The 57,671-nt window shown below is 37.3% G+C and carries 36 protein-coding genes and 1 riboswitch (1 of these 37 running past the window's edge); of the genes, 11 read left to right on the top strand and 25 right to left on the bottom strand.

Annotated elements, in window-relative coordinates; translation table 11 throughout:
• Positions 1-274 precede the first annotated feature (274 nt).
• Positions 275-2,791, top strand: coding sequence for a glycine-rich protein (locus B045_RS14810; protein WP_154650083.1), 2,517 nt, complete (start codon positions 275-277; stop codon positions 2,789-2,791).
• A 167-nt stretch (positions 2,792-2,958) separates the two neighbouring features.
• The gene (locus B045_RS0102720; protein ID WP_018462736.1) at positions 2,959-3,969 is read left to right on the top strand and encodes a tyrosine-type recombinase/integrase; all 1,011 of its coding nucleotides are present in this window, start codon (positions 2,959-2,961) and stop codon (positions 3,967-3,969) included.
• Between the two features lie 2 nt (positions 3,970-3,971).
• On the opposite strand, the gene B045_RS0102725 is transcribed toward B045_RS0102720, so the two are convergent.
• Genes B045_RS0102725 through B045_RS0102745 form a run of 5 tightly spaced genes read right to left on the bottom strand, consistent with a single transcriptional unit; the run spans position 3,972 to position 9,502 of the window.
• Positions 3,972-5,090 (bottom strand): DUF4906 domain-containing protein, encoded by a 1,119-nt coding sequence (locus B045_RS0102725; protein WP_081618583.1) that lies wholly within the window; start codon positions 5,088-5,090, stop codon positions 3,972-3,974.
• A gap of 20 nt (positions 5,091-5,110) precedes the next feature.
• The gene (locus B045_RS0102730) at positions 5,111-5,989 is read right to left on the bottom strand and encodes a FimB/Mfa2 family fimbrial subunit (protein ID WP_018462738.1); all 879 of its coding nucleotides are present in this window, start codon (positions 5,987-5,989) and stop codon (positions 5,111-5,113) included.
• Between the two features lie 33 nt (positions 5,990-6,022).
• Positions 6,023-7,264 (bottom strand): fimbrial protein, encoded by a 1,242-nt coding sequence (locus B045_RS0102735; protein ID WP_018462739.1) that lies wholly within the window; start codon positions 7,262-7,264, stop codon positions 6,023-6,025.
• A 36-nt stretch (positions 7,265-7,300) separates the two neighbouring features.
• On the bottom strand, positions 7,301-8,794 hold the full coding sequence (locus tag B045_RS0102740) for a DUF3868 domain-containing protein (RefSeq protein ID WP_018462740.1): 1,494 nt from the start codon (positions 8,792-8,794) through the stop codon (positions 7,301-7,303).
• A 21-nt stretch (positions 8,795-8,815) separates the two neighbouring features.
• Positions 8,816-9,502, bottom strand: a complete 687-nt coding sequence (locus tag B045_RS0102745; protein WP_081618584.1) for a DUF3575 domain-containing protein — start codon at positions 9,500-9,502, stop codon at positions 8,816-8,818.
• 510 nt (positions 9,503-10,012) lie between these two features.
• Here B045_RS0102745 and B045_RS0102750 point away from each other — a divergent pair.
• The gene (locus B045_RS0102750) at positions 10,013-11,986 is read left to right on the top strand and encodes a glycoside hydrolase family 97 protein (protein WP_018462742.1); all 1,974 of its coding nucleotides are present in this window, start codon (positions 10,013-10,015) and stop codon (positions 11,984-11,986) included.
• 48 nt (positions 11,987-12,034) lie between these two features.
• Here B045_RS0102750 and B045_RS0102755 read toward each other — a convergent pair whose 3' ends face one another.
• A complete protein-coding gene (locus B045_RS0102755) occupies positions 12,035-14,026 on the bottom strand; it encodes a glucosamine-6-phosphate deaminase (RefSeq protein ID WP_018462743.1) in 1,992 nt (663 codons plus the stop codon).
• A complete protein-coding gene (gene nagB, locus B045_RS0102760) occupies positions 14,023-14,808 on the bottom strand; it encodes a glucosamine-6-phosphate deaminase (protein ID WP_025883793.1) in 786 nt (261 codons plus the stop codon). Before nagB ends, B045_RS0102755 begins: the two co-directional genes overlap by 4 nt.
• Before the next feature lie 881 nt (positions 14,809-15,689).
• Here nagB and hflX point away from each other — a divergent pair.
• The 6 genes from hflX (at position 15,690) to pnuC (ending at position 26,737) form a co-directional block, all read left to right on the top strand.
• Complete coding sequence (hflX, locus tag B045_RS0102765; protein ID WP_018462745.1) at positions 15,690-16,943, top strand: GTPase HflX; 1,254 nt, start codon at positions 15,690-15,692, stop codon at positions 16,941-16,943.
• 12 nt (positions 16,944-16,955) lie between these two features.
• Positions 16,956-18,803 carry a DUF4954 family protein gene (locus B045_RS0102770; protein ID WP_018462746.1) on the top strand — a complete coding sequence of 616 codons (1,848 nt, stop codon included), beginning with the start codon at positions 16,956-16,958 and terminating at the stop codon, positions 18,801-18,803.
• Between the two features lie 10 nt (positions 18,804-18,813).
• On the top strand, positions 18,814-21,717 hold the full coding sequence (locus B045_RS0102775) for a M16 family metallopeptidase (RefSeq protein ID WP_026234310.1): 2,904 nt from the start codon (positions 18,814-18,816) through the stop codon (positions 21,715-21,717).
• 45 nt (positions 21,718-21,762) lie between these two features.
• Positions 21,763-23,418, top strand: coding sequence for a fumarate hydratase (locus B045_RS0102780; protein WP_018462748.1), 1,656 nt, complete (start codon positions 21,763-21,765; stop codon positions 23,416-23,418).
• Positions 23,419-23,583: 165 nt separating this feature from the next.
• Positions 23,584-23,683, top strand: a riboswitch (TPP riboswitch).
• Between the two features lie 79 nt (positions 23,684-23,762).
• A complete protein-coding gene (locus tag B045_RS0102790; protein WP_018462750.1) occupies positions 23,763-26,129 on the top strand; it encodes a TonB-dependent receptor in 2,367 nt (788 codons plus the stop codon).
• Positions 26,129-26,737: a nicotinamide riboside transporter PnuC gene (pnuC, locus tag B045_RS0102795; RefSeq protein ID WP_018462751.1), complete on the top strand. Its 609-nt coding sequence runs from the start codon at positions 26,129-26,131 to the stop codon at positions 26,735-26,737. The genes B045_RS0102790 and pnuC overlap by 1 nt, the downstream gene beginning before the upstream one ends.
• A gap of 1,223 nt (positions 26,738-27,960) precedes the next feature.
• On the opposite strand, the gene B045_RS0102800 is transcribed toward pnuC, so the two are convergent.
• The 6 genes from B045_RS0102800 to B045_RS0102825 all read right to left on the bottom strand — a co-directional run bounded on the left by B045_RS0102800 (position 27,961) and on the right by B045_RS0102825 (position 37,476).
• On the bottom strand, positions 27,961-30,384 hold the full coding sequence (locus B045_RS0102800) for an alpha-L-arabinofuranosidase C-terminal domain-containing protein (protein ID WP_025883790.1): 2,424 nt from the start codon (positions 30,382-30,384) through the stop codon (positions 27,961-27,963).
• Positions 30,385-30,529: 145 nt separating this feature from the next.
• A complete protein-coding gene (gene dnaA / locus B045_RS0102805) occupies positions 30,530-31,933 on the bottom strand; it encodes a chromosomal replication initiator protein DnaA (RefSeq protein ID WP_018462753.1) in 1,404 nt (467 codons plus the stop codon).
• A gap of 369 nt (positions 31,934-32,302) precedes the next feature.
• On the bottom strand, positions 32,303-33,202 hold the full coding sequence (locus B045_RS0102810) for an MlaD family protein (RefSeq protein WP_018462754.1): 900 nt from the start codon (positions 33,200-33,202) through the stop codon (positions 32,303-32,305).
• A gap of 16 nt (positions 33,203-33,218) precedes the next feature.
• On the bottom strand, positions 33,219-34,451 hold the full coding sequence (locus B045_RS0102815) for an N-acetylmuramoyl-L-alanine amidase family protein (protein ID WP_018462755.1): 1,233 nt from the start codon (positions 34,449-34,451) through the stop codon (positions 33,219-33,221).
• Between the two features lie 52 nt (positions 34,452-34,503).
• Positions 34,504-34,887: a dihydroneopterin aldolase gene (gene folB, locus B045_RS0102820; protein WP_018462756.1), complete on the bottom strand. Its 384-nt coding sequence runs from the start codon at positions 34,885-34,887 to the stop codon at positions 34,504-34,506.
• 3 nt (positions 34,888-34,890) lie between these two features.
• The gene (locus B045_RS0102825; RefSeq protein WP_018462757.1) at positions 34,891-37,476 is read right to left on the bottom strand and encodes an adenosylcobalamin-dependent ribonucleoside-diphosphate reductase; all 2,586 of its coding nucleotides are present in this window, start codon (positions 37,474-37,476) and stop codon (positions 34,891-34,893) included.
• 201 nt (positions 37,477-37,677) lie between these two features.
• Here B045_RS0102825 and B045_RS0102830 point away from each other — a divergent pair, with 201 nt between their 5' ends.
• Positions 37,678-38,415 carry a nitroreductase family protein gene (locus B045_RS0102830; RefSeq protein ID WP_018462758.1) on the top strand — a complete coding sequence of 246 codons (738 nt, stop codon included), beginning with the start codon at positions 37,678-37,680 and terminating at the stop codon, positions 38,413-38,415.
• A gap of 137 nt (positions 38,416-38,552) precedes the next feature.
• Here B045_RS0102830 and B045_RS0102835 read toward each other — a convergent pair whose 3' ends face one another.
• The 12 genes from B045_RS0102835 to B045_RS14185 all read right to left on the bottom strand — a co-directional run bounded on the left by B045_RS0102835 (position 38,553) and on the right by B045_RS14185 (position 55,884).
• Positions 38,553-39,986: an MFS transporter gene (locus B045_RS0102835; protein WP_018462759.1), complete on the bottom strand. Its 1,434-nt coding sequence runs from the start codon at positions 39,984-39,986 to the stop codon at positions 38,553-38,555.
• 37 nt (positions 39,987-40,023) lie between these two features.
• Positions 40,024-40,926, bottom strand: coding sequence for a 5-dehydro-4-deoxy-D-glucuronate isomerase (kduI, locus tag B045_RS0102840; protein WP_025883786.1), 903 nt, complete (start codon positions 40,924-40,926; stop codon positions 40,024-40,026).
• Positions 40,927-40,933: 7 nt separating this feature from the next.
• Complete coding sequence (locus B045_RS0102845; protein ID WP_018462761.1) at positions 40,934-42,379, bottom strand: PTS galactitol transporter subunit IIC; 1,446 nt, start codon at positions 42,377-42,379, stop codon at positions 40,934-40,936.
• A gap of 223 nt (positions 42,380-42,602) precedes the next feature.
• Positions 42,603-45,080 (bottom strand): bifunctional UDP-N-acetylmuramoyl-tripeptide:D-alanyl-D-alanine ligase/alanine racemase, encoded by a 2,478-nt coding sequence (locus B045_RS0102850; RefSeq protein WP_018462762.1) that lies wholly within the window; start codon positions 45,078-45,080, stop codon positions 42,603-42,605.
• A gap of 123 nt (positions 45,081-45,203) precedes the next feature.
• A complete protein-coding gene (locus B045_RS0102855) occupies positions 45,204-46,214 on the bottom strand; it encodes a glycosyl hydrolase 53 family protein (RefSeq protein ID WP_238312121.1) in 1,011 nt (336 codons plus the stop codon).
• Between the two features lie 4 nt (positions 46,215-46,218).
• Positions 46,219-47,121, bottom strand: a complete 903-nt coding sequence (locus B045_RS0102860) for a patatin-like phospholipase family protein (protein WP_018462764.1) — start codon at positions 47,119-47,121, stop codon at positions 46,219-46,221.
• 61 nt (positions 47,122-47,182) lie between these two features.
• Entirely contained in the window at positions 47,183-48,118 is a 936-nt protein-coding gene (locus B045_RS0102865) for a DMT family transporter (RefSeq protein WP_018462765.1), read from the bottom strand.
• Between the two features lie 105 nt (positions 48,119-48,223).
• A complete protein-coding gene (gene xylE, locus B045_RS0102870) occupies positions 48,224-49,681 on the bottom strand; it encodes a D-xylose transporter XylE (protein WP_018462766.1) in 1,458 nt (485 codons plus the stop codon).
• 167 nt (positions 49,682-49,848) lie between these two features.
• Positions 49,849-50,421: a chromate transporter gene (locus B045_RS0102875; RefSeq protein WP_018462767.1), complete on the bottom strand. Its 573-nt coding sequence runs from the start codon at positions 50,419-50,421 to the stop codon at positions 49,849-49,851.
• Between the two features lie 25 nt (positions 50,422-50,446).
• A complete protein-coding gene (locus B045_RS0102880) occupies positions 50,447-50,983 on the bottom strand; it encodes a chromate transporter (RefSeq protein WP_018462768.1) in 537 nt (178 codons plus the stop codon).
• Positions 50,984-50,985: 2 nt separating this feature from the next.
• On the bottom strand, positions 50,986-54,708 hold the full coding sequence (gene purL / locus B045_RS0102885; RefSeq protein WP_018462769.1) for a phosphoribosylformylglycinamidine synthase: 3,723 nt from the start codon (positions 54,706-54,708) through the stop codon (positions 50,986-50,988).
• Positions 54,709-55,395: 687 nt separating this feature from the next.
• A complete protein-coding gene (locus B045_RS14185) occupies positions 55,396-55,884 on the bottom strand; it encodes a peptidase associated/transthyretin-like domain-containing protein (RefSeq protein ID WP_238312117.1) in 489 nt (162 codons plus the stop codon).
• Positions 55,885-56,136: 252 nt separating this feature from the next.
• Between B045_RS14185 and B045_RS0102895 the strand changes: the two genes are divergently transcribed.
• Positions 56,137-57,671, top strand: partial view of a hybrid sensor histidine kinase/response regulator transcription factor gene (locus tag B045_RS0102895; protein ID WP_018462771.1) — the 5' end (the start) only. It continues 2,410 nt past the right edge of the window; only the first 1,535 of its 3,945 coding nucleotides appear in the window; its start codon is at positions 56,137-56,139; the stop codon falls past the right edge of the window.

The following is a 57,671-nucleotide window of genomic DNA, read 5'->3' on the forward strand; positions in this document are numbered from 1 at the left end:
TCTCTCGCGGAGAGAGGGACATTTTTATGGGTGATAATTATTGAAAATAGTTATAGTGATTATTATGAGTATCAAGGATTTACAAAAGTGGTTAACTAGTATTGTATGTATATGTGCATTAACCCTATCATCTTGCCGAGAAAGCGGAGAATTTGTGTATAATGATCTATCGGAAAATAAGATATTATTTACTACACGGACAGTAGAAGGATGGACAGGACAACAAGCTAAATCTCGAGCAGTTTTATCAAGTAATGAGAAAAAACCATTAATTGTGAAGTCAGATATCTCTACCCCACTTTATCTTCACCCTGTGACACAAATTGGAACTCATATCCAAACAGCTAATAATATCCCTATAACTAAAAGTGGAAGAGTTATTATGGATGAATCTACAGGTAAAGTAATACCTACTCGTGGAACACCTAACACATCATCTTCTATTGGAAGCTCATTTGGCTTACTCGCTTATCGCAGTGCTAGTTCCGCTACTGATTTAAGCGGTATAGCACCCGATTTTATAAATAATCAACAAGTTAGTACTTCTGGAAGCATCTGGAAAACGGGGACAGACTATTACTGGCCAGACAATGGTGATAAACTGTCTTTCTTCGCCTATGCTCCTTTCGGCAACAATAATGTAACTATTGCAAGTGCTTCGTCAACAGGTATGCCATCTATAACATATACAGCTAACACTGACGTGACAAAACAACCTGACCTGATGGTTGCCAAGACATTGAATCAAACAAGAAATACCACGTCTATTGCGGCAGGAGTTGATATGTCATTCTATCATACTCTCACGGCAATAACATTCGCTGTTGGTAAGGATATGGTACCTGGTGTTTTCAAGAGCATATCAATAAAAGGAGCTATAACAACCGCAACGTATAATTTGAGCACAAGCGCCTGGGATACAAGCAATGGTACAAGTACAGGTGATATAAGTATTACGCTGAACGGAACAACGGGAATAGTCATTAATGGAACTGCAGACGTAGCGCTTACCAGTGGGACAAGTACTATGATGATGATTCCACAAACTTTCTCGTCTGGCAGCACAGCATATATAGAAGCGGTATTCAATAATGGAAACGGAGACAAAACTCTTAAAGCACCTCTGGCAGGAACTACATGGGATTCTGGTACATCCATTATATATAAGTTGTCTACATCTTCGGTTAACACTATGACATTAGGTACAATCTCCTACCCTAGTTCTTGGGGAGGAACTGTGGCCCCAGTTTCAAGTTTCCAGAATTCAGAAGCTGTTGGCATATATGTAGTGGATCAGAACAACAATATAAAGAATTCAAATGTTAAAGCTACTTATAATGGCAGTAGTTGGATTTTAGATAATAATATTTTATTTTCTCCACAGTATAAGTATTTTGCTTATTATCCATATAAATCATCTCAAACATCAAGCGTTACGGCTGATGCAACTACAGCTGATGCATTTTTTACTAATCTCATTTCTGGTTGGTCTGTTACAGCAAATCAAAACACAGCAAGTGATTTTAAAGGAAATGATCTGCAAGTTGCAATGGGAACAGTAAGCAGTACTGCAAGCAATATTACTTTTGATATGGCACATAAAATGGGACTAGCTGTTATAACTCTAGGAACAAAGAGTGTTCCTACAACAAGGACATACACTGGGGGAAATTCTACATATTCTGATTCTTCAGATAAGACAACAGTTACTGCCTCAAGTAATTTCTCGGGAAACCAACCTGTATCATACAATAATAAGTATTATTATATAGCAAAGGCAGGTTCAGGTACTACATTCAATAGTATTACAGCAGATAATGATGCATGGTCTACTCCCCTTTCTACAACTATATCATCAGGGAGCTATTCTGCATTAACAGCAACTAATACAAGTCGAACATTTTATAAATTCATCGCAAATTTCAATTATACAGGTGCTGCTCAAAGCTTTACAATTCCATTGTATGGGACTAGTAAGTTTGAATGTTGGGGAGCCAAAGGAGGAGATAAAACATATATTGGTGGAAATGGAGCGTATACTTCAGGAAATTTGTTGTTAAATAATGGAAATGTTTTTTATGCCTATATAGGACAATCTAATGGTGAGTATAACGGTGGAGGATTAACAAATCAGGCTGTTTATGGTGGTTCTGGTGGCGGTGGAACTGATTTCAGACTTGTAAATGGTAGCTGGAATGATTTTAACAGTTTGAAATCAAGAATAATGGTAGCTGGTGGCGGCGGTGGTGCATGTTTACGAGGTGAGGGTTATGGTGATGGAAATGGTGGATATGGAGGCGCTCTAATTGGAGGAACTGGACAATCAATAAATCATACTCAAACCTATGGATATGCTATTTTAACAGGTGGCACTCAGGTATCAGGTGGCACAGCCACTTGGGTTGATTTAGGACAGGCAATATGGCCTAATAATTACGTATTTCAAGCAAATGGAGGTCAATTTGGATATGCAACAACAAATAGTAATAGCTCTAATACGATAAGTACTCAAGCTGGTGGTGGCGGTGGTTATTATGCAGGTGCAGGGGGAGGACATAGTGCAGGTGGGGGGGGCTCTTCATTTATATCAGGATACACAGGTTGTAATGCGATTGATCAATCATCTACATTAGGTAATATTTTATATCGGAATACTCCATATCACTATTCTGGATATATTTTTACTAACATGCAAATGTTAAGTGGGGCATCATCAATGCCAGCACCTAGCGGTGGAACAGAAATAGGGCACGGTGACAACGGCTATGCTCGTATAACATTTATTCCGTGATTTTTTAATTAAAAATAAGAGCTTTAAACTGCATAAATAATCTGAAATAAAAGCTGATTTGACAATATTAATGAATATTTTCTTCAATTTATACAACTATATTATAAATATTATAATAATATATCCAATTTTTATCTTACCTTTGGACCTTCAAGATTAAGGGATTTATGGTAAGGATTATTATTGATATTTCTGAAGGTACAATTAAGAAGGGTAAAGACATTGTAATTAAGGTAGATGATAAAGGTATAGGTCACATAACAAACGATACACCTAAACAAAAAGTAGATAAACATTCTCTTTTTGCATTTATGAAAAATGTTATTACTCAATTATCTCAAAATGGGCATAACCGCACTGCTGAGACATATACTAGTACACTACACAGTTTTAAAAAATTCAGAAAGAATAAAGATATTAATATGCAGGATATAGACTGCATGCTAATAGAATCATACGAGACTTTTCTGCGTTCTGGAGGTGTCACAATGAACTCCAGTTCTTTTTATATGCGTATATTACGAGCTGTTTACAATAGAGCTGTAGACAGCGAGTTAATATTTGACAGTAGACCATTCAGGCATGTTTATACAGGAGTTGACAAGACCTTAAAACGTGCAATTCCAACAATAGACATCAGTAAGATTAGAAGCATGACAAAAATAAGGAAATCCATGGAATTCGCTCGAGACATGTTCATGTTTAGCTTCTATACCCGCGGCATGTCGTTTGTTGATATGGCATTTCTAAAAAAAACAGATATCGAATATGGTTTTCTCACCTATCGAAGGAAAAAAACAGGTCAGATATTGTCTATAAAATTGGAACAATGCATGCGCGACATCATACAACGCTATCCATGCAATGACAGTACATATTTATTGCCCATAGTCAATTCAAATAAAGACAACGAGCGTACACAATATCGCAGTCGTCAAAGGGCAATCAACAACAACTTAAAGAAGATAGCTAAAGAACTGGGATTAGACTGCAACCTTACAATGTATGTAGCAAGACACTCATGGGCAAGTGCAGCATTGGATATGGAAATTCCTATAGACGTCATAAGCGACGGAATGGGTCACACATCAGAGAAAACAACTAGAATATATCTGAAGTCAATGGACAATAGGCGTATAGACTTTGCTAACGAGCGCATAATAAGTGCTGTAGAATAAAACTACATCGATACGTCTATTGGATTATTTGTCCACTGGTTAATACCAGGTGAACTGAAATATATATTGGCATCATAGTCGACTCTAAGATTATCTTCACCAGAACCACTACCAGTAATATTCACCGTAACTGTATAATTAGTATTACGATAGATATTATAATCAGTATAATCATAGGTAGGACTTGCACCAGTTGAAGTAAGAAGCTTTCCACCTAGATAAATATAGTACCTACTTTTCCAGATTGCTGTATGAGCATCCACTGTGAGATAAGATGCATATCCTGGAGCATTATTCTTATTCCTCAACTTCCACGTCGTAGAAGCAGAGTTAGTACCAGCTAGGTTTTCATACACATAGTATGTGAAAGATAGTGTACTTCCATCGGTATTATTTGCCGTTGGTGTAACGGGATCAAAATCACCATAAGAATGCAAGTTATTAGTTGCTGATGTATAAGTATCAACAAAATGACAATTTAAAGGCACATTGTGCAATTGATAATTATCTATTGTAATAGGGTAAGTTGCATCAGCATTCTTTGGAATGATATTAAACGTTATCTTACTCAATAATTTAGCAACTGCAATTGATGTTGAATTAGCACCTGGATTAATATTGAAGCCAATAGCTTTTCCAAACATTATTGGATAAGTACTTCCGCTAGCGAGATTAGCAGCACTAGTAATGGTTGCATATTCTTGATCAAATTTTGCTTTATTATAAATACCAGCAAATCTTCCACTGCCAGCATTAGCAACCACATAAATAGTGCAATTATTAGTAGCCCTAGTAGTAATAGATGCACTAACACTATTACTAATACTTCCAGCACTATACTGGCTGCCTATTACATCTCCGTTACTATCAAATATATAAACTGTTATATCCTGAATGCTTCCTTCAGACGCTGGTGTAATCGCACGCGTAACACTACTGTCTTTTTGCGTTGATGTATCAGTATCTAAAGACTTACACGTCAACACAACAACAGCCTTGTTGTCTGCTGCATTGTCATTCTCACTACAAGACTGCATCAAAAAAGATGCAGAGAAAGAAGTAAGAACGATGAAACAGAAAACAATTTTTTGAAATATAATATGTTTGATATTCAATGTCATAAAATTAATATTCAGTCAACTTATTGGAATCCCCCAGGATTAGGAATTTCATTCCATGGCACAATTTTAATAGTCATACCTGTAGAGTAACTTGCATTTATAACAAAAACTATATCGTCTCTTTTATTTACTATCAGTGGTTTATTATCTTCATCAACATCCCGATCAAAGAGCATTTCTCCATCCTGTTTATAAACTCTAACTCTAACTCTTTCGTCTGAGCCAGATGCAAAAACCGTTGCATTGCCAGTAACATAATTTCCTTCCGAATCAAAATGACCTGTAAACTCATAATTTATCAACTCACCTGACGTTGAACCATCATAAGCTATACCGCTACGTAATCCTTCAACTACTATGCGATAGTTACCGGCACCAAAACGTTCTTTGAGCCCATTAACCCTTACACTTATTTTAGACCGCACATCCTTCATTGATATAACATATCGATTATTAGTAGGATCAGATGCAGTAGCCGTGGTATCAATACTACCGTAATAAATAGCACTAGGTTGAGGCGAAATATTGTTACTACTAGTTTTGAGTTGCAGCCAAACATTTTTTATCGACTCCCCAACAAATGGGACATTCACCTTGCAAGCTGCCGTGTCTTTAGCAGCTATAGCAACGAACGTAATTCTGTCACCCTTGTCAAATGACAATCTATATAAGCCATCATCTTCTGCACTTATTGTCTGCTTGTAGATACCATTTACAAACCAATAAACGTCATATTTATGCGCAACAGAATCAGGTATATTAGAACGTGAACCTGTGCTATCAACGATATTAAGCATCAAATCACATTGTTTACGATCAGGATACTCATCGTAAATACATGATGCCATAATCATTGACAGCAAAAGTCCAATTAATATTGTCTTAATTCCATTACGCATAATGATAATACTTATTCAAAGTCTTCTAACTATTTATTCAAAGGTAGTTGCCTGTGATACATCTGTGAATCCAGTAACAGTTACTGTTACAGAAACGTCTTCTGGATCTATCTTATCTGTAGGCGAATTTGCACCTTTCGTTTTAATCGTAATATCACATTTATAATTTTTGTTTGGATAAACCTTTTTTGCATCTGTACCAGTCTCAGCAGGGCCTGATGTTTTTGTTGTAGTATTATATACCCAGTTAATGTTTACAGGATAATAAACAGGGGTAGTACTACTTCCATCAGAACTAAAATCACCACCAATAACTAATTTTGTGTTGTTAGTTGCATCACTATTAGGTATAGTATAAAAAATATCAATCGGTGTGTTAGGTGTAATAGATGCATTTACAGCTAAAGGACTATAAGTAGTTATAGCTCCTGTACCAAGATATTCCTTGTAAGTAGCTTTACCAGCAGTAGTAGTATTATCAAAACCTTGCCACTGTGCCGTAGAACCATTCCATACTGCAGCATTAAAATTCAAGTTATCAGGAACATTAATCAAAAAGAAACTTGTAGGCTTAAAAGTAGCAGCCTTATAAGGACCATTTTGATCAAAGGCAACCCCTAATGTATTCAAAGTAATCTTTGCTAATTGATGCTGAATTTTCACTGTAGCTGTATATGTAGTAGCAGTACCTGTAGGGGCAACAATAACACCATTACCAGTACCACTAGTACTAGCATCTCCATACATTGGTATATTATCCATAGCCTCCTTAGTAAGATCTGCAGCACCTGCAGGGGTAGCAAGAGCTACATCTATAGCTATAGATTTAGCTGTAAAATCAGAAGCTTTGGTGCAACCTTTAAAAGTTCCTGTAGGAGCATTAGCTGCGACCAATACTATATCTCCAGCTTGTAACGAGTTTGTTACCATAGTTGCGGTAGTAATTCCAGAAGCAGTTGAGTATGTACCTGTTGTTGTGCCAGAAGACAACTCCTGAATAGTTCTAACTGTATTACCATCAGAACTAAATATACCAATAGTCAATCTATTAATCTGATCTTCTGTCGTGTTTGCAGTCATGCTAGTAGTACGAGTTTTAGCACCACTAGTAGTTGTTGCTTTCGGAGTATTGAGAGTAAGAGTTAATACTTTATCTCCAGCATTTACCTTATTACCATTATCGATATTTTCATCACTAGCACAAGAAGAGAACAGTCCAGTGATTAAGACTCCACAAAGTAGCAGAGCCTGAATTTTAATTGTTAATCCTTTCATAAGAAATTTATTTTTATACAAGTTATTATTTATGTTCTATTTAAGTTTCTTCACATTGCTAAGATAATCAAGCACTTTTCTTGCCTGTTGTACTCCAGCTGCAGCAGCCATCTTCAAGTATACCTCTGCCTTAGACAAGTCACCTTGTAGCATATACATTACACCAAGATTATTATAAGCGCGTGTATCAGTTTCCCAACGGCTAAGATAGTTTTGAGCCTGAGCAATGTTTCCACGAATCAAAGCCACACCAGCGGCATCAATATTAGCTTCAGCATTGTCTGGGAACAAACGAGCAGAAAGATCCATGATATCATTAAATTCAGAAGATCCAACCTTAAAGTTGTTAGCAGATGCATACATCTGAGAAACAGAAACTGCAGTTGCATTATTGAAAGCAGAATTGCCAGAATTATATCCATTAGACTTACGTTCAAGAATTGCAGTATATTTCAATCTGCAAACTTCAGGGAACACATAGTGCTTCATGTAAGAATAAGGAGCACCGTCACCGAGCATTTTCAATTCATCTTCACGTCCTGCAACAACATCCTCTGTACGGATGATATCCAAAGCAGCTCCACTGAGTTTCATACTACTTTTATCAACAATATTAGCAATACTATCCCAGTCTTCAGGGACCCAAGTGACAGTCAGTCCATCTGTAGCAGTAGAATTATTTTTCATCAAGAACTGCTTCAAACTAAGAGCTCTCTCATTAGATTCTATTTCGTTTTTCTTATAATTACCGATAGGAGCACCATAACCAACAAGAGCAACGTTACGAACAACAGTACCTTGAACCTGCAACTGAGAATCAAGAGATTTCTTTAATTCTTCATATATAGCTCTATTGAATTTACGGTTACTCATTTTGCCAATTTTACGACTATCCATAAGAGGAATAACTCCTGTCATAGAAAGTTCCGAACTATAAACATTCGTAGGGTCCAAGAATTGCACCCAGTCTGCCTTTGCAGAAGAACCGCCATTCACGAATACTTCGTCAACAGTAAAATCAGAAGTTGATGTAGGAACAGTATTGAGGACTATCTTTTTAAATACCTGATCCTCATATACATGAGGAGTATGACCCCATCCACGTTCTTCACTCTCGATATAAAGAGAAGCATTTCTCATCCAATCATTGTAAGGGATAGTGGTATCATAGATAAAATATCTAGTACCATGTCTTGGATCTTTAGTCACAACAGGAACATTTGTACGAACCAAGTCGTTGAAATAATCCTTTCTATTTTCATACTTCAGACGTTCCTTACTGTTAACTACAACAGAAGAAAGCACTTGAGACTGAAAACCATTCTTCAGTACAGGAGTGAAATTCAGCATTTCTCCATTGTTAAGAACGTCATCGTTGTAACTTACGCGAAGTTGAACCCGAAGAAGACTTCCTTGAATTGTAAACTTCTCGTTATTGATGAAAAGTTGCCCCTTATAGGCAGTTTGTGCTAAAGAGCAGCAAGCCCAGCTTAAGGCTAAAGCCAGTAGTGTTAGTTTATGAAATTTCATATATCTAGATATTTTAATTTTTTATTTTATTATGTATACAAGAGTAACCCCAGTGCCCGTAGGCAATACGGTATTTCCTGTAAAGTCACCTTCTTTATAAGGAGAATCTCCCTCTCGAAATCTTTCAAATTTAGTGCGAACATAGTCTGCACCCAAAGAGAACTCAATGCTACAACGATTAGTTAGTATGAGATTATATCCAACGCTAATTCCAGCACCGACAAAATGACCTTGTCTGTGCTTACCATACAATCCATAAGCGTGCAAATTATCGACATTAAAGCCGCCTGTAATCATGTTAATTCCAACAAACGGTCCTGTGTATTTACGATGAAACCAATACTTTACTTCTGGTTGGAAAGAAAAATTCTTCCACTTTTTATTTCCATATTTTATCGGGTTATAAGTACACATAATACCGGCTGAGAAATGCTTTTCTACAGCAACTTCACAACCTAAAGAAGGAACAGACAAAACATCATAAAGCATATTAGTTTTCAAGGCAAAATTTTGCGCTTTGGTATTAGAAGGTATCAAGATAAGCATTACAAAAATAGGCATGAAAAGACGCAAACCATTGTTTTTGCAAGTACCTAAGTATCTTACAATCCTAATGTTTGCGAGTAACGGATATCGTCTAATGCATGAATTGATAGGATTGAATAATCTCCACCTATTCTGTAGTTTCACATCAAGAATAAAACTCATTTACTTATCACTAATAATTATCACTTTATCGAAGAACTCAATCCTACTTGTTCTTGAGCCTGTAATGTAGCCCTTACTTTTGCTACCATCTTTAATATCTGTGCAAAGATATAAACATTTTTTTGTTACAGCAAAATAATCAGACCTTTTAACTAAAAATATCAATTATTATAGTCAAATCAATGCTATTTTAGCAAAAATAGACTTTTTTACGTCTACAAAGACTTCTTTTTTGTTAACAAAGCCAAATGAAAACGAAACAATTAACAAAAAATATAATTATACCAATAAGATAAAAACGACAAAAAAAGCAAATCTATCGTTTTTCAAGCATAATGATTTCAATATTATTAGATAATATGAATCATCGCATAACAAATAAATAAATTCATTTTGTTCTCTGCAAGATTTGACCTATCTTTGCAATGGATAAATTATACATAGTATAAAATTCTAACAAATTAGATATTATACTTTTGTTTGCATGAAAATATATTTAAATACAATAACATGAAGAGAGCAACTTTAATCTCATTGGCTTTATTGTCAGTTACAATAGCCTTTGCAGATAACCACATCGTAAGTTCACCAGACGGCAAACTAAAAGTCGATATTAACGATGACGGCGGACTAGCAACTTACGCAGTAAATTACAATGGAACGGAAATATTGTCACGTTCTACTTTGGGACTAAGTGCCAATTATGGTGACTTTACCAAGAATTTGAAAATTGTAAAGGCTGAAGAATCTACAGTCAATAAAAGCTATGACATGACTCGAATTAAAAAGAGTCACATAGAATATAAAGCTAACCAGATTACTCTTGATCTTGTTAACGCTGATAATCTACCTATGCAGATAACATTTGATGTGTCAAACAATGATATCGCTTTCAGATACTCTTTACCACGCCCAAAACAAGATAATCCTAAGGCTGCTATTATATATAAAGAGGTGAGCGGATTCAACTTCCCTTCACAAACAAGAACATTCCTTTCTCCACAAATAACACCTATGACAGGATGGGAACGTACTAAACCTAGTTATGAAGAAGAATACAGACCTGACTCTAAGTTAACTGATCCATCACAATATGGTGTTGGCTATACATTCCCATGCTTGTATCGCATCCCTAATGCAAAAGGAAACAACTGGGTACTAATATCAGAAACTGGAGTAACAGGAGAATACCCTGGCAGCAGACTTTCTGAATATGAAGCAGGAAAAGGCTTCACTGTTACATATCCACAAAAGGGAGAAGCTAATGGAATTGGAAGTGAATATGCAGCAATTTCACTTCCTGGGAATACTCCTTGGCGCACAATTACTGTAGGTAATTCTTTGAAACCTATTGTGGAGACTACAATTCCTTACGATGTTGTAGACCCTATGTATCAAACAAAATATGATTATAAACCAGGAAGATATACATGGAGTTGGCTTATTTGGCAAGATAATAGTGTTAACTACGATGACCAAGTAGCATTTATTGATGTTTCAGCAAAGATGGGCTACGAATACGTGCTTGTTGACGGATTCTGGGACACACAGATTGGCAGAGACAGAATGGAAAAACTATCTGCATATGCACAAAGTAAAGGTGTGCATCTTTTGTTATGGTATAACAGTAACGGTTTTGAAAACGATGCTCCACAAACCCCACGCAACGTGATGAGCAATTCAATAGCCAGAAAGAAAGACATGGCTTGGATGCAGAAGATTGGTGTCAAAGGAATTAAGGTAGATTTCTTCGGTGGAGACAAACAACACACCATGCAACTTTATGAAGATATCCTAAGTGATGCCAATGATTATGGTATTCAAGTAATATTCCACGGGTGTACAATTCCTAGAGGTTGGGAACGCATGTATCCAAACTATGTTGCCAGTGAAGCTGCCCTTGCAAGTGAGAATGTTTACTTCTCAGATTATCACGCAAAGAAAGAAGGCTTTGAAATGAACATGTATCCATATACAAGAAATGCGGTTGCAAGTTTTGATTGGGGTGGCGTTATCATGAACAAATATATGAGTAAGGATAACAAGAGCCGTCATCAAAGATATACTGGTGACATATTTGAAATGGCAACTGCCATCACAAATCAGACAAGTGTAAACTGTGTTGAGGTAACACCAAACGTAGTAGATTCATTACCTGATTTTGAAAAAGAATGGCTCAAACAAATCCCTACAACATGGAATGAGGTCAAATTCCTTGACGGTTATCCTTCAAAATACACAGTAATAGCACGCAAGACCGGTGATAAATGGTATGTAGGTGGTATTAATGGTACCGACAAACCTATAACAGTAACATTGAATCTTGACATGTTTGCAGGAAAGACCGTAAAACTATATGCTGACGCAAACAAGAAACAAGGTGAGCTATGGTCTACACCTAGTGTAAAGAATATAAAGATAAGCAAAAACGGAAAGATAAAAATGACGATTGCTCCAATGGGTGGCATCATCGTCAACGAATAATAATAATAATAATCCCGGGTTCAAAACGAATCCGGGATTATTATTTTATCACAGCAGTTTATACTCAACAAAGGCTTCCATAGCCTCATAACATGCTAAACCTAAATCATCATATAATTTAGCAGTCGCTCTATTACGATCCTCTGCACGTTGCCAGAATAGACGTTCGTCATTTCCTAAGAAAGGTGCACTTTCCATCTGTGAACTATGCTTCAATATTGCATTACGCTTTGCACGCAACTCCTCTGGACTCATTGGAACACACATTTCTATGTTCTCAATTTCCCATTCTGCCCATGCTCCACGATACATCCATACACGACAGTCTTTAAGCCATTCTGCACCATCCTCTTTTTCTAAATCAAGTGCAGCCAATACAGCATCTGTGCACTTTCTGTGAGTTCCATGCGGATCAGCAAGATCACCGGCAACATATATCTGATGTGGTTTGACCTCTTTTAATAGAGCACGCACAATTTCTACATCCTTTTCTGTCATCGGCAACTTTTCTATCTTTCCGCTTTCATAAAAAGGAAGGTCAAGAAAATGCACATTATCTAGCGGTATGTGATTAAACGTACATGCAGTACGAGCCTCACCACGGCGAATCAACCCTTTTATCGTTCTTACTTCTACAGTATCAATCTCACCGTCTTTCTTGTCTGCTAGAAATTCCTTTATCTCCTTATACATCTTTGTGATAGTGGTATCTTCACTGTTTATAAACAACTGGTTGAAGCCGTTTATGAAATGCATGAATCTTGTCACTTCCTCATCACCTACAGCAATATTTCCACTAGTCTCATAAGCAAGATGTACCTCATGATTCTGCTGCACTAGTCGTCTGATTGTACCTCCCATGGAAATAACATCATCATCAGGATGTGGTGAGAACACGATCACCTTCTTTGGATATGGATTGGCACGTTCCGGTCGAGACGTATCATCAGCATCAGGTTTACCTCCTGGCCATCCTGTGATAGTATGCTGAAGGTCGTTAAATATCTTTATGTTAGCATTATAAGCAGAACCATACAATGCAAGAAGTTCTGACAAGCCATTTTCGTTATAATCCTTATTGGTAAGTTTCAGAATTGGTTTATGAAGTTTTTGGCACAACCAAGTAAGAGCAGCACGTATCAGTTTATCCGTCCATTTGCAATTTGTTACCAACCACGGATGAACTATACGTGTAAGTTTTGCCGCCGCAGCAAGGTCTATCACCACATGAGCATCGTTGTGCGTCTGCAAGAATGAGGCAGGTATCGACTCTGCGATAGGACCTTCCACAGTCTGCTGAATAATATCTGCCTTTTCTTCGCCCCATGCAGTAAGGAATATCTTGCGTGCAGAAAGGATTGTGGCGATACCCATTGTTATAGAGCACGGCGGTACAGGCTCCTGAGTTCCAAAACTCATCGTCATTTCTTCACGGCTTGTTGCGTCTATCAGCATCAGTCGTGATGTTGTTGTTAGTCCTGAACCAGGTTCATTTGTGGCAATATTACCAATTCTTCCTATACCAAGAAGTATCACATCTATACCACCGCAGTTCCTTATATTCTCTTCATACAAACGACATTGCTCCAACACTTTATCCTGTGGAGTTGTACCGTCTGGAGAAAATATGTTTTCAGGTTTCACGTCAACATGATCAAGTAACATATCATGCAACTGCGCTATGGCACTGTGTGAACTCTTTGCGCTTTGTGGGAAATACTCATAAGAGTTGAACACGATTACATTACTGAAACTAAGTTCGTGTTTCTCATATCTTGAAATCAGTTCATCATATACTGGAACAAGAGACTTACCTGTACCAAGTCCCAACACACATTTACGTCCTTCGCTAGCATGATTAGAAATAATTCTCGCTATCTCATCGGCGATATTGCAAGCACCTTCTTCGACTTTGGGAAATATGTCTGTGGGAATTTTCTCACAGCGTGTAATCTCCGAACGTTCTACAGCGGTGCTAGGACGATAAAATTCCTCAGGCACCTTGTTTAATACTATTTGTGAACTTAGACTTAATTTCATAATCCTTCTATATCCTTAAAATAACGATATGTTCCTACTTTCAATTCGTCTGTTGCAGCTTCATCGCATACGATGATACCGTGCTGATGCATCTGTAATGCAGATATTGTAAACATCTGGCTTACTCCGCCTTCTACTACAGCCTGCAAAGCTCGTGCCTTAGCGTGACCATTCACAAGAACCATAACCTCACGTGCATCCATAACCGTACCCACTCCTACTGTCAGAGCATAAGCAGGAACTTTATTCATATCGTTTCCGAAGAAGCGACTGTTTACAATTCGTGTTTCTTTTGTCAGTGTTTTTTGTCGTGTACGTGAACTCAATGAAGACCCTGGTTCGTTGAACGCGATGTGTCCATCAACACCTACTCCACCTATAAACAGATCTATACCGCCAGCTTCTTCTATCAGCTTTTCATAGTTGACGCATTCAGCCTCCAAGTCAGCAGCATTACCGTTAAGGATATGAATATTTTCATTCGGACAGTCGATATGCTTAAACAAATTATTATGCATAAAAGAATGATAACTCTCTGGATGTTCCACCGGCAGCCCCACATATTCGTCCATATTGAACGTAACTACATTTTTGAAAGAAACTCTCATTTCATTATATGCCTGAATAAGTTTCTTATACATACCGATAGGCGAAGACCCAGTAGGAAGTCCCAACACAAACTTTTTTTGCGGTGTTGGGTTAAAGTCATTAATTCGTTTAATGACATGTTCGGCAGCCCATTCCGCCAACTGTTCGTAATCTTTTTCTATAATTAATCTCATGCGCAATATGTTGGTTAGATTATCTATATTGATATTGCAAATATACAAAAAACGAGCCTATAAGCAAAATAAAACACCGCTATATTTTTCTATAGTTGATACATTTACCACCATTTCCAACAAATACACACGGTAATTATCTAGATATGCAAGTACTTTCCTAATCTGATTATATACATCACGCCTTTATTTGAAGAACCACATCCAAACTATTATCATAAATAAAAAACTTTTTTTTGTTCAATATCTCAAAATATCCTCCACCAGTAAGATAAACAATTATAAATCAACTCTTTAGCAGTGGAGGATAGTGGAAGATAACCTCCACCGACAAAGCATTGCATATCAGTATATTAGATTAACAGTGGAGGTATTTGAGCTATTTTAAACTTTTCGGGAATATTTTTATTAAAAAATATTTGTTAGGTAATAAAAAAATCACGCATTTGAGAAGCATCATAATTTTTCTGGTTAAGAAACTTGTATGACATCATCAAAAAAATATTAAAAACTTGAAATGTCTCACTTTACAACCTTCATAAATGAAAAAAGCTCCGACATCACGTCGGAGCAATTCCTCATTTTTTAAATGTTTCAGCAGTTTGCTTTATTGTAGTTATGATCTTATTGAAAATCAGTTTTGTGTCTTTTTACAACGATGCAAAGATATACAAAAGATTGATTTAAATCAAATGGCTTTCATTTTTTTACGTAAAAAGTTACGTAAACGTTTGCGACGAAATAAGTGTCATCACATAGCACTACTTGTACTTTCTTGTCATCATGATATACACATTATTATAAAAAATAATAGATAGGATTATACTAATTGTCAATCGAATTTATTATTTTTGCACAATAATTATATACATATACAATTAATGAAAGAATTAGTTATATCCGAAGTCAAGAACGAGACAGCTATCTTAGTTGGTCTTATCACAAGTAATCAAGATGAATCCAAAACTAAGGAGTATCTTGACGAGCTTGAATTTCTTGCAGACACAGCCGGTGCAGTAACGGTTAAAAGGTATACTCAAAGAGTAACCGGACCTAATTCCGTGTCATATGTCGGTAAGGGAAAACTTGAAGAGATTAAGCAATATATTAAAGACTGCGAAGAGAACGAAGAACCTATCGCCATGGTCATTTTTGATGATGAATTGTCTGCAAAGCAAATGAGAAACATTGAAAACGAATTGCAGGTTAAGATCCTTGACCGCACATCACTGATACTAGATATATTTGCCATGCGTGCGCAGACGGCAAACGCAAAGACTCAGGTTGAGTTAGCACAAAACCGCTATATGCTTCCACGACTACAACGTCTTTGGACTCACCTCGAAAGACAGGGAGGTGGTTCCGGTTCAGGTGCTGGTGGTGGAAAAGGTTCAGTAGGACTTCGCGGACCTGGTGAAACCCAGCTTGAAATGGACCGCCGAATAATTCTACAACGCATAACACTACTTAAGCAGCGTCTGGAAGAAATAGATAAGCAGAAGACTACCCAGCGCAAAAACCGCGGACAGATGATACGCGTGGCACTCGTAGGTTATACCAACGTTGGTAAAAGTACGATTATGAACATGCTGGCAAAGAGCGATGTTTTTGCAGAAAACAAACTTTTCGCTACGTTGGACACAACGGTACGCAAGGTTGTTATTGAAAATCTACCATTTCTTCTTGCAGACACCGTTGGATTCATCCGCAAATTACCAACCGACCTAGTAGATTCTTTCAAGAGCACGCTTGACGAGGTAAGAGAGGCAGACATTTTGCTACATATTGTAGACATCTCTCATCCTGACTTTGAAGAGCAAATACAGGTGGTTGAGAATACACTCAAAGACCTTGATTGCAGCGAAAAGCCTTCAATGATCATATTTAACAAGATAGATAACTATCATTGGCTTGACAAGGAACCAGACGATCTCACTCCTGAGACCAAAGAGAATATAACTCTTGACGAGCTAAAGAAGACATGGATGGCACGACTTAACGACAACTGTCTGTTTATAAGTGCTAAGGAGAAGGAAAACGTTGACGAATTCCGTGCTATATTATATAATAAAGTGCGTGAGTTGCATGTACAAAAGTACCCTTACAATGATTTTCTCTATCCAAAAATAGACTAACAATCCATAATTATGAGACAACTTACAGACGAAGAAATTACTATCCTTGAAGACCGCAGCTGTTGGGCTGAGGACTGGACCAACGTTCACGTGTCTGAAGATTTCAAGCCTAACTACATGCATCGCGTGATGCTGTACGGACAAATAAATATAGGTGCTTTCGACAAGAATATAGAAGTGAGTCGTGGATTTCTTAAACACTCAGGTATAAATAATGCTACATTGCGTAATGTCACTGTCGGCGATAACTGCCTGATAGAAAATATCGGCAGCTTTATCAACAACTACACTATCGGTGATGACTGTCACATAAGTAATGTCAGTTCAATGGAAACCACTGAAGGCGCTACATACGGAGAAGGTAATCTTATATCTGTTCTAAATGAAGTCGGTGACGGAAACGTAATTCTGTTCAGTGATTTAAACAGTCAGTTTGCCGCTTTCATGGTAAAGCATTTTGGTGATAAAGCCCTGAAAGATTCCATTCGTCGTCTCATAAACGAAGAAGTTGCTCGTAACCGCCAAGACCAGGCATGCATCGGCAACAACGTAAAAATTGTAAACACAAAAGAAATCACCAATACTGTAATCAACGATGATTGCGAGATAAATGGTGCAGCCCGATTAAGTGACTGTACAATCCTTAGTTCTCCTAACTCAAATGTATATATCGGTACTGGAGTAATCTGTGAGAACTCAATCATCAGCGAAGGCTCAAGCATCATCAACAGCGTGAAGATGCAAGACTGTTTTGTAGGCGAGGCGTGCCAGATAAGCAACGGATTCACAGCTTCATCAAGCGTATTTTTTGCCAATTCATACATGAGCAACGGAGAGGCTTGCGCCGCATTCTGCGGTCCGTTTACAGCCAGTCATCATAAGAGCAGTCTATTAATCGGCGGAATGTTCTCTTTCTATAATGCAGGAAGTGCTACGAACTTCTCAAACCACGCCTACAAAATGGGGCCAATGCATTATGGAGTTTTAGAAAGAGGAACGAAAACTGCAAGTGGTGCTTACGTATTGATGCCTGCAAACATTGGTACGTTCTCAGTATGTTTCGGCAAACTGATGTACCACCCAGATACACGTAATCTTCCTTTTTCATACCTGATAGCCTACGGTGACACGATGTATCTGTCTCCAGGAAGAAACATCACAACAGTAGGATTGTATCGTGACATCCGCAAATGGCCTAAGAGAGACGTAAGAGCAATAGGAAGTCAAAAAAGTATTGTAAACTTTGATTGGTTGTCTCCATTTTCAGTAGGTGAGATACTAGAAGGCAAGGCTATTCTTGAAAAACTCCTTGACGCTAGTGGAACAAATGTTACAGCTTACACATATCATAATTATGTTATAAACGCCGAATCTCTGAATAAGGGAATAAAATACTACGACATAGCACTTCGCATTTATATGGGAGCAGTGTTGAAACGAGTTGTAAAGCGTTTTGGAGCTATTGAACCTCCTACCGACAACATAGGATTAGGTAAGTGGAACGATCTCAGCGGTCTTCTACTGCCTGAAAGTGAGGAATACCGTTTGTTAGAGGATATCAAAAGCGGAGACATTGAAACTATACAAGATGTTATAGAACGATTTAAAGAGATTAACGACAATTATCGTGAGTATCAATGGGCATGGACATATAAGATGATACTTGACTACTACAAACTCGACGAGATAACAGAAGTCGACGTGGAACGTATCCGTATAGACTATGTTAAGGCACGCCGAGCATGGATTGCCGAAATAAAGAAAGACGCAGAGAAAGAGTATGCCATGGGCGACGTTGAGGAACACGTGCTTGATGACTTCATCAACAATCTGGATCACGAAATAGATTTTGAAAACTAAAAAACATAACATGAGACTTAGAATTATTTTAGCGTCTATAGTTTTGACAATGGCTTCAACAGCCATAGCCAAGGACTATCACTACACCACCGTCAAGGGAGATCCGATGCAAGCACGCATCTACACCTTGGACAACGGTTTGAAGGTCTATCTGAGCGTAAACACAGAAAAGCCACGTATTCAAACTTATATTGCAGTACGTACAGGAAGCCGCAACGATCCTGCAGAAACAACAGGACTAGCTCACTATCTAGAGCACCTTATGTTTAAGGGCACAACACATTTTGGTTCTTCTAATCTTCAGAAAGAAGCACCCCTACTCGATTCTATACAAAACAGATTTGAGATCTACCGAAAGATTACTGATGCTGCAAAACGCAAAGCATACTATCACCAGATAGACTCAATATCACAAGTTGCCGCAAAATATAATATCCCTAACGAATATGATAAGCTAATGGCTTCTCTAGGAAGTGAGGGCAGCAATGCATATACAAGCAACGACGTTACATGCTATGTTGAGGACATACCTGCAAACGAAGTTGACAATTGGGCAAAAGTTCAGGGCGACCGTTTCCAGAATATGGTTATACGTGGTTTCCATACCGAACTTGAAGCTGTGTATGAGGAATTCAATATATCACTTTCAAACGACGGAGAAAAAGAATATGACGCACTTAACGCTATTATATTCCCTAAACATCCTTATGGAACACAGACTACGATTGGAACACAGGAGCATCTGAAGAATCCATCAATATTAAATATAAAAAATTACTTCAACCGCTATTATGTGCCTAACAACATAGCTATATGTATGGCTGGCGACATGAATCCAGATGAGGTAATTGCTACTATTGACAAATACTTCGGTGACTGGAAAAAGAGCGACAATCTTTCACGCCCAGAATATGCACCAGTAAAAAATCTAACTGCTGCTGTAGATTCAACGGTTACTGGTCTTGAGGCGGAAAACTTGATGCTTGGCTGGAAAGCTAATAAAGCGAGCGATTTGCAATGCGACACTCTTGACGTTATTAAGTCAATTCTATATAATGGTCAAGCTGGTATGTTCGATCTGAACCTAAACCAGAATATGAAAGTACAATACGCCGCAGCTGGGTTTGAGAACTTAAACGATTACAGCGAGTTTCTTCTACAAGGAGGACCTAAAGAAGGTCAGAAGTTAGAAGATGTACGCGCATTGATGCTTGAGCAGATTGAAAAACTGAAGAAAGGCGAGTTCAGCGATGACCTCATTCCTTCAGTCATAAACAATATGAAACTCAGCTATTATAACTCTCTACAAAACAACAAGGACCGTGCAAACAAATTCGTTGAATCATTCATCAATGGTATTGACTGGAAGGACCAAGTAGATAGACTTGACAGAATTTCAAAACTTACAAAGAAAGATATTGTTGACTTTGCCAACAAATTCTTCGGCAACAACTATGCATGCGTCTACAAGCGCATTGGAGAAGACAAGAATCAGAAGAAGATTGACAAGCCGCAGATTACCGCAATCCCTACAAACAGAGATAAAAGCAGTCAATTCCTACGTGATGTAACATCATCAGAGGTTAAGCCTATCCAACCTAAATTCATTGATTATAAGAAAGATCTTACATTCGGAAAGACTAGTAAGGGACTTCCAATTATAATGAAACAGAATGCCGAAGACAAGTTGTTTAATCTGCAAATGAGATACGAATTTGGAAACGAAGCCGACGTAAGATATTCACACGCAGCCAACTATCTTGATTTATTAGGCACAGACAAGATTAGTGCAGAGCAGGTAAAGCAACAGTTCTACAAACTTGCATGCAACTTCGGAATCAATGTTAACGGAAAGACAATAACAGTGTCATTAAGCGGACTTGCTGAGAACATGCCACAAGCTGTAGCTCTTGCTGAGAATGTATTAAAGAATGCAAAGGTTGACACTACAGCATGGCAAAACTATGTAGCAATGGTACTGAAAAACCGTGAAGATACTAAGAAAGAGCAGAGGAGCAATTTCACAGCTGCTAAAGCTTACGGTATGTATGGAACATATAATAATGTGACAAATGACCTCACTGCTGACCAGTTGAAGAATACAAATCCAGCTAGTATGTTAGCATTGATTAAGAAACTCAGCAACTACAAACACACAGTTTTATATTATGGTCCTGCAACAGAAAAGCAGTTAGACAACCTTATCACAAAGGAGCATAAGACTGCAACAAAGTTAGCTGACGTACCAGTGAACAAGCCATACATGGAGCAACAGACTCCAAAGAATGAAATACTTCTAGCCCCTTATGATGCTAAAAACATCTACATGACGATGTATCATAACGAAGGTAAGAAGTTTAATCCAGCTGAAGCTCCTGTTGCAGCTGTATTCAACGAGTATTTCGGTGGTGGAATGAACACGGTTGTATTCCAGGAGCTTCGTGAAGCACGTGGACTGGCATACAGCGCAAGCGCATACTATTATAATATGCCAATAAAGAACCACACACAATATGGAACAACATTCATCATCTCACAAAACGACAAGATGATGGACTGCATACGTGTATTCAATGAGATTATTGATACTATTCCACAAAACGAAGCCAACTTCAATCTAGCTAAGCAAAGTCTGCAAAAGCAACTTGCAAGTATGCGTGTTACAAAGATGAATATCATTAACTCTTATCTAAACGCAAAGGAAAAAGGATTGGACTACGACATCAACAGTAGAATATATAATGCGCTTCCATCTGTAACTCTCAAAGACATCGTTGACTACGAGAAGCAGAACATGGCTAGCAAACCATATCGATATATCATACTAGGTGACGAGAAGAACCTGAATATGAATGCATTAGAAAAGATTGCACCAATAAAGCGCATCTCTACTAAAGATATATTCGGTTATTAGAAAACTGCAAAATTTAAACACATATTATAAATATTATCAACAAATATGGCAAACAAAGTTGAGTTCAAGTATGCTCCTATGTTCCAGGTGGGCAAGGATGATACTGAATATCGTCTTCTAACAAAAGAGGGTATTACAAAAAGTGAGTTTGAAGGTAAACAGATTGTAAAGGTTTCAAAAGAAGCACTGACACTTCTTTCACAACAGGCATTCCACGATGTGGAGTTTATGCTTAGACGTGAGCACAACCTACAGGTAGCCGAGATTCTGAAAGATCCAGAATCAAGCGAGAATGATAAATATGTAGCACTTCAGTTCCTGCGCAATGCAGAAACAGCAGTAAAGGGAGTTCTTCCTTTCTGTCAGGATACAGGTACTGCAATCATCCACGGCGAGAAAGGTCAGCAGATCTGGACAGGCTTTGAAGATGAGGAAGCTCTTTCACGCGGTGTCTACAACACCTTTACTGAAGACAACCTACGCTATTCACAGAATGCGCCACTAAACATGTATGATGAGGTAAACACAAAGTGTAACCTCCCTGCACAGATTGACATCGAAGCAACAGAAGGTGCAGAATATCGTTTCATCATGGTTGCCAAAGGTGGTGGTTCTGCAAACAAGACATACTTCTACCCTATGACAAAGGCTACAATACAGAACGAGGGAACTCTTCTGCCATTCCTTGTTGAAAAGATGAAGAGTCTTGGAACAGCAGCATGTCCTCCTTATCACATCGCATTCGTAATTGGCGGAACATCAGCTGAAAAGAATCTTCTTACAGTTAAGTTGGCTTCTATCAAGTATTACGACAATCTTCCTACAACAGGCGACGAAACAGGTCGTGCTTTCAGAGACATTGATCTTGAGAATAAACTTCTTGATGAAGCTCATAAGATTGGTCTTGGTGCACAATTCGGAGGTAAGGCTTTAGCTCACGATATCCGCGTTGTACGTTTGCCTCGTCACGGTGCTAGTTGTCCTATCGGTATGGGTGTTTCTTGCTCTGCTGACCGTAACATTAAGGCTAAGATCAATGCTGACGGTATCTGGTTGGAGAAGATGGATACAAATCCATCAGAACTAATTCCTGCTGAATATAGCAAGCCAGGAGAAGGTGTAAAGGGTATTGAGATAGATCTAGACAAGGGAATTGACTCAGTTCGTAAAGAACTTGCAAAATATCCAGTATCTACACGTGTAAACCTCAAGGGTACAATCATTGTTGCTCGTGACATCGCACATGCAAAGCTTAAAGCCCGTCTTGATGCAGGAGAGGATATGCCACAGTATTTCAAGGATCATCCAATTCTATATGCTGGACCAGCTAAGACACCAGAAGGATATGCTTGCGGTTCAATGGGTCCAACTACAGCAAATCGTATGGATCCTTATGTAGATGAATTCCAGGATCACGGTGCAAGTCTTGTCATGATAGCAAAGGGTAACCGCACACAGGCTGTTACAGACGCATGCCAAAAACACGGAGGTTTCTATCTAGGAACTATCGGTGGTGTAGCAGCTGTACTTTCACAGAGTTCAATCAAGAGTATTGAATGTGTTGAATATCCAGAACTAGGAATGGAAGCTATTTGGAAAATCGATGTTGAAAACTTCCCTGCCTTTATTCTTGTAGATGACAAGGGACATGATTTCTTCAAGGAGCTTAAGCCTTGGACAGCTTGTAGCTGCAACAAATAAGCAAACTTATCATTAAGATAAATAATTAAAAGAGAACTTTCCAAGATGGAAAGTTCTCTTTTTGTTTAAATGCATTCTCATATACAAATTCTACAAAAAGCATTATAATGAAAGTTTTTTTGGTAGTATGACATTATTTAATTACTTTTGCATCGACATAAAGAAATTAATGTCAAGGGGTGCTACCGCTATTGCGGATGCTGAGATCAGACCCATGGAACCTGAAACGGATAATGCCGACGCAGGAACGACAACAAAATCCACGAGTTTATTTCTATAATAGTACCCTATCGCAAACAGACGATAACGTAAGACAAAAATTTAGGTATTAACAAATAAGCTTAATGAAAAAAGATTTAATTATCATTGCAGCTTTGTTAGCCACTGGCGCTACAAAGGCTGAAACAACAGATTCCGTAAAGACGGTAAACCTACAAGATATTGTTGTCAACGGAGTAAGAGCGCAGAAAAACGCTCCCTATGCTGTAGCTAACATTAACCAAGAGAAACTTGAAACATTCTCTAAGACTGGTCAGGAATTACCTTTTCTATTGGCTCAAACACCAGGTGTAATAGGTTGGGGAGAAAACGGATTAGGTACAGGAACAGCTCATCTTCGCATTCGTGGTGCGGCTGATTCCAGAATAAACGTAACTCTTGACGGAGTTCCTTTGAACTCTCCTGAAGACCAGACTGTTTTCTGGGCAAACATGAACAGTTATGCAACGCTTATACGTAGTGCACAGATACAACGTGGTATAGGAACTTCAACAAATGGCGACGGAGCTTTTGGTGGAACAGTATCATTGGCAACACTAGCACCATCGTATACTCCAAGTTTTGAACTAACAGGTTCGTACGGTTCATACAATACATACAACACTGGAGCGAACTTTTCTACAGGACTTATGGGGAAACATCTTATATTTGATGGTGCATACCATGAGACAGCTACAGATGGATACATTCACGGAACAGGCGGACGTTCTGGTTCATATTATGGTGGACTAACATGGATAGGCAACAATTTTCAGATAAGATACAAAAACATTGGTAACTTCGAGAAAACAGGTCAGGCTTGGAATGGAGTCACTGCTGGTGACAACGATATGTCACTCATGGACTACGGTGTGAAGACATATAAAGATATGTACGAAGCTGGCCTTGGCAAATTTAATAATCTTTACGAAGCTCTGAAATATGACGATAAAGGTAATTTTGCAAAAGATGCTAATGGGAACTACATAACTGAAAGATACAAAATGAATGATGGAAGTTATTGGGATAAGACCACGGATAATTATTATCAGAACCATAATATTCTTTCTGCAGTATGGCAACCAAGCGAACATTGGAGTCATAACATTGCTATACACTATACTTACGATTATGGATATTATAAGGAGTTCCGTCCAAATAACAAACTTAAGAAATTTGGACTTCCAAACTTCACTACTTCAGACGGAGAAACTGTAAAGAAGACCGACTTTGTTCGTAAGAAAGGACTAACAGGAAACACTTACGGAGCCATATACAACGTAAACTATAATGATGGAACATGGAATGTAACAGGAGGTGTAAACCTACAGCAGTTCCACGGAAATCATTTTGGTGATATTACCTATATTGCCAACCAAGAGATGGAGAACAAATATTTTTCTAACGGAAAATATAAATATTACGATTCAGATGCTCATAAATATGATTACAGTGGTTTCTTCAAAGCAGACTATCACTTCAATAATTATTGGGATGCTTTCATGGATATACAGTTGCGACTTGTTGAATACAAGACAAATGGTATCAATGACAAGTTTTTAAGCAACAGCGACGGAACATATAGCAACCAAAGACTTGATATTAACGAACATTACAACTTCGTGAATCCAAAGGCTGGTATCACTTATATGAACAATGGCCATAAGGCTTATGCCTCAATTGCATATAGCAACCGTGAGCCTGAGCGTAATAACTTCACAGATAACGGAAGTTATCCTTTCCCTACCCCAGAACGTCTTACTGACATTGAACTAGGATATGAATACACTGGTAACAAATGGTACGCAGGAGTAAACCTGTACTACATGGGTTACAGCAATCAATTTGTACAGACTGGTGCAAAGAGTGACATCGGCGAGAACCTTACAACAAACGTAAAGAGTTCTTATCGCATGGGAGCAGAAATAACAGCTGGTTGGAGTCCTTTGTCATGGTTGACCTTTGAAGGCAACGCCGCACTTAGCAAAAACAAGATCAAGAACTTTGATGAATCTGCAAGTGTAGACTGGGATGATTCATACCGTACAATACACTATGACAACTCTACCCTAGCCTTCTCTCCTTCAACGATATTAAACGGATTTGTGAATATCCACTATCGTGGCGCACAAGCAATATGGCACACTAACTTCGTAAGCAGTCAATATCTTGACAATACACAGAACAGCGACCGTTCACTGCCTTGCTATTCACAAACAGATATTAATCTAAATTATACATTTAAGATTTCAAAGAAAGTGATTGGTATGAAAGAATTAATTATTGGTGCAAACTTCAATAATATCTTCGACCGTCACTATGCTTCAAGTGGATGGGTATACTCATCAATCATAGACTCATACAATCATCCAAATGAAAATCGCTATTATCAAATAGGATTCATTCCTAATGCAGGATTTACCGCTATGGGATATATAACACTAAAATTCTAATGGATTTTATACTCGCACACGGATTAGATATATTTACAACGATACTCGGGCTAGTTTACATCTGGCTTGAGTATCGTGCTAGTATATTACTATGGATAATCGGCATTATCATGCCAGCACTTGACATCTGGCTATACGCAAGTCATGGATTATATGGAGACTCTGGCATGGCTGCTTATTACACAATAGCCGCCATATATGGATATGCAATATGGAAATTCGGCAAGAAGAACGGACAAAAGAAAGGCGAAGTATTACCAATTACTCACATGAGAAAGAAGCTATTCATTCCAGCTACAATCTTCTTTTTCATTGCATGGGGAATAATATATTGGATTCTGAAAAATTATACAGATTCAAACGTGCCTGTGCTTGACGCATTTACAAACGCTATGAGTTTCGTTGGGTTGTGGGCTTTGGCAAGAAAGTATGTAGAACAATGGCTATTCTGGATTTTAGTTGATGCAATCAGCTGTTATCTCTATATTTATAAAGGACTTCCATTCAAAGCAATTCTGTATGGTTTATACGTCTGTATAGCGATAGCAGGATATTATAAATGGAGGAAATCAGCTATTGATGTGAATTTATCAAGAGAACGTAGATAGTTAATACTGTTATAATTCTTAAAATATTATCATAATAACTTGATAAATTGAAAATAATACTATATATTTGCAATTGATATGTAATTATATCAAATACAAATAGAAAATAATTTTTCGCATATATATTACAAGTTTGGCAGAACTCGTGAGAAAGAAGTCAAACACACTTGAGTTAATTTATTTTAGTAAATACCTAGCGCCGGAATCGTGAGATTGCAGCGCTATTTTTTTGTTCATATTGCGTACAATAGATAAAGCAAACTAATCACAGAAAAATCATAGCATAAACGAATTAGAAACAAATATTCTAGTAGATTCTAAGCCATTTATATTTTACGGCAAAAGGTTTGAATATTAATGACAAATAATTACCTTTACATTACTATCCTAATCATTGAAAAATGAAAAAATTAAAAATGTTTGAAAAAACATACATAACATACATAAAACGTATAAATATTTTATAATCAGCAAGTTTACTAATGTATGATAGAGCAACATCATACATGTTTCATACATGAATCATACATGGTTTTTAAACGATTTCTACGATAAAATAGGAAACATAGCTAATCAACATGATCTAAGATCAATTTTTCAAAAACTAATATACATAATTTTATTTATAATATTCACATTATCTACTATCTATAAAACAATTACTTTTGACAAATATGTCAATGAAGTAAACAAGGTTTGGGAGAATTTATCACTCGCAAATCAGAGACGTCTGTTGCCAAACCATGGATTTAAATTAAGAAGAATATCTGTTGGTCAGAAATACAAGTCTATTCTAAATGTATATCCAACCAATCATCATGTTTAAAGGCTTTCAGTATCGGTTTTAAAATAATGTATAGTGTTTCAGGAGGTATAGTCGCAAATGTGTACACTAATTCTCAGGTTATTGTCAGCGCAACAGAAATGAAAACACCTTTTTCGTTACGCTATTGAGTAATAAAGCCCTTATCACTCGGCAAAGCATGTAGGATTACAGAGTAATAAGGGCCTTATTACTCCATTTCATGTATGTTTTTAGACTATCATACATTAGCTAATAAATTGAATAACAAAACGTTATGCAAAAACATGTAGGATATTGGATTATTTTTACTAAAAAAAATATTTTTATGGCAACACGACGAACATTGTAGGCGTCAAAAACTAACAAAAAATCGTCTGAAAACATTTGTTTTCAGACGATTATATAAGTATATAGTATATTACTTTATTCTAACAATACTCAAAGAGTAAGCTGGAATTTCAAGAGAAACAATGCCACCCTCAGGACTCAAAGAATGTTCCATTGGATAAACATTAGTTGGATTATCAATAGAATTTTCATTAGTACCCTTCAAGGAAGACAAAGATATCAACTTAGCTGACTTTGCATTATAATTGCCAAGGTTTATATTTGTTTGGTTGGCTTCAGCTGTTGTATTTACTACCTTTACGATAATATCACCTGTCTTCTCATCATAAGAAGCAGTAGAGAACACTCCCAATGCAGTATTCTGTTGCAGTTTGGTATCGAAAACAAGTTCATTATCCAACCAGCATTTTATACTGTCACCATTCTGCTTGAAAGTAATATCATACCATTTACCGGTCTTGACACTACCACGTTTAGAAGCAAGTTGCATTTTAGAACCATTAACGACCTGTTCAAGTCCATGCTGAGTATTTCCCCAACCACCAAAATTAATCCAACTGTAATTATCCTTATCAACATAATTGAATACAAGGATGAATCCTTCAGCACCACCATCTTTGCGTGCTTTAGCTTTAAGAGTATATTGGTTAGACTTAATATCAGCATTCACAATGTCAAGGCAACCTTCCTTGTCAGAAGTCTGTGATACTATATTACCATCTGATTTCCAATCACCTTTAATTTCAAGCATAGGTTTTGTTGCATCAGCACTAATCTGAGAAGCATTTTCAGAAGAGAAACTGTCGAAACTGAAAGAAGCCTTGGTTCCCCATGTAGCAAATCCAAACTTACTTACTTCAGGAGCAACAGTTCGTGCCATCAATTTTTTAGTATATGGATCATTCATAGTTACATTGAGAACACGAGTACCGACATTATCAGCCATAACCTTCTGAACATAATATGAAGGGGTTCCAAAAACATTGCTTGAATTAAACTGAATCATATCTGGTCGCCACTTCAAATCATTCAAGTTAGCAAAGATAGGAGCATAAGATGCCATTTTAACAACATCAGAATTTTTCTCCATTCCCATCATATATATTGCCTCACCCAAAGCGGCATCAAGAGAACCATTTACTCCAAATCCTTGTGTCACAGCATATTCTCCAACATATATCCCCTGTCCATCACGTGGATAACTATCATATTTATTAAAGTTGTGTGCAAACCAAGCTGGACTGCGATAATAATGCTCATCAACAAGTTCCGCCTTCTCAGGATTATTCCATCTAGGATCATCTGTACCCCATGCAGCAACATCACCAATCAGATGCATTTTAGGATACTTTGCCAAGATTGCTTTCTTGAAAAGTTTGAAACGTTCATAGTATTTATCACTCAGATTCTTTTGATCAGGTTGGTTATTTTCATTTCCAATCTCCAAGTACTCAATATTGAAAGGTTCTGGATGACCATTCTTAGCACGAAGGGCACCATATTTTGATGTAACAGGACCATTCGCATATTCTAAAGCGTTCAAAGCTTCGTCAATCCATGGCTGAATTTTCTTCAACGGTGTAAAACCGCCATGCCAAATACCTATATTTACGACATAAAGAGGCTTAGCACCGAAATCTTCAGCCATCTGCAAATACTCATGAAAACCAAGACCGTCACTTGTGCGATATCCCCAGTTTACATTTTTATGTCCAGTACGTTCTTCAACAGGACCAATAGTACGTTCCCAACGGAAAGCATTTTCAGGACTTTCCTGTCCCTCAACGAAACAACCACCAGGGAAGCGCAAAAACTTAGGATGAAGTGCTAGCAACATAGAAGCTAAGTCTGATCTTAATCCGTTCTCACGATTGTTGAATGTAGGAGGGAACAAACTAACAACATCAAACACAACATTACCTTTGCCTTCTGAAGTTATCCATAAGCGAGAATTAGGCTGATTTTCCTGACAAGTAAATTCAGCATTATATTTCTTCCAGTTACCGGTAACAATATCAGAAATTTCTGTAACGGCAACTACTTTTTTCTCATTACCAAGGCATACCTTCAACTTACCATCAAGGTTACCTTTAGCCCAAAAAGACAGTTTATAAGTGCGTCCTTGAACAGCATTAATTCCCCAATAGCCATCATTGTTAATACCTGAAGCTTTACCATTTCCAGCAAAGTCAACCTCTAAAGCTTGCGCTTGTGCCTTATTCAACAAGCCTGTTTTAACAAGCTTCATTGTAGCTCCGCCAACAGAGTTCCAAGCCACAGCTTCGGAATTACTATCCTCAAAAGAACGGTTCCTGACTAGCTCGGCATACAATCCACCATCTGCTGCATGATTAATATCCTCATAAAAGATTCCATACAGATTAGGAGACATAACAACACCTTTATTGTAAACATCAACATTGATATTTACTTGAGCTGACGATTGCATAGCCATCATCAACATAGCTGAAAATAATAAATTTTTAGTTCTCATGCAAAATAATTGGTTACTAATAGATTTAGTGGCAAATATACACTTTTATTTAATACAAAATACAAATATCACAATGTTTAACACATAAAAAATCTCCAGTCAATATGACTGGAGATATCATTTATATAATTGAAAAATATAAGTACTACTTTAGTCTAAAAGACGTTTCAATAGAACTAAGTTCATCCTTAAAAGCAACATCAACTTTAAGTCGTTTTTCTATCTGAGAACAACTATGAATAACAGTAGAATGATCTCTATTGCCAACGAGTTTACCAATTCTAGAAGCAGGCATCTTAGTATATTTCTGAGCAAGATACATAGACACCTGTCTCGCAACAACAAGGTCACGCTTACGACTCTTACCGTTTACGGCAGAAGTAGTGACATTAAAATGATTACAAACTGTATCCAATATATCATCAACTGTAAGTGGTTTGTCATCAATCTTTACAGCCCTCTTAATGACTCTTTCTGCAAGTTTCATGTCAATATCGCAATTATACACAACACTATATGCAAGAAGAGAATTAATGACACCTTGAAGATCACGAACACTTCCATTTGCTGTTGATGCAATAAAACTAATCACGTCAACAGGAATATGCAATCCGTCACGGCGAATCTTATTGTTTAATATGTCTACACAAAGTTCTACATTCGGTTTTTCCAATTCTGCAATCAGTCCACAAGAGAAACGAGTAAGAAGACGTTCGTTCATACCTTTCAGTTCGACTGGAGGACGGTCACTAGCAAGAATTATTCTCTTACCATTTCTGAACAAATGATTAAATATATGGAAGAATGTATCTTGAGTTTTGGTAGCAGTAGCCCATTCCTGAATATCATCAACAATAAGCATATCAATAGTCTGATAGAAATTGATGAAATCATTAATCGTATTCTGTAACACTGCATTTGTATACTGTACCTGAAAAAGTCTAGCACTGATATAAAGTACACGCTTCTCGGGATACATCTGTTTGCAGTGAACACCAATAGCATTCATCAAGTGAGTCTTTCCACAACCAGAAGGTCCAAAAATAAACATTGGATTAAACTGAGGAGTAGAAGGATGCTCAGCTATTGACATACCCACACTTCTTGGCAACTTATTACTTGAACCTTCAACATAATTCTTAAAAGTAAGATGTGGATTAAGCTGAGAATCAATTTCCTGAGGCATAGCCACGTCAAGAGATGAAGGTGGCTGATTTGCATGATTATATGATTTCTTAGGCTCAGCATCAGCAGGATCTGCCTCGATATCTTGTGTGAGTTTATTTTCTTTATCTGTAACTACCCTATATGCAAGTTGTGCACCTTCACAAAAAGTACGACAAAGAACCGTTCTTAGCAAACCCAAAAAGTTCTCCTCCAGATACTCATACACAAACGGGCTGGGTACCTGTACCAATATAGTCTTTGTATTTTCGTCGAAATTTTCAAGGACTAAAGGCTTGAACCATGTTTCAAACTGCTGAGGCGTGACGTTTTGCTTAACGAGCTCAAGAGCCTTACCCCAACAGTTATTAGGATTTACTTTCATCTATAAAAAATAATAAATTGTATGTCTTTCGACTTATAGCATTATTGCGAGTGCAAATTTAATAAAAGAAAATCATAAAAGCAAATCGTATAATTTAATAATTTTACGAAGCTACGTTATAAATCACTCATTTAGTGCGATTTACGCATTTAACATTAAACTAGCTTAAAGTGACTGTGTTGCAAATTTGCAAAGTGTTGATTTTATGAGCATTACAGCTATTTTTACCATACCGAACACTTTAATAGTGAAACATTGTTGAAATCATAGCTAAACATTAAATATTACACGGCTTCCGGTATCTACCGAAAGCCGTGAAACATCGCTATCTATTATTTAGACTAATTTTAATTAAAGTCAAATTCATATTTATTTATCTTTCTTTCCAAAAACAGAAAAATGAACATATCTCTTTGGATGTTGACGAACATTAATCAATAGAGAATCAGCACTAATCATTGTCCTATTCATATTGTTATAAAGAGCAGGATCATTCATTAGATGCCCAAGAGTGCCATCCTTACTATTAAGCTGATTAGTGAAAGACTTTAAGTTTGCAATTGTTTCATCAACCTGTGCCATAGTTCCGGCAACATCTACAGAAGCAAGATTTGAAGTAAACTTATTTGTATTAGTAAGAATACCATCAGTTTTATGCATTAAGCCAGGAACACTTTTGTTCAAACCTGTAGTTAAAATATTTAATTGCTGCGATGTTGTATTTAGATTATTTGTTATACCCTCAATATTGTGCAATGAATGTGCGATTGCAGGATCAGCCAAAAGGGTGTTGACTCTAGTTAGAATGCTATCTATCTTTGGCAGCATCTTCTCAACAGTAGGAACTAAAGCAGCAACCTTCCCCATTAGGCCAGTGTTCATACCACCAATAATTGTATCCCCAGGATTAATTCGCTCTCGTGGATTATTTGCCAACAGTAGATTCATCTTTACGTTGCCCATTAAATCACTATTAATCTCTGCCGAACTCCCCTTAGGGATTCGCAAATCCTTATTCAAATCTATCTGTACAATAATATTGCCATTATTATCATAATCATAGTTGATATGCTTCACAACTCCGACCTTATATCCGTCAGCATAAATTGGATTAGAAGAAGACAAGCCGCTAATATCCTTAAACGAAACAAAGTAAGTATTATCATCTGAAAAGATGCTCATACCTTTGAGAAAGTTGAGTCCAAAAAATAGCACAAGAATACCAAATACGGCAACAAGTGCAATTTTTATTTCCTTTGTAAATTTCATATTTTATCTTAATCAATTATCTATTTGACTTAAATTCTTTTATGGCAGCATTTACATCCATCTTTACATCGTTTTTAAATGCTATGATGAAAGCACCTGGGAATTTATCTAATATCTGCTTACGTAAACGATATATTTCATTATAGTTTGACGACGCTCCATAAGTATACTTAATCATGCCGTTTTCTGTATATGAACTAATGTCTGTTAGTCCATTAAAATGACCATCATCGTTTTTCAGTTGTCCCTTACTAACAAGAATCTGAATTTTAAATATTGGTTTATCAGAGTCCTTACTATTTTCTTTCTTAACAACCAGTGGTACGCGCTTTACTCTACGAATACGCTTAGTTTCAATCTTTGGTTTATCCTCTCCACTATTTTGATAAGAAGGAGGGACCACCTGAGGTAAATCTACAACAGGATTATCATCATTATCAGGAGCCTTATATGGAACAGATATATCAGTATCATATTTCTGTCTATATTTCATAAACGCGTTGAATATACCTTTTACATACATTGGTACAGCCTCGTCTGAATTCATGAAAGCCTCTTCATCAGGAGATGATATAAATCCTAATTCCAATAGGCAACTAGGCATAGAGGTTAGTCTCAGCACAGCAAGATTATTTTGATGTGAGCCTCCATTTTGACGTCCTGTAGAATTACATACGTACTGTTGTAACATACGTGAAAACTCTACACTTCTAGCACGGTTATGATCAACAATGAATTCATACATTATGTCAGTTTCGGCAGAATTTGTGTCAAAGCCTTTATATACTGTTTTATAATCCTTCTCTAAAAAAATTACAGAGTTCTCACGTTTTGCAACTTCAAGATTCTGCATTATTCCCTTATCTCCAGTATGCTCACCTCGTCCTAATGTGTAACTTTGAAATCCGTGAGCAGTCTTAGAACCATCAACGGCATTAATATGAAACGACATAAACAAGTCGGCATTATTCTTATTCGCAATTCTTGCACGCTCAACAAGTTCAAGGAACACATCTGTCTTACGTGTATATATAACTTTTACATCAGGGCAATTATGTTCTACATAATCACCAAACGCCAAAGCGTATTTCAATGTAAGATCTTTCTCTTTTGAATAAAGACCTGGGGCACCTTGATCGCGACCACCATGTCCAGCATCTATTACAAGTGTAAACTTATGGTTTGCTGCTAGTAGTGTAACAGTAAACAACAACATCGTTATCAGTAAGAATACCTTCTTTTTACTCATATACCAGTATATTCTTCGCAAAAATAATAAAAAATACTTAGAAAACCTAACTTTACGGTTCGGTTTTATCATTTATTAAATGAAGTTCAATCCCAGCTCCATAGCAGTCTGCACCGAAAGGAGGATTAAGCTTGTTAAGTTTTATATCTAATTCAGTTATCAAATTAAACTTTCTGAACAACCTATCAGCAATACGATATGCCACACGCTCAAGAAGCTGACTTGGCACATTCATTTCCTGAGAAACTATATCATAAACAGAAGCATAATTCAACGTATCATCAACTTCATCTGACAAGCAAGCATCAAAGACTGGATAACCAATCCTAAGGCTCACGCTATAATCATTTCCCGTTAACCGTTCCTGCGGCATCACGCCATGAAAGGCATGAAACCGCAGGTCAGTAAGTGTTATGTAACTTTCTTTAATTATCATATATCATCCACATCTACTTGCACCGCAATTAGTACAAATCAGACAACCTTCCTGATAGACCAACGTCTCATGTCCGCAAACAGGACATTTCTGACCATTAGCCTTTGTACCATCAACTATGTATTTTTTCAAAGCGCGCTCTACACCATTTTTCCAAGTGTTGATACTCTCATCTTTTAACTGGAGAGAAGCAACGAGCTTGAGTACATGATCAATAGGCATACGATATCTTAGCACACCTGAAATAAGTTTTGCATAGTTCCAATATTCAGGGTTGAACTTTTCACTCAATCCTTCTACTGTAGTCTTATATCCACGTTTATTTTCAAACTGGAAATCATAACGATGGGAACCATCCTCATTTGTAGACTTTATTATCTTTCCCTTAATGATATTCTTTGGCAATATGATACCTTCTTCATCATCCTGAAGACCAGTAAATATTTCATAAGGATAACCTTTGAGTAGTCCAACGAATGCGACCCATTTTTCTTTATTGTTTTGGAATCTAACTACATCACATTCCAATTCTTTAGGACGAACTTCCGTAACTTCAGGTTGTTCACAAGGATGTTCCTTAGGTTTATCTTCCTGAACATCTGCCCCCTCTGCATGTCCGCTTTCTTTTTTATCCTTCTTAGATACAGAAATCATCACACCTGCACGGCTACCGTCACGATAAATAGTACAGCCTTTGCAACCACTCTTCCAAGCCTCAACATATAATCTGTTAACTAAAGCCTCATCTACATCATTAGGTAGATTTACTGTAACAGAGATGCTATGGTCAACCCATTTCTGTATTGCACCCTGCATCTTGACTTTCATAAGCCAGTCTACATCGTTGGCTGTAGCCTTATAATATGGAGATTTTGCAACAAGTTCATCTATTTCTTCCTGAGAATATTTCTTATCAGTATCATAACCATTCACCTTCATCCATTCTATGAACTTACGATGATAAACTATGTATTCTTCAAAACTATCTCCTACTTCGTCAACAAAGTCTACATGAACATCAGTATCATTAGGATTAACTTTACGACGACGCTTATATACAGGCATGAATACAGGCTCTATACCACTTGTTGTCTGAGTCATCAAAGAAGTTGTTCCTGTTGGAGCTATAGTAAGGCATGCTATATTTCTACGACCATACTTCACCATATCAGCATATAATTCAGGATCAGCATCCTTTATACGATTTATGAAAGGATTTTTCTCCTCACGCTTTGCATCGTAAACTTCAAAGGCTCCACGTTCTTTTGCCATATCAACAGAAGAACGATAAGCATTAATTGCTAATGTTTTATGAACAATAACAGAGAAGTCGGTTGCTTCCTGTGTACCATAACGAAGTCCCATTGCAGCAAGCATATCACCTTCAGCTGTGATACCAACGCCGGTACGTCTTCCCATACCGCTCTTACGCTGTATTTTCTTCCACAAATTATATTCAGAGCCCTTAACTTCATCACTTTGAGGATCATTAGCTATTTTTTTCATTATAAGGTCAATCTTCTCCATTTCAAGATCAACAATGTCATCCATTATTCTCTGCGCAAACTGCACATGTTTCTTGAATTTATCGAAATTGAACTTAGCATTCTTTGTGAATGGATAATCAACATAACTATAAAGATTGATACTTAGCAACCTACATGAATCATAAGGGCACAAAGGAATTTCACCACATGGGTTTGTACTTACTGTACGGAAACCTAAATCGGCATAACAATCAGGAATACTCTCCTTCAATATTGTATCCCAAAACAAGACACCAGGTTCGGCACTTTTCCATGCATTGTGAACTATTTTTTCCCACAACTTACGAGCAGATATTTCTTTTTTAAATTTAGGTGTCTCTGCGTAAATAGGCCATTGCTGCATGTAAGGCTTGTCACTAACGGCAGCCTTCATGAAATCATCATCAAGTTTCACTGAAACATTTGCTCCAGTAACCTTACCTTCTTCCATTTTGGCATCAATAAATGCCTCACTATCAGGATGCTTAATACTTACTGACAGCATAAGAGCACCACGACGACCATCCTGCGCAACCTCACGAGTAGAATTACTGTATCTTTCCATGAATGGAACAAGACCTGTAGATGTAAGTGCTGAATTATTTACGGGGCTACCCTTTGGACGAATATGACTAAGATCATGTCCTACTCCACCACGACGCTTCATTAACTGGACCTGTTCCTCATCAACTCGCATGATTGCACCATAACTATCTGCGTCACCATCAAGACCGATAACAAAACAGTTACTCAGACTTGCCACCTGATGATTATTCCCAATACCAGTCATTGGACTACCAGCAGGAACAATATATCTGAAATGATCAAGAAGTTCAAAAACCTCCTGAGCAGACATCGGATTCTTATACTTATTTTCTATACGGGCGATTTCATTAGATATACGCCAATGCATATCCACAGGACTTTGCTCATAGATTGCACCAAAGCTATCCTTCATCGCATACTTGTTCACCCATACTCTTGCAGCAAGTTCATCACCACCAAAGTACTTCAAGGCTGCCTTAAACGCATCCTCAAAAGAGAAGGTCTTATTGTTTTCCATTATTTGTAAATACAGTAAATTGTAATTGCAAATATAGGATAATATTTTGATATAATGAAATGATTACCATGTTATTTTTTCAAATAAATTTTCCTTTTAGAAAACTTTTGCTTGAAGTAAAAATCAAAAGTTTCACAAAATCAGCAACTTGCAAATTATTTTTAGTAACTTTGCGAAGTTAAAAATAAAACTTATAATATTATGATGTCAATAAGAAATCGAAAAACTATAAGAAAATACTCTGATAAGATTGTCAGCGAAGAACTACTTAACAAGTTACTTGAAGAAGCAGAGCATACGCCTACTATGGGTAATCTACAATTATATAGCGTCATTGTTACACGTAGCAAAGATGGCAAAAAAGCTCTCGCACCTGCTCACTTCAATCAACCTATGGTGACTGAAGCACCAGTTGTACTCACTATATGTGCTGACTTTCGACGTACCAGCACATGGGCTGAGAACAGAAAAGCAGAACCTGGATATGATAATTTTCTATCATTCATGAATGCTTCAACAGATGCGTTACTATACACTCAGTCTTTCTGCAATCTTGCCGAAGAAGAAGGACTTGGAACATGTTATCTTGGCACAACCATCTATATGCCACAAATGATCATAGACACTTTAAAATTACCCAAGCTTGTATTTCCTATTGCTACGATAACATTAGGATGGCCTGATGAGGAGCCAAACATATCAGACAGACTTCCGTTAAGTGCTATTATACACAATGAGCGTTATGAAGACTACACGCCAGAGAAAATAAATGATTATTATACTGAGAAAGAAAATCTTAAAGAGAATATTCAGTTCGTTGAAATAAACAAGAAAGAAACACTTGCACAAATCTTCACGGATATAAGATATACTAAAAAAGACAATCAGGCAATGAGTAAGGGAATGATTGATGCGCTAAAAAAACAAGGTTTCATTTAATAAATATAAACTTTTCAAATTATTCAATACAAATATTAAATAGGTAGTAACATTACAATATGCCCCCCGAAAGTTTTATGACTTTCGGGGGGCACTTTATATTTAGAAATTCATGAAATTATAATTTCATGATCACATTATTCTGCAATTGGTTTATACTTTGGAACAAGTACCTTCATCATTAACCATGCAATAAGATATGCAAAAGCACAAACACCAAACATGATTGCGTAAGCTGTAGATACATCACCATTATTAGTTACACGGTAGTAGTCTTCAAGACGTCCAGCCATTATCTGAACAAAGACACCGCCGAGTCCTCCTGCTGCTGCACCAATACCAGTAACAGAACCAACAGCCTTCTTTGGGAACATATCAGAAACTGTAGTAAATAAATTTGCAGAGAAAGCCTGATGAGCAGCTCCTGCAATACTTATAACAGCGACAGCAGCGATAAGTCCGTTCATTCCATTAAACTTAGCAACAGTCTGAGTGAAGACAAGAAGTAATGGGAAGAATGCTATAATTAATAATGAGGTCATACGCGCTTTATATGTCTGCCATCCCTTGTTGATAAACGACATTGGAAGAGCACCACCATAAACAGAACCGATAATAGCTATACCAAACACAACAAATGTTGAAATCATCACTGTATATTTAGTATCATCTGGAGTCATATTAGAACAGAACTGCTGTTTAATATAAGTAGGCAACCAAAAGAGCAAGAACCACCATATACCATCAGTCATGAACTTACCAAGAACAAAAGACCAAGTCTGGCGATAGCATAACGTTTTATACCATGGAATCTTCTTTGCAGGAACATCATGTTCTGATTCAACTACAGGTTTAACAGATTCATCATCACTATTGATATAATCAAATTCAGCCTGATTGATCTTACCCTTTTTCAGCATATCAGCAGGTGAAGCATATAGCTTGAACCAGAATATCAACCAAATAAAGCCAATAAGACTAGTTATAATGAAAGCCATCTGCCAACCATGAAACAGTCCCATAAAAAGATGATGACCATTAACAGAAGGATTCCATGCAGCAAGAATTGGCGGAATGGCAAGAGCACAAATCATTGCGCCTACATTTGAACCAGAATTAAAGATACCAGTAGCAAGTGCACGTTCCTTTTTTGGGAACCATTCTGCTACAGTCTTAATGGATGCAGGGAAGTTACCAGACTCTCCTGCTCCAAATAAGCCTCGTGCTGCCAACTGAGCACCAAGACTTTTACCAGCAGCAGCACTGAAGAAGCCTGCTATTGACCATAAAATCAAAGAAGCTGCAAGTCCTAGTCGCGTACCAATCTTATCAATTATAAAACCAACTATCAATGTAAAACCTGCATAAAAAGCGGTAAAAACAGAAGTTAGTATTGAATAATCTGTAGATGTCCAACCGAATCCATTAGGATCGCAGAAATAGTCTTTAAGATAGCCTATCACATTACGATCCATGTAATTTACGGTAGTAGAAAACAGCAGTAGACCTGCTATGGTCCAGCGGTACTTTGTCATAGCATTACCATCTGAACCAGAATTTAAGTTGCTCATTTTCGTTGTTATTAGGTATGAAAGATGTTGTCTGTTTTTATTTTAAATCTGGTATTTTAACTATCTGCATATCACCATAGTCAAGATTTTCTCCTGCCATACCCCATATAAAAATATAGTTACTAGTACCTGCTGCGCAATGAATACTCCATTGTGGAGAGATTACAGCTTGTTCATTATTCAACCAAATAGGACGAGTTTCTTGTGGTTCACCCATGATATGACATATTTTCTGACCTTCAGGAACTTGGAAATACAAATATGTCTCCATTCTTCTTAAATGAGTATGTGCTGGCATTGTATTCCAAACGCTGCCTGGTTTCAATTCAGTAAGTCCCATTTGTAACTGACATGTATGAACTCCTGCAACACCATCAATAATAAGTTGATTAATAGTACGGAGGTTACTATCCTCTGCTCTACCGGCATTGATAACCTTAGCTTCCTTCATACTAACTTTCTTTATTGGATAAGCCTGATGAGCTGTAGCCGAATTCATATAGAACTTTGCAGGTTTTGCGGCATCCTTTGATTCAAGAGTGATTTCGTAATCACCACGACCAATGTAAAGAGCCTCCTTAAATTTCAATTCATATTTCTTCTTATCAACAGTAACGATACCATCACCGCCAATATTAATAATACCAAGCTCACGCTGATGAAGAATATGATCAACTTTCAAAGGAGCGATAGCTTCAAGCTTAATCGGGGCATTAACTGGTTCTGCACCTCCGATAAGAAAACGGTCATACATACTATATACCCAGTTAACCTCTCCAGGAGCAAAAACTTTTTCTATTGCAAATTCCTTACGAAGACGCTGTGTATCATAATGCTTAGCATCTTCTGGGTTACTAGCCCATCTTACTTCATAATTTGTCTGTGCCATTCCAAATGTAGCTGTTAGGCATAAAGCCATTGTTAAAAATATCTTTTTCATATTATATTTATTTTTTACTTTCACTCTTCACAATGCGTCTGCGATTAATAAACATCATTACTAGTGTTACAGCGGTCAATAATCCCATACCAACATATCGTAAAGAACTTGTGCATTTATATATAATCCAGCCGAATAAACTTGAAGCAAAGTCTATAGCACCGCCTGAGAAACCGTCTGGAATCTGAGCAGCCTTATCACCTGTTTCTGCAAAAACAGATGCTGCAGCCTTTGTAAACGCAGGAGCCATATCTGTAACAAAATACAAACCAAATATTAATGCCACTAAACCAATAACAAAAGTTTTAGCAACATTACCCTTTGTATAAGGTAATACCATAGGGAACAGATAAAACATTCCTGCCAAAGATGCCAATGGTAGGAACTGATTACCAGGAAGAAATACAGCTAAGATTAAGATTGTTGGTATAAGGAACAATGAAACTACCAATGTAGTAGGATGTCCGATAACCAAAGCTGGACTCATACCTATATATACCTTTTTACCATTAAACTTTTTGTTTACAAGTTCTTTTGTCTTTTCAGAAATAGGCATCAAACCGTCAATAAACAATTTGGTGATACGTGGTATAAGTTCCATAACAGCTCCCATGATAACACCTAGTGACAATACATTCTTTACTATTGTCATAGCAGCATCAGTTGATGTTGTAGTAGCATCTGTCTGTTGCAATTCCTTGACATACCCACTAAAGTCAGCAATATGTCCAGCCTCACCGAAAAGAGCAATCAATCCTCCAACGATAACACCAAGAACCAATGGATCTCCTAGTTCACCAAATTTTTTCTTTAATCCTTCTGCATCAACATCAAGCTTACTGAAACCTGGAATTTTATCCAGTACCTTATTAATTATTATAGCGAAAGGCATAAAGCTTTGACAGAAAGGCTGAGGAATAGAAATACCTTCTAAATCATAATATTTCTGGAATTTTTCTGCTGTAAGATCAGCGCATACAAGAGTTATAATATAGCAAACGATAGCTGCAAAATATCCCCAAAGTAAGCTCTCACCCATAACAAAATAAGCTACTGCACCTATAAATGCAAAATGCCAATAATTCCACAAATCAATATTAACAGTACGTGTAGTCTTTGTGACAAGCATCAAAAAATTAACGCCCAAGCAAATAGGTATAATCAATGCACCAACAGCAGTGTTATAAGCTACAGCAGCTGCGGCAGGCCATCCCATATCAAACACTTTAAGTTGCAGATGATAGAAATCTGATATTGAACTCAAAGGGGTATTAAAATTAGTTGTAAGCAAAGCTGTGACAACTCCTAAGCCAACAAAGCCGACACCAACAAAGAGTCCGGACTTCAAAGCCTTTCCAAAGTTCATTCCAATACACAAGCCGATGATGGTAAAAAGGATAGGCATCATCACACTGGCACCAAAGCTAATGATATAGCTGAAAATCTGTTCCATTTAAATTTTCGATTAATAATTTGTAGTTTCGCTTTCTTTAGGTTTTAAAATCATGGGCGCGTTTTTCACCCATTGCTCGCAAAGTTAACAAAAACTTTTCACATAACGATACAAATTATCAAATAGATTCACTTAAACGTTTACGTTTTAATATTATTTGCGTCAAAAAAAACTGCAAATCCCATTAGGGGTTTGCAGTTTATCATATCATAATTTTAGTCTATCAATCTTGGAAATAAATTCTCTTCACACGATTGCTTATACCTGTAAGCACTTCGTAAGGAATAGTTCCGATAATATCACTCAATACTGTTACAGGCAAATTGTCACCGAAAATTTCGACACTATCACCTTCTTTGCAGTCTATTCCTGTGACATCAATCATTGCCACATCCATACATATATTTCCAACGTAATCAGCCTTTTTGCCGTTAACAAGACAATATCCATTACGATTACTCAAATGTCTGTCCAGTCCATCAGCATATCCTATTGGAATAGCAGCTATAACGCTATCTTTATCAAGTATTGTTTTACGACTGTATCCTACGCTTTCACCTGCAGGAACATTACGCAACTGAAGAATTGTAGTCTTCAATGTGCTTACATTATTTATTATTTCGTTGTTACGTGAATTGATACCGTAAAGTCCCAATCCAAGTCGGCACATATCCATTTGTCTTTCTGGGAAATGCTCTATACCGGCACTGTTATCAATATGGCGAAGTATTTTATGATCAAAAGCACTCTGAAGTTTATGGCTTCCTCTCTCAAACAGTTCAAATTGCTGAGCACTGAATTTATCAAAGTCATCACAGTCAGAACCAACAAAGTGACTGAATACAGAACGTGGGATTATAGCATTCTGATGTTTAAGTCTTTTAATAAGTTCTTCCATATCTGTATCAGGATTGAAGCCTAGGCGATGCATACCTGTATCAAGTTTAATATGTACAGGGAATCCGGTTATACCTTCTTTTTCAGCTGCTTTTACAAGAGCATCAAGTAAACGGAAAGAATAAACTTCTGGCTCGAGATCATAATCAAACATGGTCTTGAAAGCTGTCATCTCCGGATTCATTATCATTATGTTGCTAGTGATTCCGTTCTTGCGAAGAGTCACTCCTTCATCTGCAACTGCAACTGCTAAATAATCAACACGATGATCTTGAAGAGTTTTTGCAATCTCTACACTACCAGCGCCATAAGCATCTGCCTTTATCATGCAAACCAACTTTGTCTCTGGCTTCATAAAAGAACGATACCAGTTCAAGTTATTCACTACTGCATTTAAATTAACCTCTAAAGTTGTCTCGTGTACTTTTTGTACAAGAAGCTCTGTTATCTGGTCGAATCCAAACTGACGGGCACCCTTTACGAGAATAACTTCGTCATGCAAAGACTTGAACACCTCGCTTGCAACAAATTCATCAACAGTTGGGAAAAAGTTCTTTTCACCAACAGTGACAACATCAGCATTAGCAGAAAGTTCAGGACCGATTCCAATAAATTTCACTACTCCACGCTTATTGCACAGTTCACTCACCTCTCTATATAATTCCTTAGCGGCCATGCCACTTTGGTAAATATCACTTAATATCAATGTATGTATACGCCCCTCATGATCAGGACGACGATTCATAAAATCAAGAGCTATATCCAAAGAATTAATATCAGAATTATAACTGTCATTAATAAGAGTACATCCATGCTGTCCTTGCTTAACCTCCAAGCGCATAGCAATTGGCTCAAGCTTCTGCATACGTTCGTCAAGCTTATCTGCCGTTACTCCTATTTTCAATGCTACAGCAGCACAGATAATAGAATTGGTAATAGAAGCATCATCTATAAAAGGCAGAGAATAGCTATTTTCTTCACCATTATATATATATGTAAGAGATGTGGTAGTTTCTTGCTTATCTATTTTCTTAATATACATGGGTGCATGTTTGTCCTTCAGCGACCAACACAGTTTCTCACCCTTAAAGTCATCAAGTTCAGAAACAGCTTTACTTACAATATCATCATCCTCATTATACACAACAGTCTGAGCATCATGAAATAACACTAGCTTTTCATTGCATTTTTCATCTTTAGTTGAGAAGTTCTCTTGATGAGCCTCACCTAAATTAGTCAACACGGCAATAGTTGGTTGTATGATATCACGCAATGCCAACATCTCGCCAGGTTTACTAATACCAGCTTCAAACACACCAACCTGAGTATGTTCATTCATAAGCCAAACACTCAAAGGCACACCTATCTGCGAATTATAACTACGCGGACTGCGAGTAACAAACATATCCTCGCCAAGTAGTTGGTTAAGCCATTCCTTAACCATGGTTTTTCCATTACTTCCTGTAATACCAACAATAGGAATATTAAATTCGTCACGATGTCTTTCGGCTAGACGCTGCAATGCCTCAAGCACATTAATGACTTTCAGGAAATTCGCATCCTTATATTCTGTATCATAATTTACAGGAACATCTGCGACAACAAAGTTCTTAACTCCACGTCTATAAAGTTCTTGAATATAGTTATGACCATCATTTCGCTCAGATTTAAGGGCAAAGAATAACGTTTCCTCTGGGAAACAAAGAGAGCGACTATCTGTAAGGATAAATCCTATATTTGCATCACTCTCGCCAAAACGACGCGCACCTATCAGTGTGGTTACTTTTTCAATAGAATATGTCATCGTATGATTTTTATATTTTAATTGCAAAATTACCGCAAACAAATGAAATAACAAAATAAAATTCTTTTTTATTTATTATTTTCATCCACTGATAAGTTATAACGTCATAATATCAACGATTTATCATTTTGCAAAAGCCTTCATTATCTCTGTTGGACGATGATTATCAAATGCTCCAAGCGGATATTGACCCTCAAGTTCAGGTGCCCAATAGAACACTCCATGGCAATGTCCTCCGCAATCATTTTTAGCTGCATTTATAAGAGCTTTCATTATAACATATCCCTCCTTTTGATGTTTTGCTTCTGCACCTGTCTCGACAATCATGGTTTCCTTTCCATATTTTTCATACAAATGCTTTATATTGGCTGTACAATCCCGAACTGTACCCTTCCAATCACTCTCTAATTTTGCAATTACATCCCAATAAGGATAAACACTTAGCCCTATCATATCATAATGTGTACCATATTTTTTCAATCCATCAAAGATAAAATCATATCGTTTTTGGTCACATCCTCCATCAATATGTATTATAACTTGAGCATTTGGATATATTTTTTTTACTGACTGATAACCAACTTCTGTGAAACCAGCATATTTTTCCATATTATCACTTGCACGTCCCATAGGCCAAAGAAAACCGTTTGTAGTTTCATTTCCAACTTGAACCCATTTCACGTCAATACCATTTTTTTTCAGAAGTGACAAAACATCTTCTGTATGTTCAGCGAGAGCATTTTTCATTTCATCATAGCTCATATATTGCCATGCAGCTGGAATGTGCTGTTTGCCTGGATCTGCCCACCAATCACTATAATGAAAATCTATCATAATAGCCATATCATAGTATTTGGCACGTTTTGCCATTTTCAAAACATCTTCTGCACCAGACCATCCACCACGAGGATTCACCCATACGCGGAGTCTAACAGCATTCAATCCCAATTCTTTCATCAGAGCTGTATTTTCCCTTATCTCACCCTTAGTGTTATAAAGTTTTTCTCCATTACTTTCCAACTGGGTTGTTCCACTTATATCTGCTCCCAACCAAAAAGTATTTTTATCCTGAGCATTAGCATTACCAATGCTGATAACCGTAAAAAGAAAGGCTATTAGTAATTTTCTCATCATAAAATTATTTATTTTCATATTCATCAAGTTTACGAGTCATCTCGTCACGTCCATATTGATATATCTTCTTTGCTTGTGAGAAGTCAAAAAGTCCGAATTTATCCATCGGCAACTCTACTAAAATGTCAGGTGGATTTAATTGTAATGCTAACTTGCAATTTGCCTGTATTGACATGTGAACAACTCTTACCGCCATATTCATATAATTTCCAGACAGGTCAGGTTTTAAAAAAAACAACATTGAACGCAATAGACGCATTGCTTTATTATTATCTTTTTTCTTTTTCACATAAGCATCAAAAGGTGTGTTGTCAGGACCATTCACATTAATGGCGATAAGTTTATCACCCGATTTTCTATCGACCCTGTTTAGTGGCAATATATTGTGTACACTTCCGTCGACATAAATATGATTATCACCATCGCACATTGGCTTAAAGAAACATGGTACAGAAACAGAAGCACGGATAGCGGTTTTCAAAAATCCATTTCTAAAAACCTTTTCTTCACCGCTTACCACATCAGAGGCACAACAGCAAAACTTTATATTTAGATCTTCAATTTTCGTATTACCAACAATTGAATTTATAATTTCCATAAGTCGCTTGCCACTTGCCACATGGTCAAGTCCCAACGAAATATCCATAATAGAAAGCATCTGCTTCTTGTCTATTCCTAATATAATATCTTTCAATTCTTTCAGTTTTCCACCAGCATACATACCTCCGACAAGTGCGCCCATCGATGTTCCGGCAACAGATGTTATATTATATCCTCGTTCCTCCAAAACTTCTATTCCTCCTATGTGCGCAATTCCACGAGCTCCTCCTCCACCAAGAACAAGAGCCACATCCTTTGATTTGCGCATAAACGGAAACCAACCTTTTATCGCTTCAAGTATATTCATATTCTATAATTTATTCTCGTGATCGCCACAAAGATAATTATTTTTCGTTATTATCAACAACTTATCCAAGAAAAAACATTGCAACTCCTACTACAGATATACAAGCACCCGTTATTTCTTTCCAAGTAATATGCTGATGAAACATATATCGCGACGGTATCAATATAATAATCGGAGTAAGTGCCATAAGTGTACTTGCTATTCCAGCCGCTGTATATTGAACCGCCATAAGAGAAAATGCCACACCAACGAAGGGACCAAATATTGTTGTTGCTATAACTGCAACCATTATTTTGCCATCACGAAAACTATTACGGAACTTTCCAAAACTTTTATTGAATATCATCAATACAGTAAATCCACCCAAACCGGCAAGACATCTGAAGAAATTTGCACAGAATGGCAACATCCACGGAGTACTTATCGCCACATCATGCGGCATACTTGCCTGATAACTATCAAGTCCGACTTTACTTATTACTAATCCAATTCCTTGACACACAGCAGCAACAGCAGCATAAAACACCCCATTGGCTGGCAACTTTAAAGAAAGAATATGATTGTCTCCGCGTCCTAGTATGGATATTGATATTCCAGCTAAAGTTACAAACATAGCCAAGATACTTATCATCTGTAACTTCTGACCTAGCAATATCCATGCTGTAATAGCTGCCGAAAGCGGGGCCAATGTCATAAACAACTGTCCAAAACGCGAGCCAATAATTGTGTAGCATTTCATCAAACAATAGTCACACATCACAAAACCAACAAAGCCGGATAGAGCCATCCAGCAATAAGCCTCAGTAGATCCTTCAGCCGGCAATGGCTTACCAAATACAACAAGAAACATAACAACTGAAAAAGCAAGAGCAAATACCATTCTCAACATGTTGAGAGTGATACTTCCCAAGCGCTTACTTGCATACTCACTAAGGATTGCCGTTATTGTCCACGAGAAGGCTACGCCCAAAGATATTAACTCACCAAAATATTGCATGCTGCAAAGTTACGTTTTTTTGACAGCATATTGAAAGGTTCACACAAGAAAAAATCCCAAGAAATTATTCTCGGGATTTGTTTCTTTTAAATCGTAAGTTTTATGTTATTTTTTCCAAAGTTTAGTCATATCTTCCAATGTCTTACCTTTCGTTTCAGGAACAAGCTTCCAAACAAAGACTGCGGCGATTACACAAATCAAACCGTAAATGCCATAAGTGAACCAATGTCCGAAGTTGTCTCCATGAGACAAATGCATATTGAACATAGGAACGAAAGTTGAACTGACAATAAAATTGAATATCCATTGGAATGCCACTGCAATAGCTACAGCAGTACCACGTATTGTGTTAGGGAATATCTCAGCGATGAGTACCCAGCAAATTGGTCCCCAACTGAACATGAATGATGCACTATAAATCATAATGCTAACCATTGTCAAAATATTGAGTGAAGGATTGCCAAATGTTATTGCTACACCTAGAGCACCAATAGCCATACCAATAGAGCCCCATATAAGAAGTGGCTTTCTACCAAGTTTCTCAACAGTGAAAACAGCAACAAGAGTAAATGAGATATTCACAATTCCCATTATAACTGTCTGGACCATAGGATTTTGCATACCCATATCCTGGAATATACGAGGTGCATAATACAAAACAGCATTAATACCAACAGCCTGTTGGAATACACTAAGCATAATACCAATAAAGATACACATAAACCCATAAGAGAACAATTTCTCTGTCTTTACAGAAACTGTATTTTTGATATCACTGAGAATTGCTTTTGCCTGCTCTGCTCCGTTGATACGTGACAACACATGAAGAGCCTTTTCATCCTGTTTTATCATTACAAGATAGCGAGGCGTTTCAGGAACGAAGCAGATAAGAATCGTAAACAATGCAGCTGGGATACATTCAGAACCGAACATATACCTCCAACCGGTAGTAATTGTCCACTGGGCATCTGCCATATTTGCAATAGCTCCAGCAGCATTATATATAGGATTAGCATGGTCACCAAGTATGATGAAGTTTACAAAGTAAACAACAAGCTGACCGAAAATAATGGCAAACTGGTTCCAACTTACCAACATACCTCTGATATTGCTTGGAGCAACTTCACCGATATACATTGGACAGATGGCAGAAGCCATACCTACACCTATACCACAGAGAATACGATACAGATTAAAGACTATCAGCAAGTTAAATGTTGGCTTGCCGTTTGTGAGTACCCATGATTCAGGATACATAGATCCCCATGCCGATATAAAAAAACAGATACCAGCAAATACAAGAGAATTTTTTCTTCCGAGTTTTACAGCGAAGAGTCCAGACAATGAACTGCCTATGATACAACCGATCAATGCACTAGATGATGTGAAACCATGCATAAAGTCGGTGTATTGAAAATCTTTTGCTCCACGAAAGAAGGCCTGTAATCCTTTTTCTGCACCGGAAATAACTGCGGTGTCATAACCGAAGAGTAAACCTCCGAGTACGGCAACCATGACAATAGAAACAAGGTATCCTTTTGAACCTTTCTGATTTTGTCCCATGTTTTATTAGATTTATAATTATATGTACAATTTAATAGTTATATTACGTTTAAAAGCCTTAGTTCCCCATAAAATTCTATGAAAAAAAGCATAAAACCCCACTTATAAATATACAAATAGTCTTATTGTTTTTCTATGGCAGACTATCAGCAATAGTAACCCTATTATTAATATAACAGTAGTAATCCAGCAAAGGCTGTACAGCCTATCATGCTTAACGGATTAATTTTAACGAGTTTTGTCCCTACGAATGTTGCGATAAACAACCCTATACTAATCCAGAATGTCCACGGATCAGAAGGAGTCGAGAAATTTTCAGGAGTCATAAGTAACAGAGTAGCCGCAGCAAGAAGCCCCACAACAGCAGGTCTTAAACCAGAAAACACATCCTGTATTATTGGTGAATCCATATATTTCATAAACATCTTACTTATCAGAATCATCAATACTAATGAAGGCAGAATTATTGCGATCGCAGCAGTAAGTGAGCCAAATATTCCTGTGATTTCAGAAAATCCAGCATTGCGTATAGCAGTATATCCACAATATGTAGCCGAATTTATTCCAATAGGTCCAGGTGTCATCTGACTAATAGCTATGGCATTCGTAAATTCACTTACAGTGAGCCAATGATAGCGTGTAACTACCATACCCTGTATAAGAGAAATCATGGCATAGCCGCCACCAAAGCCAAACAAGCCTATCTCAAAAAATGCTATAAAAAGTTGTATGAATATCATAATATTGATTACAATAAAATTATGTTTATTCAGTAGGTCTTATATACTTACCATACAGGAACCCACCAACACCAGCAGCTATTATCACCCAAATTGGGTTAACACCAAGTAACCATATAGCGATTGCACATATTGTTGGTATCCAACAATTAGAAATGTTGATATTTGCGCTTTTGGCTAGATTGAATGTAGGAACAGCAATAAGAGCCACAACGGCAGGACGTATGCCAGCAAATATCGAAGCCACAATTTTATTGTCTTGAAACTGATGGAAAAGCATCGCTATTAGAAGTATGATTAGAAAAGACGGTAATGCCGTAGCGATGGCTGTACAGACAGCTCCTGATATTTTTTTTAGTTTGTATCCAATAAAGATACTGATGTTGATGGCGAATACACCCGGACAGCTTTGAGCTATTGCTACAAGATTTACAAATTCATCTTTGTCTATCCATTTGTATTTGTCAACAACATCAGCTTCTATCATTGGAATCATGGCATAGCCACCATTAAAGGTGACTAAGCCAATCTTGATAAATGTCTTGAATAATGTCCAATACATATTTATCTCTTTTCCTCTATCCACTTTCTTGCATTGACGAAAGCCTCAATCCAAGGAGTGACCTCATCGTTTTTACGGTCAAGTGGATAATAAGCGTTCTGCCAAGGGAAGATAGCACGCTCAGGGTGTGGCATCATAGCAAGATGACGACCATCGTTAGAGCAGATACCAGCTACATTGTAATCAGAGCCGTTTGGATTACCTGGATATTCAGCATAATTGTATTTTGCTACTACATTATAATGGTCTTCTGGTTCAGGAAGATAGAAGCGACCCTCTCCGTGAGCTACCCATATACCTAGTTTACTATTACTTAGGCTACCAAGAAGAATACTCTTATTTTGAGGAATACTTAATCCAAGGAATGCACTTTCAAACTTCTTAGAGTTGTTGTGACATAAGTGACTTCTGTGTTCATGCTCAGGATTGATTAAATTCAATTCCACCATCAACTGACATCCGTTACAAATACCAAGACTCAAAGTGTCCTCACGAGCATAGAACTTATCAAGAGCTTCTTTTGCCTTAGGATTGTAGAGGAATGCTCCAGCCCATCCTTTGGCACTTCCAAGAACATCGCTGTTAGAGAAACCACCACAGAATACGATGAAGTTGACATCTTCCAGAGTCTCACGACCACTAATAAGGTCTGTCATCATAACATCCTTAACATCAAAACCAGCAAGATACATTGTATAAGCCATTTCACGCTCACCATTAGTACCCTTCTCGCGTATGATTGCAGCCTTCACTCCTGTTGGCTTTCTGCGATTAATGTCTATACCATAACTTGCAAGTGTACCCTTGAAATCCTTGTTGTAAATGACTTCTACAGGCTGCTTCTTATAGTTTGTATAACGCTTCTTTGCCATGCCGTTCATACTCTGATCACGATCAAGGAGATAAGATGTCTTATACCAAGTATCACGAAGAGAATCTATATCGAACTCATTCTCTTTATCCCCGTTCTTAACAATAATCTTACGGCTATTAGGAGTAGGATAACCTATCTTAGCATATCCGATACCCTCGTCATCAAGGAATTTCTTCAATTCTTCCTTATGTGCATCGCTGACCTGAATAACAACACCAGGGTTCTCTGCAAATAAAGTTTTAACGATATCATCACTAGCGATGTCATGAAGATTAACATTGATACCGCCATTCTCGTTTGCGAAAGTCATTTCCAGAAGAGTGGTTATCAAACCACCGGCACTGATATCATGACCTGCCATTATCCAACCGCGCTTTACAAGTTCCTGAATAGCATTGAAACAATCTACGAAATATTCAGGATTCTTTACTGTAGGAACATCACTTCCAACCTTTCCTAAGCTCTGTGCGAATGCACTACCACCTAGATGCTGTTCATCAAAACTGAAATCTATATGATAAAGACTTGAATCCTTATCATTCACAAGTACAGGACTTACTGTTTTCTTAACATCGCTGACCTCACCGCCTGCACTTACAATAACAGTTCCTGGAGCGATGATTTTCTCACCGTTAGGATATTGCTGGCTCAAAGATAGAGAATCTTTACCTGTAGGTACATTTACATGCATGTCACAGCAGAAATCACTTAATGCCCTTACTCCTTCATAGAGTCGTGCATCCTCACCTTTCTGAGAACGACAAGGCCACATCCAGTTAGCACTTAGGCTAAGACTTTCAAGTCCTTCTGCAAGAGGTGCCCATACAATATTAGTAAGAGCCTCAGCAACAGAGAGCACACTTCCAGCCTTTGGATCAGCAAGGCCTGCCTGTGGTGCATGACCAAGAGAAGAAGATATTCCTTTTTCTCCACGGAAATCAAGAGCAACAACACCGCAGTCTGACAAAGGAAGTTGAATTTTACCTTGTCCCTGCTGACGTGCAATTTTACCTGTTACGGAACGGTCTACCTTATTAGTCAACCAGTCCTTACAAGCTACAGCTTCAAGCTGGAGAACACGGTTTAGGTATTCGTTTATATTATCCTGTGAATAAGTAACATCGTCATATCTACGCTCAACTGTCTCATCAACCATAATGGTTTTTGGTGTGTGACCGAACATCTGAGCTACATCAAGGTCAAAAGGCTTTACACCATCACCCTGTTTGAAACTGAAATGAGCATCACCAGTTGTCTCACCGACAACATACATCGGGGCACGTTCACGTTCAGCAATCTTCTGAACATGATCAAGATACTTCTCATCAATAAGAAGTCCCATGCGCTCCTGACTTTCATTAGCGATAATCTCTTTAGCGCTAAGAGTCTTGTCACCTATAGGCAATTTAGACATATCGATTTCACCGCCACATTCTTCAACAAGTTCAGATAGGCAATTCAAGTGACCTGCACTACCATGGTCGTGAATGCTGACAACAGGATTTTCATCTTCTTCAACCAATGCACGAACAAGGTTGTAAGCACGTTTCTGCATTTCAGGGTTTGCACGCTGAATAGCATTTAGTTCTATTCCGTTGCTATATTTACCTGTATCAACAGAAGATACAGAACCTCCGCCAAGGCCAATGCGATAGTTATCACCACCAACGACGACAACCTTATTACCCTTTGCAGGTTCTTTCTTCAGGCAATCACGTTTTTTGCCATATCCTACACCACCGGCAAGCATAATAACCTTGTCGTAGGCATATTTTTCATTATTCTCCTGATGCTCAAAAGTAAGTACAGAACCACAGATAAGTGGCTGACCAAACTTGTTACCGAAGTCACTAGCACCATTAGAAGCCTTAATCAAAATCTGTTCTGGGCTTTGATACAACCAGTTGCGTACAGGAAGTATATCTTCCCAGTCACGCACAACATCAGTTTTTCCATTTTCATCCTTCAAACGAGGGTATGCTGTCATGTAACATGCAGTTCCTGCGATAGGCCATGAACCGACACCTCCACCCATACGGTCGCGGATTTCACCACCAGTTCCAGTGGCTGCACCATTGAATGGTTCAACAGTAGTTGGGAAATTGTGAGTTTCAGCTTTAAGAGAAATAACACTCTCTATATCTTTTACTTGAAAATAGTCACTAGTACTTTGATCTGAAGGAGCGAACTGCTCGATTACAGGACCCTGAGCAAAAGCTACATTATCCTTATATGCAGACAAAATCTTATTAGGGTTTTCTTTAGTGGTTTTCTTTATCATACTGAAAAGCGATGATTCCATTTCTTTTCCGTCAATGATAAACTGTCCGCCGAAAATCTTGTGACGACAATGCTCAGAGTTTATCTGTGCAAAGCCAAAGATTTCAGAATCGGTTAGTGGTCGTCCGCTTTCCTTCTCAAGTTTGTGTAGATAGGCGATCTCATCATCATTTAATGCAAGACCTTCCTCGTTGTTATACTTTTCGAGGTCGTCAACATACTTGATTGGTTCTGGGTTGTGGTTAACTGTGAATATTTCCTGATCAATACCATTATACATACGTTGCAGCATAGGGTCATGTTCAGCTCCCTCTGAATCAACAGGGAAGTATTCCTCTATACGCAAAATGCCGCTAAGACTCATATTCTGGGTAATCTCAACGGCATTCGTACTCCAAGGGGTAATCATTTCACGGCGTGGTCCAACAAAGAAGCCTTCCAATTTTTGGGTTTCTTCCAACTTTGCATCGCCGTAAAGCCAGCAAAGTTCACTGATTTCGTTCTTGTCTGGCTGATGTTCGAATTCAGTAGCAATAACACTCTTAGATTGAGTTCTAAAAAAAAGAATCATACTTTTTTATATTTATGTAGGTGATATATTCGCTTTGCAAAGGTAGTGCAAATCATGCACAATACAAAATAAAAATATAATTTTTATTTTAATTGCTTATGACCTTCACTTTTACTATAGATAAATAATGTTTAGCATAATAGAAAAGTCATATCTCCCATTTTACACCTCATTATACACATGCACATGCGCACGACATAAATTAAAAAAAACACCAGCGTCGAAGTGTCTATGCATTGACTACCAGTATACTAATGTCGTTAATTATCAATCATCAAGTGTCACATATATGCCGTTTATAACAACGCCATAACAATGGATATTTACCCTTGTCAACCTAAACTTATTTATCATCAATGCGTTAAACAAATTATATTTTTACTGCTAGTGAATAGTAAACAAATTGTTTTTTTATATATCTATGCTGTTTATTCTATTGTAAAAACCCAGAATTCTGCGTTGTACGACACAAAGTTTACGTTTCTACGATGTAAAGTTTGCGTTTCTATATAGAAACGCAAATACCGTTTGACGTTTATTCGACACTTTGTTTTTGTAAAAATAGCATCTAACGTACTGATAGCCAGTCGTTAGACATTTCGACGTTTGTTTATTTGCAAAGCCTATGTATAACTTTTCAAATTCATAAGTATGCACCCTTACTTGAAAGTTTGATGTAGTAAAATTCTAATATTTTTTTACAGCATCATGCGCCCGTCTCATCACACTTTTCCTGACTTTACTTCTACTCTTTTCGAATATACTCAACAAATCTATTCCTGATGGTCCCTTTGGAGAAGTCATCGGGTCATTAAACAAATTTGACACAATTTTACTTGTACTGAAACCTATCCTTGGAGCCTTAGCCGTTATGACGACTGTATTTATTGTTATTGCTTTAGGGATAAGGAAAGTTGAATCTTTCATGTTCTTAAGTTCCATATTTCTTCTAACATAACTATTATGAGTAAGAGTAAGGCTAGTAGCATTCGGATCAGAAATAAAGAAGTGTCCGTTTTTATCAGAAAAGAATTTTTTATTGGTATTTGTATAGATAGCAACTCCGTCAATCGGTTGTCTCGTCTCCACGTCAATAAGTACGCCCCTTATTTGGGCATCAGTATTATTAACCAAAGCACTCAGGAAAAACAATATGAGAGACATCTTTATTTTCATAATCAAAGTAGTAATCTTGCACAAAGTTAAGTTAAAAAAAACAATCACTGACAATACGGTAGTTACTTTATATTTTCTTAAATCTTGTTGGGTTAAATATATCAAATTAATTACCATAAGGCGATATAGAAACACTTGATTCCTACAAAAATAATATATTTTTAGGATTAATCAGATTAATTTACTATTTTTGCAATTGCAATTGATTTTATATTAATCTATTATGAAAGTTTGTACAGTAATTTTTTACAGATGGAAAAACTAAGAACTTTATGCCTTATAATCGCAGTTAGCATTGTGCATATATTGCAGGCAAATGTGTCGCCACAATATGGTCGCGACATGTTTATTTTCGATCACCTTGGCATGAGTAGCGGACTTTCAAGTCAACGAATATACTCTATTATAGAAGATCCTTCTGGAGGAATGTGGTTCAGTTCAAAAAACGGAATAGACCGATACAACGGTGTTCTGATAAAGAACTACAATTTGAAAACGACCAGAATGTATAGTGATGCCAGCGGACGCAATGTAAGAGTCTTTATTGCTAATGCTAGAATATATGCTTTTGATAACAAGGGAAATTTATTTAAATATAATAAAAGACTTGATAAATTTGAAAATGAACTATCTCTTGATAGCATCATTCATGGGGAGATTATACTAAACGATGTTTATGTTGACAAGAACAACAACAAATGGTTTGCTATGAGCACCGGACTTTATACTCTTACACCCAACAAAAGACTGATAAGAATAATAAAAAACAGATATATAAACAAATTGAACCATGCAAGCAACTCACTTATAGCATGTGCCAATGACGGAATTATACTTATCAACATCAACAGGTACAAGACCGCTAATATTGTAAACGGAATAAATGCACAAGTTGCTTATTATGACAAGCTCACCACATACCTTTGGATAGGTACATTCCAGCAAGGCACAAAGATATATGATATGCGGCATCATAAAATTTTAAAATTGGATGCTTTTATCAATTTTCCAAAGACTCCTGTAAGAAGCATTATTCCGATGGATAATAACATGATTCTACTTGGTGTTGACGGAGGTGGTGTATATGCGGCAAAAAATGATGGCAAATCTGTTAGTCTGTTATTTAATGCAGATGATAATACGGGGAATGTGCTTCATGGAAATGGAATATATGACATATGCAGAGATCACTATGGCAATATATGGATTGGATCATATTCGGGAGGTGTTGATGTGGCTTATCCGACAGACAATGTCATGAAACTTTTTCAGCATGAGTATCTAAACAATCAGTCACTAATAAATAATAATGTTAACGATGTTCTTGAAACTCCAGATGGTAATATCTGGTTTGCCACAGATAGAGGGGTAAGCATATATAACAAGAAAATGGGTATGTGGCATCATGCAATGACCGACAAAGTGGTGCTTACATTATGCCGTAATGCTAGTGGTGTCCTTGCTGGAACTTATGGCAACGGAGTATATTCAATAAACAGTGAAGGAAAAGCATCCAGTATATATAGTGTCAGTAAAGGTACTTTGAAAACAGATTATGTGTATTCCTTGTGGAAAGACAATGACAACACACTATGGATAGGTTGCCTAAACGGAGACCTTGTACAAATTGACGGAAACAAGAAAAAGTATTATCCCATTCAGTTAGTACAGTGTATCACCGACATGCCAGATGGACGAACAGCTGTTGGTACGGCAAACGGTTTTTTTGCGGTAAACAAGAAAAGCGGTAGTATTAAACAGTATTTTCTAGCTTCGGAGTTTCCGGG

The sequence above is a fragment of the Segatella paludivivens DSM 17968 = JCM 13650 genome (assembly GCF_000373185.1).
Taxonomy (GTDB): domain Bacteria; phylum Bacteroidota; class Bacteroidia; order Bacteroidales; family Bacteroidaceae; genus Prevotella; species Prevotella paludivivens.

What these genes read in the sequence shown, in the direction of transcription:
- B045_RS0102720 (WP_018462736.1), top strand. Translation starts at nt 2,959, where the DNA reads ATGGTAAGGATTATTATTGATATTTCTGAAGGTACAATTAAGAAGGGT.
- B045_RS0102725 (WP_081618583.1), bottom strand. Translation starts at nt 5,090, where the DNA reads ATGACATTGAATATCAAACATATTATATTTCAAAAAATTGTTTTCTGT.
- B045_RS0102730 (WP_018462738.1), bottom strand. Translation starts at nt 5,989, where the DNA reads ATGCGTAATGGAATTAAGACAATATTAATTGGACTTTTGCTGTCAATG.
- B045_RS0102735 (WP_018462739.1), bottom strand. Translation starts at nt 7,264, where the DNA reads ATGAAAGGATTAACAATTAAAATTCAGGCTCTGCTACTTTGTGGAGTC.
- B045_RS0102740 (WP_018462740.1), bottom strand. Translation starts at nt 8,794, where the DNA reads ATGAAATTTCATAAACTAACACTACTGGCTTTAGCCTTAAGCTGGGCT.
- B045_RS0102745 (WP_081618584.1), bottom strand. Translation starts at nt 9,502, where the DNA reads ATGAGTTTTATTCTTGATGTGAAACTACAGAATAGGTGGAGATTATTC.
- B045_RS0102750 (WP_018462742.1), top strand. Translation starts at nt 10,013, where the DNA reads ATGAAGAGAGCAACTTTAATCTCATTGGCTTTATTGTCAGTTACAATA.
- B045_RS0102755 (WP_018462743.1), bottom strand. Translation starts at nt 14,026, where the DNA reads ATGAAATTAAGTCTAAGTTCACAAATAGTATTAAACAAGGTGCCTGAG.
- nagB (WP_025883793.1), bottom strand. Translation starts at nt 14,808, where the DNA reads ATGAGATTAATTATAGAAAAAGATTACGAACAGTTGGCGGAATGGGCT.
- hflX (WP_018462745.1), top strand. Translation starts at nt 15,690, where the DNA reads ATGAAAGAATTAGTTATATCCGAAGTCAAGAACGAGACAGCTATCTTA.
- B045_RS0102770 (WP_018462746.1), top strand. Translation starts at nt 16,956, where the DNA reads ATGAGACAACTTACAGACGAAGAAATTACTATCCTTGAAGACCGCAGC.
- B045_RS0102775 (WP_026234310.1), top strand. Translation starts at nt 18,814, where the DNA reads ATGAGACTTAGAATTATTTTAGCGTCTATAGTTTTGACAATGGCTTCA.
- B045_RS0102780 (WP_018462748.1), top strand. Translation starts at nt 21,763, where the DNA reads ATGGCAAACAAAGTTGAGTTCAAGTATGCTCCTATGTTCCAGGTGGGC.
- B045_RS0102790 (WP_018462750.1), top strand. Translation starts at nt 23,763, where the DNA reads ATGAAAAAAGATTTAATTATCATTGCAGCTTTGTTAGCCACTGGCGCT.
- pnuC (WP_018462751.1), top strand. Translation starts at nt 26,129, where the DNA reads ATGGATTTTATACTCGCACACGGATTAGATATATTTACAACGATACTC.
- B045_RS0102800 (WP_025883790.1), bottom strand. Translation starts at nt 30,384, where the DNA reads ATGAGAACTAAAAATTTATTATTTTCAGCTATGTTGATGATGGCTATG.
- dnaA (WP_018462753.1), bottom strand. Translation starts at nt 31,933, where the DNA reads ATGAAAGTAAATCCTAATAACTGTTGGGGTAAGGCTCTTGAGCTCGTT.
- B045_RS0102810 (WP_018462754.1), bottom strand. Translation starts at nt 33,202, where the DNA reads ATGAAATTTACAAAGGAAATAAAAATTGCACTTGTTGCCGTATTTGGT.
- B045_RS0102815 (WP_018462755.1), bottom strand. Translation starts at nt 34,451, where the DNA reads ATGAGTAAAAAGAAGGTATTCTTACTGATAACGATGTTGTTGTTTACT.
- folB (WP_018462756.1), bottom strand. Translation starts at nt 34,887, where the DNA reads ATGATAATTAAAGAAAGTTACATAACACTTACTGACCTGCGGTTTCAT.
- B045_RS0102825 (WP_018462757.1), bottom strand. Translation starts at nt 37,476, where the DNA reads ATGGAAAACAATAAGACCTTCTCTTTTGAGGATGCGTTTAAGGCAGCC.
- B045_RS0102830 (WP_018462758.1), top strand. Translation starts at nt 37,678, where the DNA reads ATGATGTCAATAAGAAATCGAAAAACTATAAGAAAATACTCTGATAAG.
- B045_RS0102835 (WP_018462759.1), bottom strand. Translation starts at nt 39,986, where the DNA reads ATGAGCAACTTAAATTCTGGTTCAGATGGTAATGCTATGACAAAGTAC.
- kduI (WP_025883786.1), bottom strand. Translation starts at nt 40,926, where the DNA reads ATGAAAAAGATATTTTTAACAATGGCTTTATGCCTAACAGCTACATTT.
- B045_RS0102845 (WP_018462761.1), bottom strand. Translation starts at nt 42,379, where the DNA reads ATGGAACAGATTTTCAGCTATATCATTAGCTTTGGTGCCAGTGTGATG.
- B045_RS0102850 (WP_018462762.1), bottom strand. Translation starts at nt 45,080, where the DNA reads ATGACATATTCTATTGAAAAAGTAACCACACTGATAGGTGCGCGTCGT.
- B045_RS0102855 (WP_238312121.1), bottom strand. Translation starts at nt 46,214, where the DNA reads ATGATGAGAAAATTACTAATAGCCTTTCTTTTTACGGTTATCAGCATT.
- B045_RS0102860 (WP_018462764.1), bottom strand. Translation starts at nt 47,121, where the DNA reads ATGAATATACTTGAAGCGATAAAAGGTTGGTTTCCGTTTATGCGCAAA.
- B045_RS0102865 (WP_018462765.1), bottom strand. Translation starts at nt 48,118, where the DNA reads ATGCAATATTTTGGTGAGTTAATATCTTTGGGCGTAGCCTTCTCGTGG.
- xylE (WP_018462766.1), bottom strand. Translation starts at nt 49,681, where the DNA reads ATGGGACAAAATCAGAAAGGTTCAAAAGGATACCTTGTTTCTATTGTC.
- B045_RS0102875 (WP_018462767.1), bottom strand. Translation starts at nt 50,421, where the DNA reads ATGATATTCATACAACTTTTTATAGCATTTTTTGAGATAGGCTTGTTT.
- B045_RS0102880 (WP_018462768.1), bottom strand. Translation starts at nt 50,983, where the DNA reads ATGTATTGGACATTATTCAAGACATTTATCAAGATTGGCTTAGTCACC.
- purL (WP_018462769.1), bottom strand. Translation starts at nt 54,708, where the DNA reads ATGATTCTTTTTTTTAGAACTCAATCTAAGAGTGTTATTGCTACTGAA.
- B045_RS14185 (WP_238312117.1), bottom strand. Translation starts at nt 55,884, where the DNA reads ATGAAAATAAAGATGTCTCTCATATTGTTTTTCCTGAGTGCTTTGGTT.